The 57115-nt window shown below is 61.6% G+C and carries 50 protein-coding genes, 1 pseudogene and 1 riboswitch (1 of these 52 running past the window's edge); of the genes and pseudogenes, 30 read left to right on the top strand and 21 right to left on the bottom strand.

Translation table 11 applies throughout. The annotated features are described in order from the left end of the window. Both A8V01_RS06475 and A8V01_RS06480 read left to right on the top strand, forming a co-directional pair. A protein-coding gene (locus A8V01_RS06475) for a carboxylesterase/lipase family protein (protein ID WP_170065846.1) crosses the window boundary here: on the top strand, positions 1-1234 show its 3' portion. It extends 407 nt beyond the left edge of the window; 1234 of the gene's 1641 nt are visible here — the last part of the coding sequence; its start codon lies off the left edge, out of view; its stop codon occupies positions 1232-1234. 249 nt (positions 1235-1483) lie between these two features. Continuing rightward, complete coding sequence (locus A8V01_RS06480) at positions 1484-2671, top strand: hypothetical protein (RefSeq protein ID WP_103095114.1); 1188 nt, start codon at positions 1484-1486, stop codon at positions 2669-2671. A gap of 35 nt (positions 2672-2706) precedes the next feature. On the opposite strand, the gene A8V01_RS06485 is transcribed toward A8V01_RS06480, so the two are convergent. From A8V01_RS06485 to A8V01_RS06515, 7 genes are all read right to left on the bottom strand, one after another. Further along, positions 2707-4290 (bottom strand): serine hydrolase, encoded by a 1584-nt coding sequence (locus A8V01_RS06485; protein ID WP_103095115.1) that lies wholly within the window; start codon positions 4288-4290, stop codon positions 2707-2709. Further along, positions 4290-5381, bottom strand: coding sequence for a YkvI family membrane protein (locus tag A8V01_RS06490; RefSeq protein ID WP_103095116.1), 1092 nt, complete (start codon positions 5379-5381; stop codon positions 4290-4292). Before A8V01_RS06490 ends, A8V01_RS06485 begins: the two co-directional genes overlap by 1 nt. Further along, positions 5381-6436, bottom strand: coding sequence for an N-acetyltransferase DgcN family protein (locus A8V01_RS06495; protein ID WP_103095117.1), 1056 nt, complete (start codon positions 6434-6436; stop codon positions 5381-5383). Before A8V01_RS06495 ends, A8V01_RS06490 begins: the two co-directional genes overlap by 1 nt. Before the next feature lie 3 nt (positions 6437-6439). Continuing rightward, positions 6440-8671, bottom strand: a complete 2232-nt coding sequence (locus tag A8V01_RS06500) for a TonB-dependent receptor (RefSeq protein ID WP_103095118.1) — start codon at positions 8669-8671, stop codon at positions 6440-6442. A 95-nt stretch (positions 8672-8766) separates the two neighbouring features. Beyond that, positions 8767-10038 carry a peptide MFS transporter gene (locus tag A8V01_RS06505; protein WP_103095156.1) on the bottom strand — a complete coding sequence of 424 codons (1272 nt, stop codon included), beginning with the start codon at positions 10036-10038 and terminating at the stop codon, positions 8767-8769. Further along, positions 10035-11027, bottom strand: coding sequence for a dipeptide epimerase (locus A8V01_RS06510; protein WP_103095119.1), 993 nt, complete (start codon positions 11025-11027; stop codon positions 10035-10037). The genes A8V01_RS06505 and A8V01_RS06510 overlap by 4 nt, the downstream gene beginning before the upstream one ends. After that, a complete protein-coding gene (locus A8V01_RS06515) occupies positions 11027-13051 on the bottom strand; it encodes a serine hydrolase domain-containing protein (protein WP_103095120.1) in 2025 nt (674 codons plus the stop codon). Before A8V01_RS06515 ends, A8V01_RS06510 begins: the two co-directional genes overlap by 1 nt. Positions 13052-13255: 204 nt before the next feature. Here A8V01_RS06515 and A8V01_RS06520 point away from each other — a divergent pair, with 204 nt between their 5' ends. Together A8V01_RS06520 and A8V01_RS06525 are read left to right on the top strand one after the other, a co-directional pair. Continuing rightward, positions 13256-13873: a helix-turn-helix domain-containing protein gene (locus A8V01_RS06520; protein WP_425437274.1), complete on the top strand. Its 618-nt coding sequence runs from the start codon at positions 13256-13258 to the stop codon at positions 13871-13873. Next, entirely contained in the window at positions 13870-15105 is a 1236-nt protein-coding gene (locus A8V01_RS06525; protein ID WP_103095122.1) for a dipeptidase, read from the top strand. Before A8V01_RS06520 ends, A8V01_RS06525 begins: the two co-directional genes overlap by 4 nt. 58 nt (positions 15106-15163) lie before the next feature. Here the strand turns inward: A8V01_RS06525 and A8V01_RS06530 are convergent, their stop codons facing one another. Together A8V01_RS06530 and A8V01_RS06535 are read right to left on the bottom strand one after the other, a co-directional pair. Next, the gene (locus A8V01_RS06530; RefSeq protein WP_103095123.1) at positions 15164-16951 is read right to left on the bottom strand and encodes a M14 family metallopeptidase; all 1788 of its coding nucleotides are present in this window, start codon (positions 16949-16951) and stop codon (positions 15164-15166) included. Positions 16952-16968: 17 nt separating this feature from the next. Then, on the bottom strand, positions 16969-19128 hold the full coding sequence (locus A8V01_RS06535; protein WP_103095124.1) for a TonB-dependent siderophore receptor: 2160 nt from the start codon (positions 19126-19128) through the stop codon (positions 16969-16971). Positions 19129-19786: 658 nt separating this feature from the next. On the opposite strand from A8V01_RS06535, the gene A8V01_RS06540 reads away from it, so the two are divergent. After that, entirely contained in the window at positions 19787-21187 is a 1401-nt protein-coding gene (locus A8V01_RS06540) for a short-chain fatty acyl-CoA regulator family protein (RefSeq protein WP_103095125.1), read from the top strand. Positions 21188-21209: 22 nt separating this feature from the next. Here A8V01_RS06540 and A8V01_RS06545 read toward each other — a convergent pair. Further along, positions 21210-23210: pseudogene (locus A8V01_RS06545) on the bottom strand (TonB-dependent receptor). Between the two features lie 217 nt (positions 23211-23427). Then, positions 23428-23672: riboswitch (cobalamin riboswitch) on the bottom strand. Between the two features lie 75 nt (positions 23673-23747). On the opposite strand from A8V01_RS06545, the gene A8V01_RS28485 reads away from it, so the two are divergent. The 6 genes from A8V01_RS28485 (at position 23748) to A8V01_RS06565 (ending at position 29109) form a co-directional block, all read left to right on the top strand. After that, the gene (locus A8V01_RS28485) at positions 23748-23903 is read left to right on the top strand and encodes a hypothetical protein (protein ID WP_170065847.1); all 156 of its coding nucleotides are present in this window, start codon (positions 23748-23750) and stop codon (positions 23901-23903) included. Positions 23904-24581: 678 nt separating this feature from the next. Continuing rightward, positions 24582-25955: a tyrosine-type recombinase/integrase gene (locus A8V01_RS06550; RefSeq protein WP_342747351.1), complete on the top strand. Its 1374-nt coding sequence runs from the start codon at positions 24582-24584 to the stop codon at positions 25953-25955. Positions 25956-25965: 10 nt separating this feature from the next. Then, on the top strand, positions 25966-26109 hold the full coding sequence (locus A8V01_RS28490; protein ID WP_170065848.1) for a hypothetical protein: 144 nt from the start codon (positions 25966-25968) through the stop codon (positions 26107-26109). Positions 26110-26131: 22 nt separating this feature from the next. Then, positions 26132-27091, top strand: a complete 960-nt coding sequence (locus tag A8V01_RS06555; RefSeq protein ID WP_103095126.1) for an ABC-three component system protein — start codon at positions 26132-26134, stop codon at positions 27089-27091. Next, positions 27078-27326: an ABC-three component system middle component 8 gene (locus A8V01_RS06560; RefSeq protein ID WP_103095127.1), complete on the top strand. Its 249-nt coding sequence runs from the start codon at positions 27078-27080 to the stop codon at positions 27324-27326. The genes A8V01_RS06555 and A8V01_RS06560 overlap by 14 nt, the downstream gene beginning before the upstream one ends. Further along, the gene (locus A8V01_RS06565; protein WP_103095128.1) at positions 27313-29109 is read left to right on the top strand and encodes a DUF2326 domain-containing protein; all 1797 of its coding nucleotides are present in this window, start codon (positions 27313-27315) and stop codon (positions 29107-29109) included. The genes A8V01_RS06560 and A8V01_RS06565 overlap by 14 nt, the downstream gene beginning before the upstream one ends. 334 nt (positions 29110-29443) lie before the next feature. On the opposite strand, the gene A8V01_RS06570 is transcribed toward A8V01_RS06565, so the two are convergent. After that, the gene (locus A8V01_RS06570; protein ID WP_103095129.1) at positions 29444-30541 is read right to left on the bottom strand and encodes a zinc-dependent alcohol dehydrogenase family protein; all 1098 of its coding nucleotides are present in this window, start codon (positions 30539-30541) and stop codon (positions 29444-29446) included. Positions 30542-30639: 98 nt separating this feature from the next. Continuing rightward, positions 30640-31233: a TetR/AcrR family transcriptional regulator gene (locus A8V01_RS06575; RefSeq protein ID WP_103095130.1), complete on the bottom strand. Its 594-nt coding sequence runs from the start codon at positions 31231-31233 to the stop codon at positions 30640-30642. Between the two features lie 69 nt (positions 31234-31302). Between A8V01_RS06575 and A8V01_RS06580 the strand changes: the two genes are divergently transcribed. The 3 genes from A8V01_RS06580 (at position 31303) to A8V01_RS06590 (ending at position 33127) form a co-directional block, all read left to right on the top strand. Beyond that, the gene (locus tag A8V01_RS06580; protein WP_245892353.1) at positions 31303-32085 is read left to right on the top strand and encodes an SDR family NAD(P)-dependent oxidoreductase; all 783 of its coding nucleotides are present in this window, start codon (positions 31303-31305) and stop codon (positions 32083-32085) included. 14 nt (positions 32086-32099) lie between these two features. Next, positions 32100-32492, top strand: coding sequence for a VOC family protein (locus A8V01_RS06585; RefSeq protein ID WP_103095159.1), 393 nt, complete (start codon positions 32100-32102; stop codon positions 32490-32492). 152 nt (positions 32493-32644) lie between these two features. Continuing rightward, positions 32645-33127, top strand: coding sequence for a nuclear transport factor 2 family protein (locus A8V01_RS06590; RefSeq protein ID WP_103095131.1), 483 nt, complete (start codon positions 32645-32647; stop codon positions 33125-33127). Positions 33128-33248: 121 nt separating this feature from the next. Here A8V01_RS06590 and A8V01_RS06595 read toward each other — a convergent pair whose 3' ends face one another. Genes A8V01_RS06595 through A8V01_RS06610 form a run of 4 tightly spaced genes read right to left on the bottom strand, consistent with a single transcriptional unit; the run spans position 33249 to position 35971 of the window. Continuing rightward, entirely contained in the window at positions 33249-33815 is a 567-nt protein-coding gene (locus A8V01_RS06595; protein ID WP_103095132.1) for a DNA-3-methyladenine glycosylase I, read from the bottom strand. 19 nt (positions 33816-33834) lie between these two features. Beyond that, entirely contained in the window at positions 33835-34815 is a 981-nt protein-coding gene (locus A8V01_RS06600; RefSeq protein ID WP_103095133.1) for a saccharopine dehydrogenase family protein, read from the bottom strand. Position 34816: 1 nt separating this feature from the next. Then, complete coding sequence (locus A8V01_RS06605) at positions 34817-35212, bottom strand: VOC family protein (protein WP_103095134.1); 396 nt, start codon at positions 35210-35212, stop codon at positions 34817-34819. Positions 35213-35227: 15 nt separating this feature from the next. Then, on the bottom strand, positions 35228-35971 hold the full coding sequence (locus tag A8V01_RS06610; RefSeq protein ID WP_103095135.1) for an SDR family NAD(P)-dependent oxidoreductase: 744 nt from the start codon (positions 35969-35971) through the stop codon (positions 35228-35230). 148 nt (positions 35972-36119) lie between these two features. Here A8V01_RS06610 and A8V01_RS06615 point away from each other — a divergent pair, with 148 nt between their 5' ends. Both A8V01_RS06615 and A8V01_RS06620 read left to right on the top strand, forming a co-directional pair. Then, complete coding sequence (locus A8V01_RS06615; RefSeq protein WP_103095136.1) at positions 36120-37013, top strand: AraC family transcriptional regulator; 894 nt, start codon at positions 36120-36122, stop codon at positions 37011-37013. Between the two features lie 394 nt (positions 37014-37407). Continuing rightward, the gene (locus tag A8V01_RS06620; protein WP_103095137.1) at positions 37408-40008 is read left to right on the top strand and encodes a PAS domain-containing protein; all 2601 of its coding nucleotides are present in this window, start codon (positions 37408-37410) and stop codon (positions 40006-40008) included. Positions 40009-40084: 76 nt separating this feature from the next. Here A8V01_RS06620 and A8V01_RS06625 read toward each other — a convergent pair whose 3' ends face one another. After that, a complete protein-coding gene (locus A8V01_RS06625; protein ID WP_103095138.1) occupies positions 40085-40999 on the bottom strand; it encodes an NAD(P)/FAD-dependent oxidoreductase in 915 nt (304 codons plus the stop codon). A gap of 118 nt (positions 41000-41117) precedes the next feature. Between A8V01_RS06625 and A8V01_RS06630 the strand changes: the two genes are divergently transcribed. The 8 genes from A8V01_RS06630 (at position 41118) to A8V01_RS28495 (ending at position 49514) form a co-directional block, all read left to right on the top strand. Continuing rightward, a complete protein-coding gene (locus tag A8V01_RS06630; protein ID WP_103095139.1) occupies positions 41118-41306 on the top strand; it encodes a DUF3606 domain-containing protein in 189 nt (62 codons plus the stop codon). Positions 41307-41354: 48 nt separating this feature from the next. Then, positions 41355-41960: a cysteine hydrolase family protein gene (locus A8V01_RS06635; protein ID WP_103095140.1), complete on the top strand. Its 606-nt coding sequence runs from the start codon at positions 41355-41357 to the stop codon at positions 41958-41960. A gap of 70 nt (positions 41961-42030) precedes the next feature. After that, positions 42031-42687, top strand: coding sequence for a DUF6766 family protein (locus A8V01_RS06640; RefSeq protein ID WP_103095141.1), 657 nt, complete (start codon positions 42031-42033; stop codon positions 42685-42687). Between the two features lie 63 nt (positions 42688-42750). Beyond that, entirely contained in the window at positions 42751-43161 is a 411-nt protein-coding gene (locus tag A8V01_RS06645) for a low affinity iron permease family protein (protein WP_103095160.1), read from the top strand. A 94-nt stretch (positions 43162-43255) separates the two neighbouring features. Further along, a complete protein-coding gene (gene ligD, locus A8V01_RS06650; RefSeq protein WP_103095142.1) occupies positions 43256-45766 on the top strand; it encodes a DNA ligase D in 2511 nt (836 codons plus the stop codon). A gap of 322 nt (positions 45767-46088) precedes the next feature. Next, on the top strand, positions 46089-47531 hold the full coding sequence (locus A8V01_RS06655; protein ID WP_245892354.1) for an ATPase domain-containing protein: 1443 nt from the start codon (positions 46089-46091) through the stop codon (positions 47529-47531). Positions 47532-47568: 37 nt separating this feature from the next. Beyond that, positions 47569-47937: a response regulator gene (locus A8V01_RS06660; RefSeq protein WP_103095144.1), complete on the top strand. Its 369-nt coding sequence runs from the start codon at positions 47569-47571 to the stop codon at positions 47935-47937. Further along, complete coding sequence (locus tag A8V01_RS28495) at positions 47937-49514, top strand: PAS domain S-box protein (protein ID WP_170065849.1); 1578 nt, start codon at positions 47937-47939, stop codon at positions 49512-49514. Before A8V01_RS06660 ends, A8V01_RS28495 begins: the two co-directional genes overlap by 1 nt. 165 nt (positions 49515-49679) lie before the next feature. On the opposite strand, the gene A8V01_RS06670 is transcribed toward A8V01_RS28495, so the two are convergent. From A8V01_RS06670 to A8V01_RS06680, 3 genes are all read right to left on the bottom strand, one after another. Continuing rightward, positions 49680-50210, bottom strand: coding sequence for a hemerythrin domain-containing protein (locus tag A8V01_RS06670; protein WP_103095161.1), 531 nt, complete (start codon positions 50208-50210; stop codon positions 49680-49682). A gap of 159 nt (positions 50211-50369) precedes the next feature. Continuing rightward, positions 50370-50927, bottom strand: coding sequence for a PRC-barrel domain-containing protein (locus A8V01_RS06675; RefSeq protein WP_103095145.1), 558 nt, complete (start codon positions 50925-50927; stop codon positions 50370-50372). A gap of 235 nt (positions 50928-51162) precedes the next feature. After that, positions 51163-51342, bottom strand: a complete 180-nt coding sequence (locus tag A8V01_RS06680) for a hypothetical protein (protein WP_103095146.1) — start codon at positions 51340-51342, stop codon at positions 51163-51165. 280 nt (positions 51343-51622) lie between these two features. On the opposite strand from A8V01_RS06680, the gene gntA reads away from it, so the two are divergent. The 6 genes from gntA to A8V01_RS06710 all read left to right on the top strand — a co-directional run bounded on the left by gntA (position 51623) and on the right by A8V01_RS06710 (position 56304). Then, positions 51623-52297, top strand: coding sequence for a guanitoxin biosynthesis heme-dependent pre-guanitoxin N-hydroxylase GntA (gene gntA / locus A8V01_RS06685; protein WP_103095147.1), 675 nt, complete (start codon positions 51623-51625; stop codon positions 52295-52297). Further along, positions 52294-52914, top strand: coding sequence for a DUF1989 domain-containing protein (locus A8V01_RS06690; protein ID WP_103095148.1), 621 nt, complete (start codon positions 52294-52296; stop codon positions 52912-52914). The genes gntA and A8V01_RS06690 overlap by 4 nt, the downstream gene beginning before the upstream one ends. Positions 52915-53094: 180 nt before the next feature. After that, the gene (locus A8V01_RS06695; RefSeq protein WP_103095149.1) at positions 53095-53403 is read left to right on the top strand and encodes a hypothetical protein; all 309 of its coding nucleotides are present in this window, start codon (positions 53095-53097) and stop codon (positions 53401-53403) included. Positions 53404-53517: 114 nt separating this feature from the next. After that, on the top strand, positions 53518-53808 hold the full coding sequence (locus tag A8V01_RS06700; RefSeq protein ID WP_245892355.1) for a hypothetical protein: 291 nt from the start codon (positions 53518-53520) through the stop codon (positions 53806-53808). A 277-nt stretch (positions 53809-54085) separates the two neighbouring features. After that, positions 54086-54790: a murein L,D-transpeptidase catalytic domain family protein gene (locus tag A8V01_RS06705; protein ID WP_245892356.1), complete on the top strand. Its 705-nt coding sequence runs from the start codon at positions 54086-54088 to the stop codon at positions 54788-54790. A 62-nt stretch (positions 54791-54852) separates the two neighbouring features. After that, entirely contained in the window at positions 54853-56304 is a 1452-nt protein-coding gene (locus A8V01_RS06710) for a L,D-transpeptidase family protein (protein WP_103095163.1), read from the top strand. A 178-nt stretch (positions 56305-56482) separates the two neighbouring features. Here A8V01_RS06710 and A8V01_RS06715 read toward each other — a convergent pair whose 3' ends face one another. Beyond that, positions 56483-56929, bottom strand: a complete 447-nt coding sequence (locus A8V01_RS06715; protein ID WP_103095164.1) for a ferritin-like domain-containing protein — start codon at positions 56927-56929, stop codon at positions 56483-56485. Positions 56930-57115: the final 186 nt, after the last annotated feature.

The raw sequence follows: 57115 nt of genomic DNA on the forward strand, positions 1-57115 counted from the left end.
CGTCTGGATCTATGGCGGAGGCTTCGTGAACGGTGGTTCGTCACCCGCGGTGTACGACGGTGCTGCGTTTGCACGGCAGGATGTGGTGTTCGTCAGCTTCAATTACCGGCTTGGCCGTTTCGGCTTCTTTGCGCACCCGGCGCTCAGCGTTGAAGCGGGCGCAGCGCCGACTGCCAATTTCGGCCTGATGGACCAGGTCGCGGCCCTTCAATGGGTCAAGCGCAACATCGGGCAGTTTGGCGGAGACCCTGCGCAAGTGACGATTATGGGCGAATCCGCCGGTGGTTTATCCGTGCTTGAACTGCTGGCCTCGCCGTTGACCGAGGGACTGTTCGACAAGGCAATCATCATGTCGGGCGGCGGGCGCAAGCTGATGGGCGGCATGCCGCTGCATTCGGACGATCCGGCGGTGACCTCTGCCGAACAGGTCGGCGTGAACTTTGCAGCCGGCCAGGGCATCGGCGGCACGGACGCCGGTGCGCTGGCTGCGTTGCGCAAACTGCCCGCCGAAGCGGTGCTGGGCGGGCTCAATCTTGCCTTCCGTGGTGATCCGAACAAGCAGGAGTACGTCAACGGCCCGGTAATCGACGGCAAGCTGGTGCTGAGCGACACCGACGTCGCTCTCAGGCAGGGGCGGATGAAGATCGTGCCGACCATCGTGGGTGCCACCAGCTGGGACCTCGGTTTCGCCACCGCCAGGACCAAGGATGAACTTTTCGCGCAGTTCGGTCCTGATGCCGGCAAGGCGCGCGCCGTCTTTGACCCTGCGGGGGACAAGCCGTTCGAGCAGGTTTCTGGCGACGTGGCCCGCGATCGTCTGATGATCGAACCTGCACAGTTCGTGGCGGGTGAAATCGCCGAAGCCGGGGTGAAGAACGGCGCAAAGGCATGGCACTATCGGTTCGCCTATGTTGCGCAATCGATGCGCAAGGAGTGGCCCGGCGCACCTCATGCCACGGATATTCCTTTCTTCTTCGATACGGTCGCGGCCAAATACGGCAAGGATCTGACCTCGGCTGACGCAAAGGCCGCCAGTCTGTTCAACCGCTATGCCGTGAACTTTGTCAAAACGGGCAATCCCAATGGGAAGGGGCTGCCGACCTGGGCGCCTTATGCGCGCCATGGCCGTGGTGTGCAGATGCTTGGACCGGACGCGAGCGCCGCCAGCATCGAGGATCCGGCGGCGGATGGTCTGGAACTTGTGCGCGCGTTGGCCGAGCGGTCCACGCCCTGAACGGTGCCCTTACGGCAGGCAGACCGGGACCTGTTTTCGGTTATCCCGCGGTCGGCCTGCCAGCGACTTGCTCCTTGCCGAAGCGCGATGGTGTAATCGTTGCGGACGGAGCCGTTATGCGGCGAGGCGCCCGCCAGTTCCGTGAGCTCCGTGCAGCCCCTGCCTTGCTCCGCACAAACCCTGATGGTGCCGGGCGCCCTGCTCCTTAACGTCATTGCGGTTCAGGCCCGGAAATAGGGAGGCGACCAATTGACTCCGGATCAATCAGGTGAAGCGGAACCCGAGGGGCATGACCTGTTTCAATGGAAACCGCCGAGCGGCCTTTCCGGTATCGCTGGGCTGATTGGGCCTGGCTTTTCCACGGCGCGGGCGCGTGCCGGCTTCGCGTTGGCTATCGGCTGGTTGCCGCTTCTGCTGCTGGTCCTGTTGGCGCCGGCTCATGACCGGGCAGGCGAGGTTCCTCACTTCCTGCGCGATGCCGGTACGCATGCCCGGTTCGCTATTGCTTTGCCGCTTCTGCTGGCAGCCCATGTCGAGGCCATGGGGCGGCTGGGGACGGTGGTGCGGCATTTCGTCATCTCCGGCCTGCTATCGCCCAGCGCCATCGATCGGTTCAAGCGCGAACTGGAAAGTCTGCGTGCCACGGTACGCGCGCCCTGGATGGCACTGCTGGTGCCGGTTCTCGCTTATGCTCTCATCGCGTGGCTGTTCGTGACCGGCATATCCACACATGCGCTGCCGGTCTGGGCGTTGTCGGAACGCGGTCAGCTATCCGCTGCCGGCTGGTGGCATATGCTTGTCAGCCTGCCCCTGTTGCTGATGCTGCTGTTGAGTTGGCTGTGGCGGATACTGTTGTGGACCCGGCTGCTGTACAAGGTGGCAGGGATGGACCTGCGGCTGATCGTTGCGCATCCCGATAATGCAGGCGGCCTTGGCTTTCTGGCGCAGTCGGTCCGTGCCTTCGCCCCCTTCGCCATGGGGATCGGCTGCATTACCGCGGGGCGCTTTGCGAATATCCATCTGCAGGGAACGACCACGCCGTTATCCGGCAGCTTCCTCATCGGGGGGACGGTCGTGCTGGTGTTGCTGCTCTGCGTTGCCCCACTGGCTGTTTTCGGATCGGTGATGGCGCGGGCATGGCGGCGCAACGCGATGTGCTACGGCGCGCTGGCTGTAGCGCTCGGCCGTTCTTTCGAGGACCGCTGGTTTGATGGCCCGGCGAAGGAGCAGCCCGACCTGCTTTCCGCACCCGATTTTTCGGCGGCGGCCGATCTCTATGGCGTTGTGGCCAACGTCTATGAGATGCGCTTTCTGCCGGTCGACCTGCGCAGTCTGCTGATCCTGATAGCAGCCTCCCTTGCGCCGTTCCCAGTGGCGATGTTCCTGTCGATGCCCACCGCGATGGTAATCGAAGAACTGAAGGGCCTGCTCGTCTAGGCGGGGCGCGATGACAAGGCAGCGGATGGCTGAAACTATTTTGGGGATGCGGCACTGGCAGGCTCGAACAGCAGATCTGCGTAATCGAAGCTGAAATCGGCGATCGGCGAAACCGGTTTTGCCGTTATGCGCGCCACTTTGCCCTCGGCATCCAGGCTGAAGGTCAGATAGGCGGGCTCGATCGCGGCATCGTCGAACTTTGCGACGAAAGTGTCGTACTGATAATGGGTGAGGCTTCCGGTCATTCCCGGCGTCGTGGTGAAGTCCACGGTCAGCCCCTTGGCATCGGCACCCACGATCAAACCGCCATACCACGGGTCCTCGTAGCTGCCGGTGTAGCTGGCGCGCGGCAGCGAAGGGCCGACCTTTGCGGGTGCGGCGGCCTGCTGCTTTACTGCGGCTTCGGCAGCAGCGATGCGCGAACGGCGGTATTCTCCGAAGCGGGCTGGCCAATCCTGCTTCGGCAAGCCCAGATAGTGATCGATCAGTTCGTACATCAGGCCGTAGCGCGGCTCGATCTCCTCACTGTTGATGGTGATGGCGAAACCGACGTCGCGCTCGGGGATCATCACGACTACGGTGGTAAAGCCGAACAGGCCCCCTGCGTGCCATACGATCTTCGCGCCCTTGTAGTCGCGCACTTCCCAGCCCAGCGCATAAGCGTCGAAGCCGGGCGTCGCGGCCTCGACGGGGGCGGGCATCGGGCTGATCGGTATCGGCGTGACCGGAGCCCACATCTCCCGGCTTGCGGCCTCGCTGAACAGGCGTTTCTGGCCGTTGGGCAAAGCACCGTGGGCCAGCTGGATCTGCAGCCATCGGGCAAGGTCGGTGGCGCTGGCGGCAATCAGGCCGGCTGGCGCGCCTGCTTGCCCAAGCCGGTCGCGCTCATCCAGCAGCCTCATCGGCCCGGTCCCGCGCACAGGGCCACCGTAGCGGGCGTGGGGCTGAGCGCGATCCTGCGTGGTCAGCTGTCGCTCCTTGTCGGCGGTGGCATTGGGCATGCCGGCGGGCGCGAACACGTGGTCGCGCATGTAGTCCTCCCAGGTCTGCCCGCTCACCTGCTCGATCAGGGCACCGGCGACAGTGTAGAGGATGTTGTCATAGGCATAACCACTGCGGAAGCTTGTCGCCGGCTTGATGTAGCGCAGGCGCGCGATCGTCTCTGCACGTGAAAGCTTGCCGCGTGGGACCATCAGCAGATCGCCCGCACCCAGTCCCAGCCCGCTGCGGTGGACGAGCAGGTCGCGCACCGTGATCTCGCGCGTTACCCAGGGATCGTGCATCTGAAAGGCAGGCAGATGGTCGATCACCTTGTCGTCCCACCCGATCTTGCCCGCATCGACCAGCGTAGCCAGCGCGGCTGAGGTGAATGCCTTGCCGGTGGAGGCGATCATGAAGATCGTGTCGGCATCTACCTTTTCGGGCGCACCCAGCTTGCGTACCCCGTAGCCCTTCGCGACCATGACCTTGCCGTGCTCAACAATGGCCACCGCCATGCCGGGCGTCCCAGAGGCTTCGCGCAACTCTTCGATCCGCCTGTCGAGATCGGCGGGCGGTGCGGCCAGCGCGGGCACGGCAAGGGCAAGGAATGGCAAGGCCAGCAGCGCGTGCAGTCTCATCAGGGCATCTCCGGAACGGGAAGGGCACGGCGGCGCAACAGTGCGACCGCCAGAAGCGGAACGACGTAGATAGCAATCAGCGCCCAGGCGAGGATGCGGTATCCCGAGGCGATAAGGCTGACGAGGCCGATACGGTCCGCCACCAGCATGCATGGCGCAAGGAGCAGCAGGGCGGCGCCCGCACGGCGGGTGAGCGTCAGCGCGGCGCCGGTGCGGGCGATGCGCTCGTTGACCGCATGAACCGCGCCGGTGCCGCTCTCCAGCAGCGCGGCGAAGATCATCGCCTGGAACAGCATGTGGAACGCCGGGTGGCCGAGGCGCGAAAGAATATAGTCAGAGGGCAGCACCGCATCTGCGATTTTCGGCAGGAAGGCGGTCATTCCACCAAAGAACAGCAATGCCGGGGCCATCGCCAGAGGGCCGGCCAGCAGACCCGCAACGATGGCGTCGCGGCCGTTGCGGAAGTGGCGGGTCACGGGCAGGACGATCACGGCGCCGACAATATTGTATCCGGCATAAGTGATGCCGCCCAGCGCCCAGTCGCCCATTGGCGTGGGCGTGGCGGCGAAGGCGGCTAAGATCCGCTCTCCCGTAGACGACACCGACAGATACAGGAACGCGGCGTAGGTGGCGTAGAGTAGCACCGAAACCCACAGGAACACCCGTTCGACCCCGGCATTCCCGAAAGCGACGCAGCCGACGATGCCAAGCATCAGCGCGCATGTTCCGGCCATTGCGGGGACACCCAGCCTCGCCTCCGCAATGGCTCCCGCCGCAGCTCCGAATACTGCGAGGATGACGATCACAAACAGGCCGTAAGCGATTTCGAACAGAACCCAGCCTCGGCCCAGCAGTGCCTGGAAGAAGTGGCGGTAGTCGCGTGCGCCGATATCGTGTGCAAAGCGAAAGGTGGCAGCGGCGACCACCGACCAGATCACCGTCGCCAGTATCATTGCAGACAATCCGCCCCATGGTCCGGCGGGGAGGAAGAATTCCGCGATCTCGCGCCCGGTCGCATAGCCGCCGCCTATGACCACCGCCTTGAACGCGAGGCCGGGCAGCAGCAGGCGACGGAAGCGGTCCGCCGCCATCAGAGGCAGGCGTCGAGGAGTTGCTCGAATGCGTGGCCGCCGCGTATCGGATCGGCAGCCGGCAAGCCAAGCCGTCCGGAAGTTTCGGTGATGACCGCGCTAGCCTCTTCGTCTGTTAAACCCGTGGTATTGAGGCTGATTCCGGCACAGCGGATAGCGGGGTTGGTCAGTTTTCCCGCCATCACGGTCTGCTCGATCACCGCCTCTATCGAGGGCACGGGATAATGGGCGTGTCCAAGGATTGCGGTGCGGCCGGGCTGGTGGCAGACAACGAAGAGGTCCGGCTGGCTGCCGTGGAGCAGCGCCAGCGATACCGGCGCATAAGCCGGGTGGAACAGCGAGCCCTGGCCTTCGATCACGTCGAGATGATCCGCTGCCGCATCGGGACTGAGCAGTTCGGCGGCCCCGGCGGCAAAGTCCGCAACGACCGCGTCGATGGCGATGCCCGCGCCGGCGATCATGATACCGGTCTGCCCGCTGGCACGGAACGTGGCATCGATCCCGCGCGCGGCAAGCCCTCTGGCGATGGCGAGGGCAGTGTACTTCTTGCCTAGCGCGCAATCGGTGCCGACCGTCAGCAGGCGGCGGCCGGTGCGCTTGTGCCCGCTGGCAATGGGCAGGCCCGGCGGCGGCACACGCAGGTCGAAGAGGTTTCTGCCAAGCCGCGCGGCGGTTTCACGCAGCACCGGAATGTCGGCGAGGCGCGCGTGCATGCCTGCCACGATATCCAACCCTGCTTCCAGCGCATCGACCAGCGCAGGCAGCCATGAGGGCGGGATGACGCCGCCCTGGTTGGCGACGCCGATGACAAGTGCCTTTGCGCCGCGGGCGGCGGCATCCATGGGCGTCAGCTGCGGCAAGCCGGTGGAGACTTGCGCAGTGGGCAGCGAATGTTCACCGATGCAGCGCTCGCCCGCCCAGTCCCGCAGGCCGAACGCGGTCTTGGCGAAGCCCGCCTCCACCGTGTCACCAAGGAACAGCAGGTACGGCGCAGGCAGCGCATGTCCCCCCGCGCGCACCTGTGCCGCGCTATCCACGTTTGCCGCCAGTGCCATGGCTCAGAATCCCGCGCCGAGCGTGACGCCGAAGGTGCGGGGCCGGATCACACCGACACCCGCCGCGCCGTTGGGCAGGGCGCCGCTGTAATCGGCGCTGGTGAGGCCGCGCACGTCGGCAAGGTTCTTCGCATAAAGTTCGACCGAGAATTGACCGAAGTCGACGCCTGCGCGCAAGTCGATAACCTCGTAGCTGGGCAGGGTCATCTGCCGGTCGAAGGTCGCGAGGTACGCGGGCGAATAATTACCGCTCTGCTTGCCGAGCAGTCGGATCGACCCGCCGACGAAGGCGGTGGCATCGTTGCCCATGGACCATTCGTAGTCGCCGTTTAGGGCGACGGTCCACTTGGGCACGAAGGGCAGCGCGTCGCCCTTGCGGCCGCCCACCGCGATGGGATCGGTATCGTCAGTGAGACGTGCGTCGGTGTAGGCCCCGTTAAGCGATACGGTGAGCCCAGCCTCCGGACGCATCGTAGCGGTAAACTCGACTCCGTCGCTCTTGGCCGAACCGCCATTTGTGTTGACGCCGTAATCGTTGATGACTGCGTAAAGCTGCACGTCCTTCCAGTCGATGTGGAAGGCGGCAACGTCGATCGAGAAGCTGCGGTCGGCGGTTTCGGCCTTCAAGCCGACCTCGTAGCTGATGAGCGAGTCGGAATCGTAAGTGGACGGTGTCCCCGCAGGTGCGCCCGGCGGCAGCAGGTTGGGGCCGCCGGGGCGGAACCCCTTGGCGGCGCGGGCATAGATGGCCGTGTGGTCATTAATCTTGAACTTGGGCGCGACCGACCAGGTGAACACGTCTTCGGATGACTTTGCGTTCAAGGCTTCGGGCGCCAGCAACCCGGTCCCGCCTTGCGAGGCGCTTTGCGCGTTGTGACTGTACCGGCCGCCGAAAGTCAGGTCGAACTGTTCGCCAAAGTGCAGGGTGCCGTTGGCGAAACCGGCGAATTCCTCATACTTCGAGCGCAGGAAGATGTCGGCAAGCAGGGGAAAGCCCGCCATCGGCGTGGTCGTGCCGGCATCGTAGGCTTCCAGCAGTTGCAGGATCGCCCCTTTTTCGTGCGTATAATAGCCCCCAACCATCCAGTCGAACATGCTCTCGCCGCTGGAGGAGAGCCGCACTTCCTGCGTGACCCGCTCTACGTTGGTGTGCTGCGGCATGCCGATATCGCCGAAAGCGGTGCCGGTTTCCGGATCGTAGAGCCCCAGAAGCGAGCCGTAGAGTATGGTATTGTCATCGCGCAGGTGCTGCTTGAGCGTGCTGTAGCTTGTCGACGACAGCAACTGCGCAAAGCCGAGATCCGCGCTGATCGTGCCGCTGTAAAGGCGGTAGGCGATGTTCGTGTATTCGGGCACGAACTGCGACTGGCTTAGCGTGCCATAGAGCGGCTTCAGGGTCTGCGGGTCGGCCTCCACCAGCGTTGAAGCATCGGTGTTGAGGTTCTGGAGCACTGCGGTCAGTCGTATCGAGAACGCATCGCTCGGCTTGAACTGGGTGGAGATGCGCCCGCCGTAGCTTTTACTGTCGTTGATGTTCTTCTGGACATCGGAGCCGCCGGTGCCGATCGAATCGATGAACCCGCCATAGCTGCGATAGAATCCCGAGGCGCGGACTGCGAGACTGTCCGACAGCGGCACGTTGACCAGCGCGGAGCCCATGTAGGACGTCTTGCCGCCCTTCGCCGTCTCGGCGCTGGCGCGGGTGCGCATCTCGAAGCCGTCGGTGCTGGGCTCGTTGGTCACGAACTTGATGACGCCGCCAAGCGAACTGGCACCGTAAAGTGTTCCCTGCGGTCCGCGCAGCACTTCAAGGCGGGCCACGTCGAAAGTGTCCAGTTCGCCGGAAAGGATCCCTGAATTGACGAGCCCGCTGGACGATCCGAACGGTGTTTCGTCGATGTAAGTGGCGACGGTTGCTGAAACGCCGCCGGTATTGATGCCGCGCATCACCACCCGCGCTTCGCCCGGATTGCTTTGCGAGACCTGCAGGCCGGGTATCAGCTTCAGGTAATCCTGGAAGGTGATCGCCTGATTACGCTCCAGCGTCTCACCGCCGATGACCGATACGGATTGGGGAACGTCGAGCAACGCCTGTTCGCGCTTCTGCGCGGTGACCACGATCTCCTCGGCGGCGCGAGGGCCATCGGGCGCATCGTCGTCCGCTCGGGCAGAGGTGGCGACCAGCAGAGCGGCCATGCTGGCCGAGATCGACAAGGCGAGCCGAAGTGTCCTCATTGGTGTGTCCCCCCTATGGAACCTATGCGATCCTCACTACCCGGACGGTGCTGGATCGATCTTGATGTGAAAATATTGTCTCAATCAGAAAAATGTCAATCGGATTCGCGGCATGTCTGCCCGAATGTGCCAGCGTACCCATCGATCAGTTGCAGCATCAGCGCAGCGGCTCCGGCGATTGCGGCAAGCAGCAGGAAATAGGCGGAATGCGCCATGTCGCTCCACAAGGTCCCGACGAGCCCCGCAAACAGGCTGCCCGCGAAGGTCGCCAGATACCAGGCGGCAACCGTCGTCGCACCGAGGCCCTCCGGCGCCAGGCGGGCGAAGAGACCAAGGCCGGTGGGCAGAATGAAGAGTTCGCCGAAGGTAAGGATCGCGAAGAAAAGCGCCAGCCAGAGCCAGTGAGCCGGGGTTCCAGCGGTTTCCAGCGCGGCCAGCAGCACATATGCGCCGCCGACCACAAGCGCGCCGAGCGCCATCTTGCGCGCCGGTCGTTCAATGCGTCCTGCCTCGGCGCGACGGCGCCACCAGGCGAGCAGCGGGGGTGTCATCAGCATGACCAGCAGCGGGTTGAGCGACTGGAACCAGGTCATCGGGATCGTTGCCGCTCCGGCGTGCCGATCGACTCCCACGTCCGCCCAGAGCGCGACGGTATTGCCCACCTGTTCGTATGCGCCGCGAAACACAGTGACCGCCAGTGCCACGGTGATGAGCAACAGCAGTGTGTGGCGGGGGAACCGGGCGCGAGGCGCGGCATGGCGCTCCACGGCCGGATGTCGCGCCTGCTCGGGCAGGTGGCGCTGGCCCCACAAGTATATCACCAGGCCCGCCGCCATGCCGATCCCGGCCGCGCCGAAGCCCCAGTGCCATCCGTAAAGCTCACCCAGCGTTCCGCAGATCAGCGGGGCTAGAAAGCCGCCGATGTTCACCCCTACGTAGTAGACATTGTAGGCCCAGCCAACGCGCGGGTCGTCCCGTTCATAAAGGTCGTCGATCTGGCTCGGCAGGCTGGGCAGGAACAGGCCGTTGCCTACCGCGATGGTCGCCAGCGCCGGGTAGAACAGCGGCTCGAAGGTCATCATGAAATGCCCCAGCGCCATGATCGAGCCACCGGTCACGATGGCCCGTCGCTTGCCGAGGAATCGGTCAGCGATCACCCCGCCGAGGATGGGCGTGAAGTAGGCACAGGCGGTGTAGGTGCCGTAGACCAGCGAGGCATGGCCCTGGCCCAGCATCAACTGCCGGGTCATGTAGTAGACCAGCAGCGCACGCATGCCGTAGTAGGAGAACTGTTCCCACATATTGGTGAGGAACAGGACTGTCAGGCCCTTTGGCTGGCCAAACCAGGTGCCCCCGCTCTTGGTCATGCCGCGCCCGATCCCCACACTTCGGGGCCTGCGAATAGAGTGCCGTCTGCATAGACTACGGACGGGGCGCGATCTTGCGCCAGGAAAGTCGGCCCGTCGAGATCGACCAGGTCGGCGACTTGACCCAGTACGAAGCCCGGCGCGGTGGCGAGGCTTGTGCCCACCATCGTGCCCACCATTACGCCGAGCCCTAGGTCGCGCGCGGCGCTGGCCATGAGCAGCCCTTCTGTCAGCCCTCCGCACTTGTCGAGCTTGATGTTGACCACATCGAAACGGCCAACAGCGCCCGCAACGTCCGTCAGCGAAACGAGGCTCTCGTCCCCGGCGATGGGCACGGGGGAGCGGAAGCCCTCCAGTTCCGCCTCAGCCCCGCGCGGCAGCGGTTGTTCAAGAAGCGCAACGCCGTGCTCGACGAGCGCCGCCGTCAGGGCTTCAAGGTCGGTGCGTGCGAAGCCCTGATTGCCATCGACGCCCAGCCACACGTCTGGTCGCGCGGCGCGGATTGCGGCCACGCGGGCGAGGTCGAGTTCAAGGTCGCCGGTCAGCTTTACCTTGATCGAGCGCGCTTGTGCATAGCTTACCGCTTTCGCCGCCATCGCCTCTGGCGTGTCCGCGCCGACCGTGAAGGTCGTGACGATGGGCCGGGGTTCAGGCAGTCCGGCAAGGGTCCAGACCGGCTTGCCCGCACGCGCGGCCTCCAGTTCCCAGAGCGCCGCGTCCACCGCATTGCGCGCGCCGCCCGGCGGCATCGCAGCGCGCAATTCCTCCCGGCTCAAGCCCGCCTCGATAGCTGGACGCGCCGTTTCGATCGCGCCTTGCATGTGGTTGAGATCGTCGCCCAGATAATAGACGCCCGAAGCCTCCCCGCGGCCGCGATGCTCGCCGTCCTGCAGCGTGGCCACCAGCACGTCCGCAGTCTCGAACACGTAGCCCGAGATGCGGAACGGCTCCGCCAGCCGCAGCGTCTCGGTTTCGACAACAAGGCGCATCAGTAGTTCACCGAGAGCGCCAGAAGGTGGAACGCCAGCGCCACATAGAGCACCACGATCGCGGCCAGCAGGACCAGCGTGCTCCACAGCTTTGCGGTCCAGTGCCGCCCGTCGCGCCAGGTCAGCCATGCATTCCACCCAGCGACGATGACGGTGCCGAAGAAGGCGACGATGCCTGCAGCCTTCAGGCTCCACAGCATCCAGTCGTTGCCGCTGCTGAGCATATCGAGATCCGAGAACATCGCGATGATGAGCCCGGCCCAGCCGCCGATCGTCGCCAGCGTCAGAAGAGCCATGAACCGTGTCGCCCGGTAGGCCGTGCGGGCTTGGCCTTCTACCTTGAGCGATGCGGCGAAGCGCCAGCGGGCGAAGGCGGTCACCGGCCACGACAGCAAGGTCAGCAGCAGCACCGCAAGGCTCGCGTATACGGCGGGCAGAATCCAGGCAGAAGAGCGCGATGCGGGCACTCGATCGTACACCGTGAAGGGCGAGATCATGTCGAAGCTCCAGCGCACGACCTTGCCATCAACGACCTGCGCGGCGAGGCGATCGTGCCCGAAACGGGCGCGCCAGACGAAGGGGGAGATTTCGTCCCACTTCTGCGGAGCGCCGCCGGGGCCCGTCAGCGCAGGCACCAGCAGGCCGCCGCCTTCGTCCACGGTCACTTCGGTCTGACCGAACAGGTTGAGCACGTCGACAAAGTTCGAATGGCCGCGACGGCTGGCGTCCCACAGGCCGGTCATCATCCGGGCGTGCTCGGCGGCGGTCTTCGCATCGACGCGGCCGTCCCTGCCGGTGGCGGGGAAGTAGCGGTCGGCAAAATCCTGGAACATCTGGCTGCGCACAAGATGCGCTCCGCCTTCCTTGCCGGCGCTGTTGAACGAGACGTAGAAGCCCACGCCTTCGCGCATGAAGAGGTGCAGCGAAGTGTGGAAATTCTCGGTATCGCCAAGATGCGCAATGACCTGACGGCCGTTGATGTTGGTTTCGAAGAAACCGAGTTCCATGCGGTTCAGCGGTGGGATCAGCGACGCGGGGTTGACCTTGTCGAGCGGGCTGTCGTGCATCATGGCCGCGGTTTCCGGGCGCAGGATGCCGCGCCCTTCATCGAGATTGGCAATCATGAACTTCGCCATGTCGAGCCCTGATGCCGAGAGCGACCCGGCGGGAGCGGGCACGACCACTTCGAAGGGATCCGCAGGCCGGGAGGCGCGCGGATAGCCGATCGCTGCCAGCGGGCGCAGGGCAGGCTGGAGCGGCTGACGGAAGCTGGCGGTCTTCATATCGAGCGGCTTGAAGATGCGCGCCTCGACATAGTCGTCGAACGGCATGCCCGAAACGCGCTGCACAACGTAACCGGCCAGGGTGGTCGCCCAATTGGAATAGGCGGGCGTGGTGCCGGCATCGAAGATGCGTTCCGGCACCCAGCGCTTGAGGTAGACGTCGATCGGGATCGCGCCGTCCTGTCGATAGGTGATGAGATCCTTCATCGCCTCTTCGAAGCCAGCGGTATGCGTCATGATCTGGCGCATCGTCACGGGCTTGCCGTTGCGGGCCGGGATCCTGAAGTCGAGGTAGGTGTTCACATCGGCGTCGAGGTCGACCTTTCCGGCTTCGACCTGCTGCATTACCGCCGTCCACGTCACCAGCTTAGAGACTGAGCCCGGCCGGAACAGCGTGCTGGCGGGATCGACCGGCTTACGCTTTGCAATATCGGCATAGCCGTAGCCGCGCGCGGCAATGATCTGGCCATCCTTCACGACCGTCACCACCGCGCCTGCAATGTCGTTGCTGTGAAGCGCGAAAGGTACGTAGCCGTCGAGCCACGGGTCCAGGTCGGCTGCCGTCAGGTCACCTGCCGCTGCCAGCTTCACCGGATTCGCAAGGGCAGGGGAGGGTGCGCCGGGCGATGGCGCGCTTGGTACTTGCGCCCATGCCACGCCGCCCGCTGCCAGCAATGCTGCCGCAGCTACCCCCTTTGATCGTCTGGAAATTCGCGACCAGAATGATCCCGCTTGCCCCATTGCCCTGTCCTTTCGCATCTCCCCCGTTGCGCCCCGGGCTAGGGGGCGATAACGTGGGGAAAGGTGTTCTGATTGGGACGATGTTATCCTGATTGGAAAATTCGTCAATGGTGCTGAAAGGAATGCCGGGTGCCGACCTCACCGCCGACTTTGGGAGCACTGCTTCGCGGCCTTCGCGCAAGGGAAGGCTGGACACTGAAAGAAATGAGCCAGCGCAGCGGCATTCCCGTATCCACGCTGTCCAAAATCGAACATGATCGGCTTACGCTGACTTATGACAAGCTTCAGTCGCTCGGCCAAAGACTGGGCCTGCGCATGGCAGAACTGTTCGCTGAACCCGGTGAGGATGCAGCCCAGCCGGTTACCGCGCGCCGCAGCCTTGGGGACCTTGCAAGCTCGGTACGGGTCGAGACCGCGAACTACGATTATTACTATCTTTGTACTGAGCTGCGGCGAAAGCGGATGATCCCGGTGGTCACGAAGATCCGCGCCCGCTCGGCCGAACAGTTTGGCGAACTTGTGCGCCATTCCGGCGAGGAGTTCATCTACGTCCTCAGCGGCAGCATCGTGGTTGAGACAGAATTCTACGATCCGGTCACTCTGGAGGCCGGGCAGTCGCTTTACATCGATTCCAGCATGGGCCACGCATATCTCGCCGCACAAGGCTGTGACGAGGCCGAAGTGCTGGGCGTCATGTCCAGCGCGGACGATACGCTGATGGAAGCGATGCTCCACATCCACGAGGAGCAGCGGTTGAGCACCGCTCCTGCCAACGAAGATACACCGCAAGTGGCGCGCCGCCGCGCGAAAGGACCCCGATGATCCGCCTGCCAGCTCTCGTCCTGCTTTCCACCCTTGCCGTTGCAACGCCTGCCGTCGCCGCTTCCTCTCCCCCCGATTACGCGGGCCGGGTTGAGAAGGTGCTGCGCGCGACACCGTTGATCGATGGTCACAACGACTGGCCAGAGGCCCTGCGCGAGAACGAGGGCGACAAGCGCTGGACGCTCGATCTGACCGACCTTTCGGCCACGCCCGGCCGCTACAACACTGACATCGTCCGGCTCCGCAAGGGCAGGGTTGGCGGGCAGTTCTGGTCTGTCTGGGTTTCGCCGGACTTGCCGGGTGACGAGCAGGTCATCCAGACGCTTGAGCAGATCGACCTGGTGCGTGCGATCGTGGCACGCTATCCGCAGACCTTTGCGCTGGCCCGCACCGCCGCTGACGTGCGCCGCGCCCATGCGTCGGGCCGCATCGCCTCGATGATCGGGGTAGAAGGGGGCGGGCAGATCGATGGAAATCTTTCGATCCTGCGTACTTACGCGGCACTGGGCGCAGGTTACCTGACCCTCACCCATTCGCGCACCATAGATTGGGCCGATTCCGCGACCGATAACCCGAAACATGGCGGGCTCACAGATTTCGGCAAGCAGGTCGTGCGCGAACTCAACCGGCTTGGCATGCTGGTTGATCTGGCCCACGTCAGCGAGGGCGTGATGCGCGATGCGATCGCAGTTTCAAGTTCGCCGGTCATCTTTTCGCACTCCAGCGCGCGGGCAGTCGATGATCATCCGCGCAACGTGTCCGACGAAGTGCTGCGTCTGCTCAAGGCCAACGGCGGCGTGGTCATGGTGAACTACGCGTCGCCCTACGTCTCCGATGCCTATCGCCGCTGGGCGGCGGATTCGTCGGCGGAGAAGACACGTCTCAATGCGCCCCCGTTCGGCGGGCTCGACATCGGGCAGCCGGAAAAGGCCGCTGCCGACTATGCGCAATGGCTGAAGGCGCACCCGGCGCCGCGCGTCACCCTTGGAGAAGTTGCCGACCATATCGAACATATCTCCAAGGTTGCAGGCGTTGATCACGTTGGCATCGGTTCGGACTTTGACGGTGTCGGCAACCAGTTGCCGGAAGGGCTATCGGACGTATCGACTTACCCGGCACTGCTTGTCGAACTGATGCGCAGGGGCTGGAGTGACGAAGACGTGGCGAAACTGGCGGGCGGAAATCTGCTGCGAGTCATGGAAGCGGCCGAGCGCGCCAGCAAGCCATCGTAGTATCGCTTACTCATGCGTCGTTCTTCTGCAGCCCGGCCAGTCCTCGAATTGCTCGGCTTCACTGCGCGGCGACCACGCGCTTTACCGGATAAACGAGGCTGAATGCATCGCGGTGGGGCAGCCGATCGGAAAGCCATTGCAGGCGCGCTTCGGGATCTTCTGCAAACTTGCTGTTTGAAGCCAGTTTGCGCTCGAACTGCGCCCGCAACTCAGCGTCCGATGCCAGCAAGGCGTCAAGGATCGGCGCGATCACGAAATCCTCCGTCCCTGCAGGCGCTGAAAGCACCTCGGGAAACAGGCCCCATGCCAGGAAGCTGTCCTGGCTTTCCGGCTCCAGCAGTGCCGCCGCCAGCAATCCGAGCGGTTGATCGGAAGCAACCCGCACCGTTCCCGCAGGGATCGTCGCCTCGCTTTGTTCATGCGTAAAACGCGCTGTAACCGGGATGCGTCCGTCGTGCGCGGGGGACAGCCTGACATCATGCATTCGCACCGTATCCACGCGGATGGTTCTCTCGGTCGCCAGCGTTTCCAGGCTGATGCCATGGAGGCGTAGCTTTCGGATCACTTCGGTCTGGGCGGCGGGGATCAGCCAGGCGCTGGGGAGCGAGACAGCTTCGGTCGGATCCTGCCCGATGATCGGCATGCGCAAGGTGATCTGCTTGCCGGTCCAGCGCTGCTCCATCCGGCCGGTGGCGGCCGACTTGTAGGTTTCGAAGGCGACCCCCTTGAACTTGTCCACCCAGCCGATCGGCTGTTTCGCCGGGGTCCAGCGGGTAAGCATCTGCCTAGGCCGTTCAGCGCGGTCGATGGCCTTGGCCTCGGCGATGCGTCCTGCGTCTTGCGCCGCAAGCTTCAGCGCAGCTTCCAGCAGCACATAAGTGCCCAGGACCCGCTGGCGGTACGGCTTGAGCATATGGTTCTCAACCAGTACAGTGGGCACGCCGATGAAGTCGCCGTAGCCGGTCGAATAGCGCGGGCCTTCAGGGCTATAGCGGATGCCCTTCTGGGGATCGCGGGTGTCGATCGGGCTGGGGTAGATAATCGGCTCGTGCCCGGCGCGGGTCAGTGCTGCCTTGACCGTCGGGCCGAAGCGCTGCTCCAGCCAGAGCGCAGTGGCGCGGTGCCGCGCATACTTGCCCCAGCCTGCATACGTGTAAGTCACATCGTATTGCATGTCGAAGCCGCCGCTGACGTGGCAGTCGATATAGAGCGCCGGGTCCAGCCGCTGCAGCAGGGCCACCATGGCGCGCACCTCGGGCGTATCGAGCTTGGCGTAATCACGGTTGAGGTTGATGTTGCGGGCGTTACCCTCGGTTCCCTTGTCCTGCGGGCCGCGCACGTGAAGGAAATTCCAGGGGCTGGAGCGCTCGTGTCCATCGATGTTGAGGATCGGCACGAAGACGAGATCGACCTTGTCGAGCAGGTTGCCCTTGCCGCGCATCGCGATGTCGCGCAGCAGCATCAGGCCGGCGTCCTTGCCGTCGATCTCACCCGAATGTATGCCGGCCTGCACCAGCACTACCGGCTTGCCGGAGCCGCCCTTGCTGGCGCGCACCATCAGCAGGTCGCGGCCTTCGCCGGTTTTGCCAAAGCTCTCGACCTGGATCAGCGGCGAAGCCTTGGCCAGTTTGTCGAGCCAGGATCTTACTTCGTCATAAGACGGCGTGGTCTGGAACCCTGCGACCTCGGCAGGGGTAATCCACGGATCGCCAGCGGGAACGATCAGCTTCTCGCTCGCACCGGACCATGCGAGCGCGGGCGGCAGCACGGCGGGCGGGGCCGGTTCCGCCGCAAAAGCAGCGGGCGCAGAGGCGAGGGTGGCGGCAAGAAACGCAAACTTCATCATCGATCGATCTCCTGCCATCAGAACTGGGCGCGCAGGCCGATGGTGCCGGTACGCGGCGCGCCGGGCTGTACCCAGAGCGGCGAGTAGCTGTTGGCGTACCAGTGTTCATCGAAAAGGTTAGTGATCGAGCCGAACAGTTCGAGATGCTCCATCACATCCACTTTGCCGAACAGGCGGAACAGGGTGTGCGAAGGCAGCATGAAATCGGTTCCCGTCTCGCCCCGGCGCTTGCCGACATATTGCATCCCGGCACCGACCTGCGCCTCGCGCTCGCCCAGCGTGAATGCCTTGGAGATCTGCATGTTGAGGTTGTGCCTGGGAATGTTCACCAGAGCATCGCCGACCTGCACCTGGAAAGAGGTATTGGGGTCGACCATCGCCGAGCGCGCTTCGGCGTCGACGTAGGCGTAAGTCACCAGAATATCGACGCGGCCCGGTAATTTTCCGGCAAGATCGAACTCGGCGCCGCGACTGCGGGCTTTGCCCAGAGCCAGCGAGAAGCCCGGCGCGTTGGGATCGGTAGCCAGCACGTTGGCCTTGGTCAGATGGAACAGGGAAAGAGTTCCCGTCAGCGCGCCGCCCATCAGGCTCAGTTTCGCGCCCGCTTCGAAGGATTCGCTGTGTTCGGGGTCGAATATCTGCCCGTTCACGTCGGTGCCGACATTGGCGCGAAAGCCCTGCCCATAAGTGGCGTAGACCGTCACCGGCTCGCTCACTTCGTACACTACGCCTGCCTGCGGGCTGAACCGGCTGCGTTTGCGGCGGCTGTTCTGGCTGGTCAGGCGATTGTCGGTTTCCAGCGTCAGATGATCGAAGCGTCCGCCGACGCGCAGCTGCAGACGGTCGGTCACTGCGATCTGATCCTGCACGTAAGCTCCGATCGACGTCTGGCGATCGGTACGGTCCATCATGGCGGACCCGATCGGTAGCGGGAAGCGGCCATAGACCGGATCGAGGATATCGATGACGTTGCCCTGTTCAGCCGTAGGGTTTGTGCTGAGGGTGGGTGGGCGGAAGCGCAGGAAAAGCTGCTTGTAATCGAAGTTGTCGTAATCCGCGCCGATCAGCACGCGATGCGCCAGCGCGCCCGTTTCGAACTCGCCCGCCAGTTCTGCGCGGAGCACGTAATGCCGCGCGTCATAGCGGCGCGACCGCCGCTGGCGGGAAAGTGAACGACCATCAGTGTAGAGCGCCTGACGCGAGGCCGCCGTCTCGGCATCGGAGGAGAACCCGGTCAGCAGCGTATCGCGAATGCTGCCGCCTACCAGCAGGCTCCAGCGATCGCTGAACTGGTGATCCAGCCGCAACTGGTGCCCTTCAGCGCGAGCGACCGTATCACCATCGCCCGGCTCACCCAGAAAGCGGGAGCGCGGCACGGTGTCGAAATTGCCATCGAGCACGACAATGCCGCGATCGAACGGAACGGCCACGCGGGTCTTCTCCAGGTCGTATGTCAGGCGCGTATCCGGCCCCAGAGCAAGCCCGACCGAGGGGAGGAAGCCCCAACGCGACTGGTGGACGTGATTGCGGAAGGTATCGCCATCCTCGGCATAGCCGATCAGGCGCACGGTCAGGCCGCCGGTCAGCGCAACATTGACGTCCGCCTCGCCGCGCACCCGGTTCCAGCTGCCGTACTGGATCGCAGCGGCGCCGAATGTGTGCCCCAGTTCGGCCTGCTTGGTGACGAGGTTGATCGTCCCGCCCGGTTCACCCCGCCCTATCAAAGCCGCGGCCGGGCCCTTGAGCACCTCGACCCGCTCGATCCCCGCTGTGTCACGCTGTCCGCCGAAACCGCGCCCGCCATTGAATCCATTGACGAGATAGCCGCTCGGCATGTTCTCGTCCCCTGTAAAGCCACGGATTGCGAACGCATCCCATAACCCGCCCAGCGTATTTTGTCGTACCACTGAGGCATTGAGATCGAGCGCATCGGTCAGCCGCTGGATGCCGTTCTGCTCAAGCGTCTTTGCATCAATCTCGGCGATCGACTGCGGGATTTCCGACACTGCGAAATTGCCGCGATAGGCCTGGCGCACGCCGGTCACGGTGATCGCCTCGCGGCGTTCCTCGCTTGCGGCTTCCGCTTCTTCGGCAGCAGCGGCGCCGCACGGCGCCAGCGCCATGGCGAACGGCAGAGTTCCGGCAAGCAGCCGGCGGTCCTTGGCAATACGAAGCATGCGATCCCCAGATAAACGTATCCCGAGGCAGCGCAGTGACCCCGTTCGGCGCGGGCTTCTGTCAGCACAAAAGGGGCGCGTCAATGATATGTTGCATCATATCAGTAATTCGCGCTGAATACCCAACATCCGCAGAATATCAGGGATTTTTAGCAATGTTCTGGAAACACTATGCCGGAAAGAGCACCCCTGAAACCTGCGGAGAGGTTGAAATGACCTGCGGGGCTACCGGCCAGTGGTTGGTCTGGCGGGTTATGCCCGCGCAGTGCAGGGCGCAGGCCAAAGAGATGGCTGGGCCACCGACAGCCAGTTGCAGCATGAAGCGAATACCGGGATGAAGCGAACAGCGGGCCGCTCAACCGCACGATCCTTGGCGGCTTCGACTATCGCCTAACCGTTGATGCCGAACGCAGTGACCGCACCGGCCTGCGCTTCGAGACGCTGTGCCGCGTAGATACTGCAGACGAGCTGGCCTACTACCTCAACGGCAGCATCTTGCCCTATGTCCTGCGCAATCCAGCCGCATGATCATGCACGGGCGGTTTTAACTCGACTTCTTCGCAAGATCCGCTTTACATTATGCACAGATAGAAAACCAATTTGCGAAGATTTGCGGACATGAGTTCGCTGTTTTGCAAATTTTGCGAATGTAAAGACAATGCGCAAGGCATTCATGGGCGTGCGGCTGCGAAGGCTGCGCGAGGAACGCAGTCTCAAGCAGGTCGAACTGGCCGGGGCACTGGGGATTTCCGCCAGCTACCTCAACCAGCTCGAACAGAACCAGCGCCCACTGACGGTTCCGGTACTGCTCAAGATCAACGCCGTGTTCGGCGTCGACGTGCAGCTGTTCTCCGAGGACGAGGAGGCGCGGCTCATCACCGACCTGCGCGATGCGCTTTCCGATGGCACCGAGACTATTTCGGTCGCAGAAGTGCGCGAATTGGCCTTGAACATGCCCGCTGTGGGACGAACGCTGGTTGCGCTGCATCGCCGCTATCGCGAAGCTGCCGAACGTTCGGAAGCCATGGCCGCGCAGCTTGGCGACGACTGGATTTCGGGCGGTCCCGCCCGCATGCCCTTCGAGCAGGTCCGCGATTTCTTCTATGCCCGGCACAACCATGTGGAACCGCTCGATGAAGCTGCCGAACGCCTCTACCGCCGTGCTGGGCTGACACCCCGCACCATCCAGGACGGCGTCGCCGCATGGCTGCGCGAGAAGCACGGCGTCGAGGTTTTTCGCGGTGACAGCGATACGGCGCAACGGCGTTACGATCCTCTGACCCGCACGCTGCATATCGCGGCCAACCTCAAACCCGGCCAGCAGACGTTCCAGATGGCAACGCAACTGGCCTTTCTCGAATTTGGTGAAGAGATCGACCGCCTTGCCGACGATCGCATTCTTGCCGGCGACGAAGCCCGGCGCCTGGCGCGGGTGGGTCTTGCCAACTATTTTGCGGGTGCGCTGATCCTGCCCTATTCCGATTTTCTGGCGGCAGCCGAGCAGGAAGCCTACGATATCGAGAAGCTCGGTCGCCGTTTCGGCGTCGGCTTCGAGACGGTTTGCCACCGGCTATCCACCCTGCAGCGTGCGGATGCGCGCGGGGTGCCATTCTTTTTCATCCGCGTGGACCGCGCCGGGAACATCTCCAAGCGCCAGTCGGCAACGGACTTTCACTTCTCGCGCGTCGGCGGCAGTTGCCCCTTGTGGAACGTCTACGAGGCCTTTGCCCAACCCGGCCGTGTGCTCACGCAAATGGCGCAGATGCCCGATGGGCGCACTTACTTGTGGGTGGCGCGTACCGTGGGCAGCGGGAATGCGGGCTATGGGGTTCCTGGCAAGACGTTCGCGGTCGGGCTGGGGTGCGATATCCGCCATGCTGCGCGTCTGGTCTACTCGCGCGGGCTCGACCTTGCCGACCCAGACACGGCGACGCCGATCGGGGCAGGCTGCAAGGTCTGCGAGCGCCCGAACTGCCTGCAACGCGCCTTCCCGCCGATCGGGCGCGCCGTGACGGTGGACGAGAACCGCAGCACGACCACGCCCTATCCGGTCGAATGACGGGACAGGGCGTGGACCGGGATCAGAACGTGTAGCGTGCGCCGATCTTGAATGTGCGCGGTTCGATCACGCGGCTGAGGCGGCCTTCAACCGGGCCGTTCGTATCGAACGCCGGGATGTAGGATTCGTAGTAATACGCGATGTCCTTGTCGTGGCTGTCGAGGATGTTCAGCACTTCGCCGTAGATCTCGATCTTGCGGCCCTTCCACGCGGCGCGGGCGTTGACGATCGTGCTGCCTTTGTCGCGCACCGAGTTGTCCTCGATCAGGGGGTATGGGCCGAGATGCGGGACACGCACGCTCGCTTCCCAAGGGTCGAGCACGATTGCAGCGCCAGCGGAGGCTGCATTCTCGACCGCGTTGGGAATGCGATCGCCGTTGTCGTAGCGAGAGTGGCTGGCAACATAGCTGCCATCGAGCGCCAGCCACGGCAGCGGGCGCCACAATCCAACCACCTCGTAGCCGTGACGCTTGCTGGCGCCGGTCGGCTCCACCGCGTTGGAATCACCCACAAAGCGCAGTTCGCTGCCCACGTCGAGCCACCAGTAAGTGGCGGTCAGCGAGACGGTTCCAAGTTGCAGGCGACCGCCCAGTTCCTTGCCCGTGCCGCGTACCAGTACCGGTACGGGCGATTCCACGTTCACCGCGCCGCGCACGTCGTTGGAATGGAAGCCGCGCCCCCAGTTGGCGTAGACCTCGAACTGCGGCGCGATCTGGTAGGCTGCCGACACCTTGGGTGACACGATGGAATCGTGCCCACTGCCGGTGCCAAGCTCGGCCGCCACGGCATCTCGCGCACGTACGGAGTAGTGATAGTAATCACCGCGCAGGCCGCCCGTCAGCCGGAGGCCGGGCAGCGGCTTCCAGGTCGCTTCACCGTATAGCGCTCCCGACAGTTCCTCGACGTGGTAACGGCCCAGCGAGAACAGGAAATCGCGGCCTTCGGTGCGGTTCACGCCGACATCGCCAATGTGGTCGTAGCGGTTTTCCGTGCCCACACTCAGTTGCAGTGTCGAGCCTACATCCCACTGCTTGCGCGCGGTAAGGCCGACGACCCAGCGCTTGTCGAACTGGTCGATCTGCGCGCTGGTGCCGTCCGGATCGGCATAGGTCGGGTTCGAATACATGTCCTAGTCGTAGTACTGGGCATAGACATTCGCGCTCCAGCTCGGCTGCCGAACCGCGATGTTGCCGACGAAGCGCGTCGTGCGGCGGCGCGCAGAAGGATCGGGCGAGCAGAATTCGTCAGGGCATAGCGCGCTGCCGATGATCCGCTCGGGGATCTGCTCGGTCGGCCGCCAGGTGGCGTGGTAGGCGTGAAGCGAGGCTTCGAGAGTGCCTTCGCCGGTGGGCGCGGTGTACTTCGCGAAGCCGGAGTAATGCCGAAGGTGTTCCGCCTGCTGCCAGGGTCCATCATAGCGCTTGGCCTGCCCCACCAGGGTCAAGCTGCCGCTCGCCACATCCGTGATTGTGCCCCCGGCGGCCAGCCGCCCTGATTTGTATGATCCACCCTCGACCGAAATCCACGGGCGGTCGAACCGATCGATGGTGGTCATGTAGGCCGTCCCGGCCAGCGCGAAATCGCCGCCATCGGCGCGGTACGGCCCTTTGCGGAAGTCTTCGCGGGCGACGATTTCGGGGATCAGACCGTTGAGGTCGAGATAGCCCTGGCCATGCCCGTGACTGCGCAGGTTCATCTGCACGCCATCGATATAGGTGGTGAAGTCCGTGCCGTGATCGAGGTTGAAGCCGCGCAGGAAGTACTGGTTTGCCTTGCCGCTGCCCGAATGCTGTGCCGCCACCATGCCGGGCACCGCTTCGAGCAGTTCGGCGACACGCAGCAGTGGGCGGACCAGCAGGTCGGAACCGCCGACGCTGCCTTCGCTGGCGGCATGCGCGGCGCCGATCTTGGCCTCGCCGCGCCCGAACACTACGATCTCGCTGGAGCCGCCGTCCGCGCCGTCGGTGGCAGCCTCTTCGGCCAAGGCGGGCATCGCTGTCAGCGCTATTGCAGTACTTGCCATGATGCGCACGAGAGCACTGCATTTCCTGAAATTCATCATCATTCCCCCCCCCGGGCGCCTGCGACTGGGTGGGAGGCCTGCCGTCATAAAGACGGTCGGCACGCGCCTGCGGCCGGACGCCGTGGGCGACCGTCTGCGCGAACCGATGCGGCCTCCACCGCTGGTTCGTCGCTCGGACGGAAAGATTCCGGGCCTTGGCCATCCCCTGGACCACGGCATGAGCGACCAGACGCAGGCAGGTCTCCTGGCTCACGGGTCAACACAGCGATGCATGGCCTTCCCAGGCCTCGCATGAATTAGCGTCCGGCCCAGTGACTGGCGGCAGAAACCTTCGTCCCGCCACACATATGCATCGCGCTCACCGCTTACAGTTGCAGGGACAGCCTCGGATTCGAAGAGAAACCCTTCTCACCGCGTTCCCTTTTAAGCCTCTCTCGAAGCACCGGCGCGATCTTTTGCCTGCACCAGTTACGGGCAGGTACGGCGCGCTATCCCAAGCCGCTGGATGGCACAAGAGTTTCTGTATGACGTCTAAGTATGGCTGGCGTGCTGAACTATCGGCAGATCACGGTCACGGGCAAGAAAGGCGAAATTGGCCGCAACCAGCAGGTGCGGGCACAGGACACAACCACTGCACTGATTGAATTTACCGTCGCCTATATCGATGCGGTGAGGGATGTCTCAAAACGATAGGATCGACCTGCTTCGCTCCAGCCCTCGTGAACGGGCGCCGGGTTGCCAGCGCTTACGATCTGCTTATCGGTCCCCGAAGGGAAGGCTTGTAAGCTACTTACTGTGCAGGTGAGTGGTTGGCCGCATAGGTGCTTGAAAAAGCACTGAAAGGTGGCGGAGACGCCGGGATTCGAAATAACCCTCTAAGCCCTTGGCTTATACCGGTAAATCTCGCGCGCTTAGAAAATAAGCCACGCTTGGATCCACGTCACGCTGGCACGCAAAAAAAGAGTTCCTAGTAGCCCTGTCTGGCTTCCGGCTTTATATCGACGCATGAATTAATTTTCAAGCTATCGCTGGTGCTCGAGTTGTCCTCGCGGAGTTGCTGGAAATTCATCACGGTTTTCGAATGAGCGCGGTGACGACGTCGGCATTTTCTTACCAGTTAATGAGGAATCAAACCAAATTTTTCCTGTGGTCCTAATTGTGGCTGAATCTCCCGCACGGCATGATGAAAAATTGAGAATTCAGTCCGTTGAACGCTAACCTCCGTTCCCACCCTCTCCGCCAGAGGCCCCTCCACGAGGGGCCACAGACGTCCACTCGGATAGACATTTTTTCCCTCTGAAATCTGACGTTTAGCAGGCTCAGGCGACCACAGTCGTCCACAGGCCTCCAATACGCATGTGGTTCTGATTCGTGGTCTCGGCGCTGAAAAACGTGGTCTCGGAGATGACGATGTTGAGCGACGCAAAAATCCGCGGGGTCAAGCCGCGCGACAAGGCCTTCAAGGTTACCGACAGCCACCGGCTCTACCTGCTGGTGACCCCGGGCGGATCGAAGCTGTGGAAGTGGAACTACGCCTACGACGGCAAGCAGAAGACGATGGCCTTCGGGAGCTATCCAGTGGTCACCCTGCTCGAGGCGAGGGGCAAACGAGACGAGGGCAGGGCGATGCTGCTGGAGGGCAAGGACCCCGCCATCCAGAAGAAGCTGCGGATCGAGGCGAACCTCGAGAAGGCCCGCAACACCTTCGAGCTGGTCGCGCGCGAGTGGTATGAAACCGTCAAGGCGCAGTGGGCCAGGGTCCATGCCGAAGACGTGCTGCGCAGTCTGGAGCGAGACGCCTTTCCCTTCATCGGCGACTTGCCGGTCTCGGAATTGACGCCTCCGAAAATCCTCGAGGTCCTCCAAGCGATCGAGGAGCGGGGCGCGATCGAATCGGCCAGGCGCTTGCGGCAGCGAATTTCGTCGGTGTTCGTCTTTGCGATCGCCAAGGGTATCGCCGAGAAGGATCCGGCCGAGAAGCTTGCCGCCGTCCTCAAGCCGCTGCGCAAGGGGCGCCAGCCGGCGATCACCGATCTCAAGGCACTCAAGAAAATGATCGGCGATGCGGAGCAGGATTATGCGCGGCCGATCACCCGGCTGGCGCTTCGTTTGCTCGCTCTCACGGCGGTCAGGCCGAGCGAGCTTCGTGGCGCGCTGTGGGAGGAGTTCCACGACCTTAACGGCGAGGAGCCCCTATGGCGAATTCCGGCCTCGCGCATGAAAGGCGATCTCGATCGCAAGGAGGAGATCGGCGGCGATCACCTGGTCCCGCTCGCCTCGCAGAGCATCGACGTGCTGCGGGCCCTCTGGCCATTGACCGGGGGAGGGGAACTGGTGTTTCCCGGGAACCGGCACGGGCACCGGCCGATGAGCGAAAATGCCATCGGCTATCTCCTCAACCGGGCCGGCTATCATGGCCGGCATGTGCCCCACGGGTTCAGGGCGGCATTCTCGACGATCATGAACGAATGGGCCGAGCGACATGGCAAGAAGCATGATCGCAAGGTCATCGACCTGATGCTGGCGCATGTACCCACAGGTAAGGTCGAGGGCGCCTACAACCGCGCGGCCTATCTCGAGCGGCGGCGCGAACTGGCGGTGGCCTGGGCGGACCTCCTGACCAAGGGCCTGCCGTCGCTCGAGTTGCTTGTCGACCTGCCGGCCAAGGAACTGATGGGTCAGTCACGTCGCAAGAGACTCCCTCAGGTGCCGGCGAATTTCCTGTTCCCGGAAGGGGAGGGCTAGATGCGGGAACATGCCGACCACGCAAATCATGCAGCAGTTTTTTTGGCAGGAGGAATTGACCTGCGCAGCCTCGAAATACAGCTTGGCCCTAAGTGCAATTGCGATAGAAGCGCCGCCTGCGGCGACGCTCGGCATCACAACGGCCTATATCTAGGGCGTGGCCTCCTGAAACTGACATGATGTTTCGATACGAAGATCTTGGAGACGATCAGTTCGAGGAACTGATCGTGCTTCTTTGTCGCCACCTGCTCGGTGTCGGTGTCAAGGGCTTTGCCAAAGGACCCGATGGCGGTCGCGACGCCAAGTTCGTCGGCACCGCGCAGCTCATGCCGAGTACCGCTGCCCCCTGGGTCGGTACGGTGATCGTCCAGGCGAAGCACACCAACGGCTACAACAAGAGCTTCTCCGAAACCGACTTCTACAGCGCCAAATCCGACAAGAGCGTGATTGGCGAAGAGGTGCTGCGGGTCAAAAAGCTGCGTGCGGCGAGCCAGCTCGATCACTATATGCTGTTCGCCAATCGCAGGCTCGCGGGCAATGCCGAGCAGACGATCACCACTTTCATCGCCGAGGCCACCGGCGTCCCCGTAGGCTCGATCTATCTGTGCGGGATCGAGCAGCTCGAATCCTGGCTGAAGCAGTTTCCCGAGGTCGCGAAAGTTGCCCGGCTCGATCCCGTCGATTCTCCGCTGATCGTTTCGCCCGATGAACTGGCCGAGGTCGTCGAGGCCTTCGCGGCGCACAGCGCGCTCATCACCGAGACGATCGACCAGCCGCCGGAGGCTCGCACATCGTATGAGGTGAAGAACAACCTCAATCAGATGACGCCGGAGTATGCGAAGCTCCAGCGCAAGCTCTATCTTAAAGACACCGCACAAATCCGCGCCTTCCTCGCCGCGCCCGAGAACCAGCACATTCTGCGAGCTTACGAGACGGCGGTCGAGGAATTTCAGCTCAAGATCATCGCGAAGCGCAAGGACTACCAGAATTTCGACGCAGCCATGAATTATCTGGTCGATCTGTTGTTCAATCGCGATCCGGTGCTGCGGCAGCACAAGCGGCTGACGCGCGCAGTCGTGTTCTATATGTACTGGAACTGCGACATCGGACTGGGGGTGGACGATGCTACGGCCTAGCAAGCATGCCCATCCCGACCGCACCGTCGTAAACGTCGCCCTGCTTCTGCTCAAAAGGCTGAAGGCCAAGCGGTTGGCGGATTACAGTTCATTGCTCGCGTATGCGCGCAAGGCGGTGCCTGGCGGCGATGTCCTGTTCCTGCCCTCGCTCAATTTCCTGTTCCTGCTGGGCCTCGTCATCTACCATCCCAAAACGGATTCCTTCGAGTATGTTGGCCTGAATGAAGCCGTCTAAGCTCTATACCGATCGGCCGGCCCTCTTCGCCGCAGTGGAATTCGCGCCCGAACTCAACGTCGTCATGGCGCAGATTCGGCTGCCCGAGAACCAGGACCGGGACACCCACAATCTGGGCAAGACGACTCTTGGCCGATTGCTCGACTTCGGCTTCCTGGCCGGCAAGGATCCCAAGTTCTTCCTGTTCCGGCATGAGGACCGGTTCGGCCAGTTTGTATTCTTTCTCGAAATCGAGCTGCTCGACGGCACCTATGTCACGGTACGCCGCAGCGTTGCCGAGCAGAGCCGGATTGCATTCAAGAAGCATTTCGCGCGCCATCAGGATTTCTCCACGCTCGCAGATCGTGAATGGGATCATATGGATGTGCCCTTCGATCGGGCGAAAGAGATGCTGGACAGCTATCTGGACTGGCGCACGCTCAAGCCTTGGCCTTACCGCAAGGGGCTCGGCTATTTCCTGCGATCGCAGGAGGATTTCGGGGACGTTTTCCACCTGCGGCGCTTCGCGAATTCGCATGCCGACTGGAAGCCGTTCCTTGCCCATATCCTGGGGTTCGACGCGAAACTGATCGCCGAGCTCTATGAGAAGGAAGCGGCGCTCACCGAAATGGAGACCAGGTCCGCCAATATCCGGCAGGAGTTGAGCGGCGGCGACATCGAGGACGCCGGCAAGATCGACGGCATCCTCCTGCTGAAAATGCAAGAGATTGAAAAGAAGCAGGCCCTCCTCGACAGTTTTGACTTTCGCAGTGAAGACAAGTCGCAAACCAAAACCCTGGTCGACAAGATCGATGAGAAGATCGCGGCGCTGAACGCTCGGCGCTATTCTCTGATGGCCAACCGCAAGAAAATTGTTGCCTCGCTTCAGGACGATCAGATTCTCTTCAACCCTGATGAGGCCGCTGAACTGTTCCAAGAGGCTGGCATGCTCTTCGGAGGACAGATCAAGCGCGACTTCCAGCAGCTGATCGACTTCAACAAGGCTATCACCGAAGAACGACAGGGCTATCTGATCGAGGAACGCGCGGACATCGACGTCGAACTGAAGGCGATCAACGGCGAGCTCAACACGCTGGGAAAACGGCGGGCAGAGATGCTCGCATTCCTGAGCGAGACGGATACCTTTGCGAAATACCGTCGGTTCACCAGTGAGTTGGTGACGCTGCGTGCCGACGTCCAGTCGCTCCAGCGGCAGCGCGACTTCGTCCATCGCCTGCAACAGCTGCGCACCGATATCCGGTCGCTGCAGGAGGACAAGGTCCATCTGCAAAGCGCGATCGAGGCCGATGTCGAAATGAAGAGCGCCACAGCCGACAGCCTGTTCTCCGCGATCAGGCTCTACTTCAATGAGATCGTGGAAGAAGTGATCGACAGCAAGGCGCTGCTCAATGTTTCGGTCAACAGGTTGGGACATCTCGAGTTCAAGGCCGAACTGCTCGATGAGGCCGGTAACGCCACCAGCGCCGATCGTGGGCACAGCTACCGAAAGCTGCTGTGTGTGGCTTTCGACCTTGCACTGATCCGAGCGCATCTCGGCGAGGCGTTTCCGCGCTTTGCCTATCACGACGGTGTGCTGGAATCTCTGGATGACCGCAAGAAGGAGGTGCTGATCTCGGTCCTGCGCCGCTACACTAGCATGGGAATCCAGTCGATCGTGACACTCATCGATTCCGATTTGCCGAAGCGAGCAGCCGATCAGCCATTTTTCGAGAAGGACGAAATCGTACTGCTCTTGCATGACGAGGACGAGAGCGGGCGACTATTCAAAATGCCATCCTGGTAGTTCGCCGGTGCGGGATCTGGCTAGCCCCACGTTCATGGGCATTGAATGTTGAAGGGCTTTGTAGAATCAGAGTTGGCTGGACGGCTATGCGCCCATCTTACTCTCTCAGCAGTAGAGAAGCCGCCACCAGAAGCGGGCAGTCACCGCAGGCGGCGATCAACAGGAAAAAGGCGAGACATGGCGTATAGCCGTCGCTCGCTTCCTACGCACGAACGACGGCTTCCGAAAAAAATGGTCTTCCAAAGGGAGCCGGCATCCACAGCAAAGCAGGATCGGCGCTGCCGATTAAGACCCGTTTGGTGGGCGGTAATGCGCGGCAGTGTGCCGCTATTGGTTACTTCGTGGTGATGACAACCTTTCCGCTCAGCGCTCCATCCTCCATGCGCCAGTGAGCCTCCTGCACTTCCGCGAGGTCAAAGGTGCTATCCACTCGAGGCTTGTAAGCGGACCGTGCGACCGCATCGCGGATGTACTCCTTCGCAGCAGCGAACCGTTCGGGCACATCGGTCAGTTCGAAGAGATCGACGAAGGAGAGGGAACGTCGGTCGAGCGCCACAAGGGGTACGTCAACGCGTGCGGCAGTGATGTCCGGCGATGTCTGTGCTCCGTAGCTGAACAGGCTTCCCCCCTCTGCAAGGCATGCAACGCAATGCGCTAGCAGGGCGCCGCCCACCGTATCCAGGACCACCTTCACGCCGTTTCCACCGGCAGCGTCCATGACGATGTCGGTCAGCGCTTGCTCATCCGTGGCAATGACATGGTGTGCGCCGAGATCCAACAGTTCCTGCTTGCGTGTATTCGTCCGCGTGGTGGCGAAGACGATGGCACCCATGTCCTGTGCGAATTGAATGAGCGCACTGCCGACCGGAGACGTACCGGCGGTCACCAACACGGAATCGCCGGAGCCTACGGGCACCTTGGTGATGAGATTGTAGGCCTGCAACCCTGCCATCCAGACCGCGGCTTCCTCTGCCGCCGTCGTTCCGGCGATGGATTTCACCACGGCCGATGCAGGCACATTGGCATGTGTTGCGTAGATGCCGGATCCGACGAACGGCGTCTGGACAGGGAGAATCGCAACACGGTCGCCTATGCGGTAGCCCGAAACCTGACCACCCATCCCCACGACGGTCCCTACACCTTCGGCACCCAAGACTGAGGGCAGACTTGGTGGAATGACGTAGAAATTGCGGCGGTAGAGTGCCTCGAACCGATTGACCCCGATCGCCTCGATGCTGACCCGAACCTCATCGGGACCAATTTCCGGCAGCTCGAAGGACTCGACTTTCAAGACCTCCGGTCCACCGATTTCGGAAAAAATGACGTGTTGCATGGTGTCCTCGCTGTAGCGGTGCGCCATCCAGTTCGAGCGCAGCGCGCAAGCAGGAATACTCGCGAGCGGCCTACCCGATGATAGCAGCACTTGTGACATCCAACCCGCTCAGCCGCGAGTTAGTAGTGGTCGCTATAATGGCGATCGCAATGGGTCGCAACATAATAGTGATCGCTACAAATGAGCCGCCGACGCGTTCAGGCTATGGGAGTAGAGAGGCCAGCCTTGAACATGATAGCGGCCTGCTCGGCTGCAGCGCGGAGCCGACTGGACTCCATACCCGTATAGGCTGCGGCCGAGAGTCCGCGTACCATGGTCACAACAGCATCTGCGATCGCATCCCCGTTCTGGGGAACGCGCTTGCGGATCTCCTTTCCGATCGCCGACACCATCACAGCGCTGATTTCGGAAGCGATCGCCCGTGCTTCGGGATCGGCTGCGCGCGTCCCTTCCGTCACCAAGCACCCACGAGCTGCAGCATCGCGGGAATACTGCTCAGCGGCCGACACGAAAATCATCGTCACGGCCTCGCCTATGTCACGACCTTCGAAAATCTCCGATACTGGCAACGAGTGTTCGGCCGCATAGCGCCGTAGGGCATGTTCGAAGAGACCTGCCTTGCTGCCATAGGCAGCGTAGAGGCTTGGGGGATTGATCTCGAGAGCCTGCGTCAGATCGGCAACGCTCACGCCATCATAGCCTCTCTGATGGAACAGATGCTGGGCTTTCTCGACACCGAGCTGCCGATCGAACGGCCTCCTCGGGCGTCTTACACGAACCTTCTCGCTCATTTGGACCTCCTGAACACAGCGAGATTATAGTGTTTGCTACAATTATTTACAACGCACCCTTGCTGCACCATGGTAGCGATCACTATTATGGTGCGGCAACAGGAGTCAGCGATGTCATCGGATAGGAAGATTGCCCTAGTGACGGGCGGTAGCAGCGGGATCGGTCTCGCTATCGCGCGCAAGTTCGCTGCCTCCGGGATGCAAGTGATTGTAGCAGGTCGACGGCAGGAGGCTCTGGATCGCGCAGTCAGCCAATTGGGTGAAGACGCATCCGGTATCGTAGCCGACGTTTCCAACCTCACCAGCCTCGACACGCTTTTCTCGCAGATCCGCTCCGACTTCGGTCGGATCGACGTGTTGGTCGCTAACGCCGGCGTCGGTGTCCATGCGCCTTTGGGTCAGATCACCGAAGCTGGCTTCGACCAGCAATTCGACATCAACGTGAAGGGCATCGTCTTCACCGTACAAGCAGCTTTGCCACTGCTGAACCCGGGCTCCTCCATCGTGATCGTCGGTTCGACCTCCTCGATCGATCCCGGCCCGTCGATGAGCATCTATGGTGCCACCAAGGCAGCCGTGCGCAACCTTGTCAGGAGCTGGGTCAGCGATCTGAAAGGTTCCGGTATCCGCATCAACATCGTCAGCCCGGGGCCGACGAACACGCAATCGCTTCGGGATGCCTTTGGTGAGCATGCGGAAGAGGGCCTTGCCTTCCTTAGGAAGAAGAGCCCCATTGGCCGTATTGGCGAGCCTGATGAGATCGCAGAGGTCGCCGCATTCCTGGCCAGCGAGAGCGCAAGCTACGTCAACGGTGTCGAGCTTTTCGCAGACGGCGGAGCGTCCCAGGCATGAAGGAAGATCCAGCCATGAGCATCATTGACCACATCGAGCTTCCAGTTGCAGACGCCGAGGTGTCCCGCCGTTTCTACGAAGCTGCGCTGGAGCCGCTTGGGCTATCGCTGGTCATCACCATCGATCCGGCGCGCACCGCCCATGGAGGGGCGCGACTTGGCTTCGGCCGAAAAGGCTATCCGAGCCTCTGGCTTCACGAGGAGGCCGGCAGCAGCCTCCCTGTCCATGTCGCCTTTAGCGCTGGCGACAGGAAGGCCGTCGATGCATTCCACAACAAGGCGCTGGCACATGGTGGAAGCGACAACGGCGCTCCTGGTGTCCGGGAGCGATACCATCCGACCTACTACGCGGCCTATGTGTTTGATCCTGATGGCAACAACATCGAGGCCGTTTGCCAGACCGAGTAGATCGGGTCTGTGCCGCATGAAAATCGCGCTGCCGCGAACACGCTAGGTCCGGCGATCATAGCCGAGTTGCCGCCGTGGGGGTCACGCCTCAGCTCGGCTCGAAGGCTCTCACCAGCGACACACGGCAAATCCAATCAACGTGAAGGAAACCCATGTCTACCAAAGCCACTCTTCCCAGCGCTATCGACAAGCTTGTCATTGAGAGCGAGGTTCGCCGCCTGCTGGCAACATATGCTCATAACCTCGACTACGGGAAGGTCGATGCAAATGCCGAGTTGCTGGCGTCTGCCAAGTTCAATGTTGGGGGTACGATCGTGGAAGGACGCGACCGCATCGCGCAGTTCCTACGGAACAATCTCCAGTACCATGTCGACGACACGCCCAGGACCTGGCATTCGGTCTCGAACGTGCTTATCGCCATCGCCTCTGCGACGGCCGCCAGTTCGATCTGCTACTTTACCGTCCACCAGGAGCTGCAAGGTCTGCCATTGCAGCCGATCGTGACTGGCCGTTACATCGACACCTTCGAACTTCATGATGGAGCGTGGCGCTTTGCGTCTCGCGAGGTTGAGGGGCGCCTCTTCGGCGACGTCAGCAAGCACATCGCTGCTCCGACCGAAGCCGCAGCGGAGTGAGGCAGCGATGACCGGCAAACGACAGGCACTGGTGGAAGAAGCCTGGCTCTGAGGTCCGACATCGACTCTCGCCATCGGTCACCACCACATCTCCAACACATGATTGCCACCGCGCGCGGCATCACCGCTTTGCCTTAAACACTTCGCGCTGCCGATAGCATCCAGCCATGTGGTCGTTGGTGATGCCTACCGCCTGCATCCAGGCGTAGACGATGGTGGGGCCGACAAACTTGAAACCCCGCGCCTTGAGATCCTTGGAGATCGCTGCCGACAATGGTGTTTGGGTATCATACAGGTTGCCCGCGATCGGCTCGCCCGCCGTGAAGGACCAGCAATAGGCGGCGAAATCCTCACCGCGTTCCTGCATGGCGTTGAATATCTGCGCCCCTTTGACCGTGGCCATAATCTTGGCGCGGGCGCGGACGATGCCAGGGTTTGCCATCAGGCGCTCAATGTCGTGTTCGTCGAACCGGGCGACCTGCTGCGGGTCGAACCCCGCAAAGGCCTCGCGGAAGGCATCCCGCTTACGCAGGATGATCTCCCAGGAAAGCCCGGCCTGGAAACCTTCGAGCATCAGCGTTTCCCATAGCATCCGGGGGTCGCGCTGGGGCACGCCCCATTCGGTGTCGTGATAGGTTTGCATGAGCGGGTTTGACCCCGCCCATCCGCAGCGCTGCTTGCTATCCATGGCCGGGCCTTCCTTTCGCTCAAAGATCGATGATGCGCGTGTCGGCGATCGTCTCTGCGAAACCGTCACCGAACAGACCCGCCGGGGTCTGAAAGCCCCGACGAACCTCGCCCTCAATCACACGCCGCGCCGCCTCCGCAGCAGCGATGGTGGTGAATGTGTAGCCGTTCACGGTGTCGAGGACCGAGCGGACCACTATGCCATCTTGGCCGGTCACTTCGACGGCAGCGTGGTAACGATTGGCTTCGCGCTGTTCGATCGTTGGGCCATCCGGCATGGTCGCGAGATCGCCTTCAGGGAAGGCTCCATCCGTCACATGCACGTAAGTGTCGATGTTCGGAATGTCCGTCGCACGCCAGATCGTGATGAGATCGGGGAGTGTCACCGGAAACGCCGTAGCGGGGCCGCTGCCGAAATCGAAGGCGCGAAGTGCGTCGGCGCTGCGAGAAACCAGCGTACCATCCAGACGATGCAGCGTTTCTGTCGTCACATTCTCGCTGGCGCTGATGGCCGAGCCACGCGAGAAGCCGCCCGTGACGTGAAGCGCAATGCTCAGGCTGACGGGCTTTTCCACGCGCTTGGCGGCGTGTCCGGCAAGCGATCCCAGCATGGCGACGCTTCCGCCGCTGCCCGGTAAGAGCATGACGCCTGCTGCCTGTGCCTCGCTGTCCAGCATCTCTGCAAGGCGGTAGCTGTCCAGTTCTGCCGCGATGTCCAGATAGTGGACCCCGCCCGCTATACAGGCGCGCATCAGCGGCTTCGCAGTACGCATGAATGGCCCGGCGCAGTTCAGCAGCACGGCGACATCCTCCAGCGAGGTTGCAGCATCGTCGACAAGGAACAGCCGGTATTCGACACCGAGCTCGTCAGCCAGCGGAGCGAGCTTCACCTCGTCCTGCGGCCTTCCGGCGATGACGAAATCCAAGCCATGGGCCTTGGCGTTGGTTGCGGCCATGCGTCCGGTGTAACCGGCCGCGCCGTAGATCATCAGTTTGGTCATGTCAGTGCTGCCAACTCTTGTATGTAAATTCGAGGCTGTACCCGTCCGGGTCGAGCACGTTTGCGGCGTAATATCGCGGATCGTAGTGAAGCCGCACGCCGGGGGCGCCATTGTCGGTCGCGCCTGCCGCGATGGCGGCGGCGAATGCGGCATCCACCGCAGCCTGCGAGTCCGCGATGAACCCGACTTGCGCTGCCCGGCCTTCGACTGTGCCCGGTCGCAACCAGAAGAAGATACGGTTGTTCTTGCCGAAGCCCTTGAGGTCAGGATGCCCCGGAGGGCCATCTTTGCCATCGTAATCGACACGCTGGGTGATCCCCAGCGGCGTCAGGGCTGCGGCGTAGAAGTCGATTGAGCGATCGAGATCGCTGACTGACAGGAAGACATGATCGAGCATGGTGTTCTCCAGGGTTCAGATGATGTAACCGCCCGCGACCTCGATCGACTGCGCGTTGATCCAGCGGCTTTCGTCGGACAGCAGCCCGGCGATCGCGCCGCCGACGTCGTCCGGCTCGCCCACGCGGCCAAGCGCGGTCTGCCCGGCCAGCATGGCCTCGAACTCGTCATTCAGCCCACCGCCCAGTTCAGTGCGGATCGCACCGGGGGCGACCGAGTTAGCACGGATACCCCGGTCACCGAATTCCTTGGCCATGTAGCGGGTCAGAACCTGCAGACCGCCCTTGAAGCTGGCATAAGGCGCGACACCAGCGGTGGCCACGCGGGTCGTGGCGCTGGCGACGTTCACGATGTGGCCGCCATCGGCCATGATCGGCAGCAGCGCCTGAGTCAGGAAGAACGGTCCCTTGAGGTGGACGGCAAACAGGCCGTCGAACTCGGCTTCGGTCACGGTCGCGATCGGATTGAACACCCCGTAGCCGGCATTGTTGACCAGACCGTCGAAGTCACTGCGGTCCCAGTTGGCCTTGAGCGCCGCGCTCACGGCATCTCGAAATGCAGGGAATGCCGAGGTATCGGCCACGTCCAGCTTGAGCGCGACGGCCTTGCCGCCATCGGCTTCGATCTGCGCGACGACGGCGTCCGCCGAGGCCGGGTTGCTGTTGTAGGTCAGGATGACGCCCATGCCGTTTTTCGCGCAAAGGCGGGCTGCGCTGGCGCCGATGCCCCGGCTACCGCCCGTAATGATGACGATCTTCATGTGAAACTCCTCGTGCTGCTGAAGCATGCGGTTGACGTGCTTTCTGGTAGGTCAGGGCCGAGGGCGGCGCTCACTCGATCCTCTTCAATCCATGCCTATTTCTGCTTTTAGCTTGGCTGAGGCATCTATCAGTGGGATAATCACGGCCATGTTTGAGACCCTTAACGAACTGCGCCGTCTGGCCGCCCATGCCGAGAACCGCCGCACCGACACGGGCATCCCGCGCGTTGCGATGGTGCAGGGAGAAATCCCGGAACATCAGCTTGCCGCCGTCTATGACCCCATGGTCAACCTGATTCTCACGGGATCGAAGACGATGACCGTGGGGGAGCGAACCCTACGCTATGATCCCGCCACCTACTTCGTGATGTCGGTCGATCTTCCTGCAGTCGGCTCGGTTCATCCTGCCGATACCGGCGAGCCGTATCTGGCTGTCAGCCTGACGCTGGAGCCGGCGATCGTCGCGAATCTGCTGGCCGACCTGCCCAAACCTGCCGGGGGCGATTTGTACAGTCCGGGCTTCTCTATCGCGCCCGTGACCGATGAGCTGCTCGATGCCTGGGTACGGATGCTCCGGCTGATGGAGCGACCCGGCGACATCCCGGCGCTCGCCCCTGCTTATGAACGCGAGATACTCTACCGTGTGCTGCAGGGGCCGCAGGGCTGGATGCTGCGCGATATTGCGGCGCCCGGCACCGCGCTATCGCGCATTGGCGTCGCCATCCAGTGGATTCGACAGAACTTCACCAGTCCGCTCAGGATCGAGACCCTCGCTGCGATGGCTGCCCTCAGCGTGTCGGCCTTCCACCGCCACTTCAAGGCAGTGACGGCGCTCAGCCCACTCCAGTACCAGAAGCGCATCCGCCTGCTTCATGCCCGCTCGCTGCTGATCGCCGGTGAAGGCAATGCGACTTCGGTGGCGTTCGGTGTTGGATATGAAAGCGCCACCCAGTTCAGCCGCGAATATTCACGTTATTTCGGCCTGCCGCCATCGAAGGACGCATTGCAGATCGTGCGCAACATCCATCCTTCAACGGCATAGAACGCTATGACATAGTCCGTCGGGTATCACCTAGCCATTAGCAAGGGACCGAACCGCACCCCTTCCGTGAACGCTGTTGCGATACGTCTACCAATTTCGTCAACCTGGCAGAATGCTCAAACTTGGCTACGAAAAGGCGGCAATGTCGGCCGAGAACCCGTCGTGCTGCCACGCGCCCATTCAAGTCGTTCAAGTGGAAAAATGACAGGCCCATTAGCGGTTAGTCCGCTTATCACCGGGCTCAGACAAAACTGCCGGTCACGTGGCAGGATGCGACAGGCCGCGCCTTTCGCCGGGCGGAGTAAGAACGCCTGCAGCAACGCCCCAGCTAACCTCGCCAGCCTGACCGCCGTCCAACCGCCTTGCAGGTTTTCAGTGCCATCCGCGTGGGAGGATGATAGTCACCCCGCATGAGTTCAAAAGTGACGGAAATCCCAGGCAATTCAACGGCCGAGGTCTGGTCGAAGCTGATCGTGTGGCTTCACTAGGGAGCTATGGAATTCTCGATACCCCGCAGGAAGCCGACTTCGACGATATCGTCAGGCTAGCGGCGGAGACCTTCACAGCGCCGATCTCCGTCGTCAATTTGGTGGCGAGTGATCGCCAGTGGTTCAAGGCAGAAGTTGGCATAGGCGTAGGCGAGCTGCCTCTCGATGTATCGATCTGCGCTCACGCCATCCTGCAAAATGATTTTCTTGTCGTGTCTGACACCCGTGAGGATGCTCGTTTCGCCTGCAATCCGTTGGTAACGGCGGAGGGTGGCCTGCGCTTTTATGCGGGCGCAATCCTGCGGGACAAGGCCGGGTTGCCGATCGGCACGATCTGCGTGCTGGACCGTGCGCCGCGCCCTGACGGTATCACTTCCTATCAACGCCACGTGCTTGAGGTGCTGGCGCGGCAGGTCATGGCCCAGCTGGAACTTCGTAAGGCCCTTCAGGCCCAAGCCTCACGCGCTGAGGAATTGCGGGTAGAGGTGGAACAGCGTGCGAGAGTTGAAAAGGCGCTGAGAGCCATTCGGGAACGTTACCGCCTAGTGAGCCGGGCGACAAATGATGCCATCTGGGATTGGGATTTTACCACCGATCACGTCACATGGAACCAGGCTTTGGAAGCGGCGCATGGCCATAGGCTCGCCGATATAGAGCTGACGGGAGAGTGGTGGATCGCACATATCCATCCTGACGACCGCGATCGTGTCCATCACAGCATTCATGGCGCCATCGATGGTGATGCGGAAAGCTGGTCGGATGAGTATCGTTTCTGCCGCTTCGATGGCAGCTACGCAGCTATTCTCGACCGTGGACACATTATCCGCGACCAGGAAGGCAAAGCTGTCCGGATGATCGGCGCCATGCTCGATCTGACAGAACAGCAGCGCACCCGCGCCGAGCTGATGTTAAACGAGGAGCGGCTGCGGCTCGCCACGCAGGCCGCTGAGGTAGGTTTCTGGGACGTGGATGTCGTGCATGACATTCTCATCTGGCCGCCAATCGTCAAAGCCATGTTCGGCATTTCGCCCGACGTGCCGGTCTCCATGGCAGACTATTATAGCGGCCTTCATCCCGATGATCGGGAAGCCACTTTCGAAGCTTACGCCGCAGCTGCCGATCCTGCCAGACGTGCTATCTATGATGTTGAATATCGCACTATCGGGAAGGAAGACCAGATAGAGCGCTGGGTAGCCGCGAAAGGGCGGGGCGTTTTCGACGAAAGCGGCCAATGTCTGCGCGTCATCGGCACCGCCATCGATGTTACGGAGCGCAAGCGCGCGGAGGTGCGGGTTCTGGAGCTGAACGAACATCTGGAACGACGCGTGGCTCAGGCGATTTCCGAGCGGGAACAGGTCGAGGAAGCGCTGCGGCAATCTCAAAAGATGGAGGCGGTCGGCCAACTGACCGGCGGGATCGCGCACGACTTCAATAACATGCTGGCCGTCATCGTTGGGTCACTGGATCTCCTGAATCGCCGTCTTGGTGATGAGGATGCGCGCGCAAAGCGCTACGTCGACGCAGCACTGGAAGGCGCAGGACGTGCCGCCACCCTGACCCAGCGGCTCTTGGCTTTCTCACGCCAGCAGCCTCTCAATCCGGAGGTTTTGGACGCGAACAAGCTTGTACCTGGTATGTCCGAACTGCTCATCCATTCTCTGGGAACTGACGTGCGGTTGGAGACGGTGCTCGCCGCAGGGCTGTGGCGCACACACGCGGATCGCAACCAACTGGAAAATGTCGTTCTCAATCTCGCCGTGAACGCGCGAGATGCGATGCCGGAGGGTGGACGACTGACGATCGAAACCCAAAACGTCCACTTCGACGACCGCTATGCTGCCGCGCATCTTGGCGTTCCGCCAGGGCATTATGTCCTGATTGCCATTTCCGATACCGGCTGCGGGATGCCGCCTGAGATCATTGCCAAAGCCTTCGACCCGTTCTTCACGACCAAACAGGTTGGTAAGGGCACAGGGCTCGGACTCAGTCAGGTTTATGGGTTCGTCAAGCAGTCGGGTGGCCACGTCAAAATCTATTCGGAGTTGGGACAAGGAACGACCGTCAAGATCTATCTCCCCCGCTTTATCGGCGACGAGATCGAGGCCGAACAGCTTTCAAACGGCGACTTGCCATTGGGTGAGGAACAGGAGATCATCCTGGTAGTCGAGGACGAACCGGCGGTGCGCCAATTCAGCGTCGATGCGTTGACCGATCTTGGCTATCAGGTGCTCGAAGCGGACGGCGCTGTGGCAGCACTACAGCTAATTGACGCCCATCCGGAAATCGCGCTGCTCTTTACAGACATTGTGATGCCGGACATCAACGGCCGTAAATTGGCGGACGAAGCCCAACGCCGGCGACCCGAACTCAAGGTTCTTTACACGTCTGGCTACACGCGCAACGCGGTCGTGCATAATGGCGTTATCGACCCGGGTCTGGAACTGATCGGCAAGCCTTTTACCATCGAACAACTCGCCACGAAGGTGAGGAACGTTCTGAAATCCTGATTGCGGTGACATCTGCGCGGGTGCCGCCGCCCAGACCCGGTATTCGTAAGTGGGAGCGGCCCGCTGTAACGGCGGGCTAGCGCAATAAGATGCCTCGCTCGGCGAGGTCGTTGCGGATCGTAACGGCGGCGACCCCGGCTTCGCCCATCGCATGGCTGATCTGATCGAGACCTCTGGCAACATCTCCCGCCGCGTAAAGGCCGGGAAGGGAAGTGCGCTGATGGTCGTCCACGATGAGACACCCATCGTCAGTGCCTTCGGCGCCAATCGCCGTCGCCAGTTCGGACCGGATAACAGAACCGAGCGCCGGGTAGACGCTATCGAATTTGAGCTCGCCGCGCGGCGTCGGCACGACAATCTGCGCATCTTCCAACCGCAGTGGCGCGCAGGGGCCATCGATCAGGACGGCACCAGCCACAGCGAGCCGACGCTTTTCGTCATCTGAAAGGTCGTGCTCTCCATCGGTAGCGATGAGTGTCACATCGCGCGTATACATCCGCAGGAAGATTGCTTCCTTGAAGCCGTGGGAGCGGGTACCCAAAACACCGATTCGCTTGTCAGTGACCTCGTACCCGTCACATATGGGGCAGTACCGAAGTAGTCCGCGGCGCAACGCCGCATCGTGGATGTCCGGTGCGATCTGAGGCCGATTGTTGATTACGCCGGTGCAGAGCAGGACAGTGCGCGCAGACCATTCACGGCCCTGTGCACGAGCAACAAAACCCTCTTCGGTCCTCTCCAGTCCCTCAATCAAACCTTCCGTCACGACTGCCCCAAAGTCGGCAGCCTGCGCCCGCATCAACCCGAGAAGTTCGGTGCCAGCTATCCCACCCGGGAAACCGGCATGATTATGCGTGCGTGGGATCAGCGCCGCCCTGCTATGCCCCGCATCGACAACCGCGATCGAGAAGTGAAATCGTGCAAGATAGATGGCGGCCGTCAGACCTGCGGGCCCTGCGCCGATGACAAGGCAGTCGAGCGGCTGTTTCATTGGATGGGCAAACGACGATGCGGCATGCCGGTTCCATGCTCCTCAAGACAACCTCGCTGGAACTCACGGCTTTGGCACGGGTTGCAAATTCAGACAGCTGCGAAAGAGGAAATGCATCATGGCAGATGATAAATCACAGCGCGGCGGCGCTGATCGCCGCACGGTCGCTGGCGGCGAGGGCTATGAGGTCGACTATTTTGCTCGAAAGCACGGTCTTACTGTCGAGCAGGCGCAGGATCTCATCGACCGATTTGGCAATGATCGCGCGGCGCTGGACGCTCAGGCACAAAAGCTCACCAAGGAGTGAGCGAAATGGGGTCGTCCAGCGCCGACCCCGAATTCATGGCAGGTTTCTATGGATTCTCAGGACAAGCAGCCCGCAGCCACTTCGCCGAGATCTGGTGATGGCCCGGCCTTGCTGATCCTGGATATGGTCAACTGCTTTGATTTTGAGGGGGCCGAGGCTCTGGAGCCCCGGGCTCTCGAAGCGGCACGGCGAATAGATCGCCTACGCCAGGAGTTTCGCGCGCACGGTTGGCCAGTCGTGTACGTGAACGATAATTTTGGCGAATGGCATTCAGAAGCTTCCAAGCTCGTAAGGCGCGCGCTCGAAAAGGATAATCCGGTCACAGAGATGGTGAGGCCGGAGCACGACGACTTCTTCATCATCAAGCCGCAATTTTCCGGTTTCTACGCCACGAACCTGCCGGTGCTGCTACCGCAGCTGGGCGTCAGCAAACTGGTGCTGAGCGGAATCGCTACCGATATCTGCGTGCTGTTCACCGCAGCGGATGCCCATATGCGCGAATACGACCTATGGGTGCCTGAAGATGCCGTGGCTGCCGAGAGCGATGAACGAGGCCGATGGGCCCTGGAGATCATGGCACAGAGCATGGGAGCCGAGACGGCGGCCACGTCGCAGAAATCCCTCGGGGAATGGCTAGCTGCTTGCACGCAATAGCTGAAATGCTTTCGAACCCAAATGTTTCCCGCGCGTTTCCATCCAAAGCAAATCGGCGAGAGGCATCGGCATGCGACTGCTTAAAAATAATGGGCTTACGATTGCCCTTCTGGCACTTTTTGTCGTTTGCATTGCCGGGCAATATATCTCGGGATGGTATGTCGAATTGGAAGATGCCCGGCGCCATGCCGAGCCCGGTCTGACGCTCCTGGCCTATGCCGTAAGCCCGCAATTCCTATCCTCGGTGTTCGAGAATTGGGAAAGCGAGTTCCTGCAAATGGCGGCTTACGTCGTGCTTACCGCTTTCCTGATCCAGCGCGGATCGGCAGAATCGAAGGACCCGGATGCGCCTCCCCGCGACAATGATCTGGACCAGAAAGCCCAAGAACACGGCTCACCATCGATCTTGCGCAAAGGTCCGCTTTGGCGCGCGATATACGCTCGCTCTCTTGGCCTGGCATTGATCCTGCTGTTTGTCGCGTCGTTCACGATGCATTGGATCAACAGCGCGCATGCTTCGGCGCAAGAAGCCCTAGAACATGGGGAAACACCCAAGACCGTGCTTGCCTATCTTGGCGATGCGCAGCTGTGGTTTGAATCGTTCCAGAACTGGCAGAGCGAATTCCTTTCGACGGCCGTACTGGTAGTCCTTTCCATATTCCTGCGCCAGCGCGAGTCTCCCGAATCAAAGCCGGTAGCAGCGCCCAACTCGCAGACTGGAGATTGAAAGAACTGAAATGACGTCGGGGGCAACCGATGACAGCAGATACGAAGAGAACGGAGCCCCATGATGGATAGAATTTTCACCGGCATTGCAACAAAGTGTGCGCAGTTGATGGGTCAGCCTTTGGCCTTCATCATTTCCGCTTTGTTCATTGTCGTGTGGGCAGTGAGCGGCCCCTTCATGCACTACTCCGATACCTGGCAGCTGATCGTCAACACCGCGACCACGGTCCTGACATTCCTTGCGGTCTTCCTGATTCAGAACAGCCAGAATCGTGACGGCGCGGCCATGCAGGCAAAGCTCGACGAGATTATCAGGGCGCTGGACAAGGCACGCGTGGAGTTCGTCGGCATCGAGCATCTGACGGATGCCCAAATCGCGCGTATTCGCGAAGCGCTCGAAGCCGACATCAAGGATGAAGACAACAAGCAGAAGACTGCAGCGCCCAGCGTGGAACGGCTGCTCGCTCGATATTGATGTGAGTTTCCCGGGCAACGACGCTTCCGATACGTGCAGGAAGGGAACGCGGCGCCATTTTCGGGATTTGAGAAGGTTCTCGATCGGAGCGCATATGGCACGGGCGACAAAGGCGAAAGCAACTTCGGCAGAAGAACGGCTCGCGAAATATCGCGAGAAGCGGGATTTCGCGCGTACTGCCGAACCCTCCGGTGCCTCCGAGCCGACGCCGGGTAATGGCTTCGTTGTCCAGAAGCATGCCGCGACCCGCCTGCATTATGACTTCCGCCTCGAGCTCGATGGCACGCTGGTCAGCTGGGCGGTGACCCGAGGGCCAAGCGCCAACCCCGAAGACAAACGCCTGGCAGTCCGCACCGAAGACCACCCCCTCGACTATGCCCGTTTCGAGGGGACTATCCCGAAGGGGGAGTATGGCGGCGGCACCGTGATGCTTTGGGACAATGGCACCTGGGAGCCGGTCCCGGGCAAGGATCCCACCCAAACCCTTGCCGAAGGGCATCTGCATTTCACCCTCCATGGCCGACGCATGAAGGGCGAGTGGATCATGTTCCGCCTCAAGCCCCGGGGAAAAGAGAAGGGCGAAAACTGGATCCTGCGGAAAGTCGACGACGAGTTTGCCGGTGGCTCGGATGACCTTATCGGCATCCATCTCACGAGTGTCGACAGCGGACGGACGATGGAAGAAATCGCCGCAGGCAAGCCGGTCCGGAAACAGAGCGGCGAGGCCACAGGCCCGGCCGCGAAGCGCAAATCATCGCCCCCCACGGCCGGTGGGGGCAAGAACAAAGGCAAACTCCCGCCATTCCAGCCTGTCCAGCTTGCTGCTCTGGTCGATCACGTGCCACCCGGCGATCGCTGGCTGCATGAGTTGAAGTATGACGGCTATCGAACGCTCATTGCCGTTGGCGGCGGTGAAGGGCGGGCCTATACCCGGTCAGGTCTGGACTGGTCGGATCGTTTCGCAGGCCTTATCACAGAGGCTGCTCAGCTTGACGTTGAAAGCGCGCTGATCGACGGCGAGGCGGTGGTGACGCTGCCCGATGGCCGGACCAGCTTTCAGGCTCTGCAAGCCGCGCTGAAGGACAACCCTGAGGCCATCGATTATTTCGCGTTCGACCTGCTGGAAATGAACGGTGAGGATCTCACCAGCTTACCGCTGATTGAGCGTAAGGAGAGGCTGGCGAGCATTCTTGAGGGCCAAAAAGGTCGGCTGCGCTATTCAGATCATATCGTCGGCAACGGTGAAAAGCTGCTGACCAGTTTTTGCGAGGCAGGGCTGGAAGGCGTCATATCGAAACGCGTCGACGCTCGATATAGCGGCTCGCGGAGCGGAAGCTGGGTCAAGACCAAGTGCATACGCCGCCAGGAGTTCGTTATCGTAGGCTGGACGCCTTCTGACAAGCAGCGCGGGTTCCGCTCGCTTCTCTTGGGCGTAAACGAGGATGGGAAGCTGCGATACGCCGGCAAGGTCGGCGCGGGATTTACGGGCGACGAGATAGAGCGCCTTCTGGAAATCATGGCGCCCCTCGTGCGCAAGGAGGCAACGGTTCAGGCTCCGCGGTCTGCTGTGCGCGGCGCCCACTGGATCGAGGCGAAGCTGGTTGCCGAGATTGCGTACCTCGAGTTCACCGATGAGGGGGTGCTGCGCCATCCCAGCTACCTTGGGCTTCGAGAAGATAAGAAGCCCGAAGCGGTGGTGATCGAGAAGGAGGCCCCGGTGACGGCTGCCACGGCTTCGCCCGCGAGCACGGTGAAAGTGAGCAACCGGGACAGAGTGATCTTCCCGGAGGGCAAGCTCACCAAGGGCCAGCTGGCAGACTATTACGAATTGGTTGCACCCATCATGCTCCCCTGGGCAGGAAGCCGGCCCGTCAGTCTCGTTCGCTGTCCGCAAGGCCGGGCGAAGAAGTGCTTCTTTCAGAAGCATGATGCAGGCAGCTTCGGCGATGACGTCAAACACATCGGCATTCGCGAAAAGGACGGGCATGAAGAGGCCTATCTCTTCGTCGACACTCCGGCAGGTCTGCTGACCTGTGTGCAGATGGGCACGATCGAGTTCCATGGCTGGGGCGCGCGGATCGAGGACGTCGAAAAGGCCGACAGGCTGGTTTTTGATCTCGACCCCGATGAAGGACTTGGGTTCAAGGATGTCGTCTCGGCCGCTTTCCATGTGCGCGATCTCCTCGCCCAGATGGGGCTTACCACTTTTCCGATGGTCACCGGCGGAAAGGGGGTCCATGTTATCGCCCCGCTCACCCCATCGGCCGAATGGCCGCAGGTGAAGGATTTTGCTCATCGGTTCGCTCAAGCCCTGGAGCAGGCAGAACCCGATCTCTATACCGCCGCGTTGTCCAAGGCCCGGCGGACAGGGCGCATATTCGTCGACTACCTGCGCAACCAGCGCGGTGCGACCGCTGTGATGCCCTACAGTGCCCGCAATCGCGAGTTTGCGCCCATCGCCGTTCCTCTGACGTGGGATGAACTGCACGATCTTGACGCGCCTTCGCACTGGCATATCGGTGACGGCGCCGAAATGCTGAAGCGCGCTTCGTCGAAGAACCTCGCCCACTGGGGACGTGCCGACCAGTTGTTGCCCGATCTGTAGCAAGCGCCAAAGCTCAAGCTCAATCCAAAAGAAAAAGGCCGGCAGAGCCGGCCTTGGAGTCTGGGAGAGGATGCCTGAAAGGCAAAGCCATACTGCATGCGCGAACAAATTTGTGCAATTGCGAAATCGACGTTTGGGGTATTGATCGCTCTGCACACTCAAAATCTCTCCAACGAACGATGACGCGACCCATCAGTCGAACGGGGAAGCTTCTGCCAGCGATGTGACGGCAAAAAAGTCCTGCGCCCATCCTGACGGTGGCTTTATGGGCTGCTATCAGCACCCATGGCCTCATGGCCACTTCGTGCTGATGAGGTTATTCGTGACGCAGACCCTTCCCCGCTTTTCAACCGGGATCCCTGGCCTAGACACCGTTTTTGGCGGCGGCTTCGTCGAAGGGGCCTCCTACATCGTGCAGGGCCAGCCCGGCGCCGGCAAGACGATCCTGGGCAATCAGATTGCGTTCGCGACGGCAGCTGCCGGCAAGAAAGTGCTCTATGTCACGCTCCTTGCCGAAACGCACGATCGGCTGTTCCAGTCGCTTTCGACGCTGAGCTTCTTCGAAAAAGACCGGCTCGGTAGCAACATCGTCTATGTCAGCGTTTTCCAGACCCTCGCCAAAGAGGGTCTTGGCGCTGTCGTCGATTTGCTGCGCAAGGAAACCAAGCGGCAAGGCGCTTCTCTGATCGTTTTCGATGGCCTGCTCAACGCCCGTGACCGCGCCGAGACCGATCTCGACGTGAAGACGTTCGTGGCAGAAGTCCAGAGCCAGGCGGCATTCGTGGGTTGTACGGTCCTCTTTTTGACAAGCGCCGGAGTTCACGACGACAGCCCGGAACACACCATGGTGGACGGCGTCCTGGAATTGCATGACGAACTGGTCGGTGTCCGCACCGTGCGGCGTCTGCGGGCCCGTAAGTCTCGAGGAAGCGCCGCCCTAGGCGGGTATCATCAGTACGAAATTTCCAATGAAGGCATTTCCGTTTTTCCACGTATCGAGGCCGCGCTTCACACTCCGTCCGCCATCGACAAACCAGACCCCAAGCCTTTGCGCTCAGGGATCGAAGGTTTCGATGAAATTACCGGCGGCGGACTTCCGCAAGGCTCTATCACATTGCTCATCGGACCCTCGGGATGCGGTAAAACCTCCTTTGGCTTGAACTTTCTATCGGCCTCCTCGCGTGAGGAACCCGGCCTGCATTTCGGCTTTTACGAATCACCCGAGCGCCTGTTGCTCAAAGCGAGCGCGCTCGGCCTCGACCTCAAGGGGAATGTGGAAAGGGAAGAGGTCGAAATCTTGTGGCAGCCGTTGACGGAAAATCTCATCGACAAGATGGCTTACCGCCTTCTGGATGCTGTTTCGGCACGTGGTGTGAAGCGGCTGTTCATTGATTCTCTGGGCGGGTTCGAGCGCGCAGCCGTTCATCCTCCTCGGCTTGTGGAATTCTTTGCGGCTCTGACGAACGAATTGCGCGCCATGGGCGTTACCGCTGTTGGCACGTGGGAATTGCGTGACCTCTTCGCCTCCGGAGTTGCAGCGCCAGGGCCCGAGATTTCCAGTCTGCTAGATAACCTGATAATGATGCGCCAAGTGGAAATCCGGTCCGAATATAAGCGTGTGCTGTCCGTCTTGAAGATCCGCGACCAATCGTTCCAGGCGGCTCCGCAGGAAGTCTACATTGACGGACACGGCCTTGCGATCCGCGGACAGTTCGAACAAGCCACCGGAATTTCTACCGGTTTGGCAAAGCCCCTCGAAGCGTGACGCTCGTCATGGACAAAAACCCCGGTCGGAGTTCTCCATGAAGATAGTCGTTGCCGAAGACGAGTTCCTGATCGCCGATTTGTTGGTGGTCAGTCTGGAAGATGCCGGCCACGAGGTGCACGACGCGGCACATGGTGTAGACGCGCTGAAGCTTATACGCAGCCTGGCGCCGGATCTGGTCATCACGGACTTCATGATGCCGTTGATGACTGGGCTCGAACTGGCTGAGACCATGAAGGCTGACAGCGTCCTTCAGGGCATCCCCATCATCTTGGTGAGCGGGGCCCAGGGCGCCATAGCGAGGTCTCGTACCGATCTCTTTGACCTGGTGTTCGACAAGCCATATGCAATGGATCGCTTGCTCACTGCTGTTGCAGATTTGGGCGGGAAAAGGGGACAGCCTTAATGGCTGCGGAAGTCGCTACGGGTATGGACGGGGAAGAAGGATCTGAACAGCGACGCGCATTGAGCGCTGCCGATCGGCTTGCAGCCATCATTGAATCTTCCGATGACGCTATCATCGGCAAGACGCTTGATGGCATTATCACGGATTGGAACGCCGGTGCCGAGCGGATATTCGGCTATTCCCCAAGCGAGATTATAGGCGCTTCGATACTCACACTGATCCCCGAGGATCGCAGGTCTGAAGAAGACGAGATCATCGCGCGCCTCAAAACAGGGGAACGGGTCGAGCATTTCGAAACCCTGCGCCGGCGCAAGGACGGGTCGCTGATCCATATTTCCCTCACCGTATCCCCGATCGAAGCGGCTGATGGTCAGGTAATCGGTGCCTCCAAAATCGCTCGTGACATCACCGCGCGCAAACAGACCGAGACATTGCTCACTCAGCAATCCGAGCGTCTGCAGACCCTCTATCGCGTCGCCAACGAAATCTCCCGCGATCTTGATCTTGATCGGATTGTGCAGGCAGTGACCGACATTGGCACGGAGCTGAGCGGTGCGAAATTCGGTGCTTTCTTCTATAACGTCACCAACGCTGCTGGAGAATCCTACCAGCTTTATACGCTTTCCGGCGCAGCCCGGGAGGCGTTCAATTTTGGAATGCCTCGAAACACGGCGGTCTTTGCGCCGACCTTTGCAGGCGAAGGTGTAATCCGCTCCGACGATATCCGGAAAGATCCGCGCTACGGGCGCAGTGCCCCGCACTATGGGATGCCGGCGGGGCACTTCCCTGTCGTCAGCTATCTCGCGGTGCCTGTGACTTCAGTGTCGGGCGAAGTGCTCGGGGGGCTGTTTTTTGCCCATGATGAGCCCGGAAAGTTCACGGTTGATACCGAAAACCTTGTCTCCGCGATTGCAGCCCAGACCGCTGTCGCGATGGATAATGCGCGGCTGCACAAGGCTGCCCAGCAGGAAATCGAGCAGCGAAAGCGTGCGGAGGAAGCGAATGAGCTGCTTCTCCACGAACTGAAACACCGGGTCAAAAATACGCTGGCGACGATCCAGGCGGTGGCCATGCAAACGTTTCGCCAGGCCCCGGGTGCGGAGAAGGAGGCATTCAACGCGCGCCTCTTCGCCCTCTCCGAAGCGCATGATCTGCTCACGCAGCGCGATTGGGAGGCGGTCAACGTCACCCATATCGTAGAACGGGCCGTATCCCCTTTCGCTGCTGAGGCCGATAGGCGGTTCGAAATCACCGGGCCAGACGTGGAAATCTCGGCTGAGCGCGCGCTGCAGCTTGCCATGGTTCTTCATGAACTGGCCACGAACGCAGCGAAATATGGGGCTCTTTCCAACCTGACCGGAACGGTGAAGATTGCTTGGGAGCTTTACGTTAAGGGTAATATCGAATTCCTGAAAATCAGATGGCTCGAGACTGGCGGGCCGAAGGTGGCTTCCCCTGACCGAAAAGGTTTCGGCTCGCGTATGATCTCACGCGCCCTTCGCGGCGAGGGTTGCGGGGCCGAATTCGATTTTCGCCCCGAAGGCTTATACGTCCGACTTAGATTTACTCTTAGCTGACGTGAGCTGGTTGCCACGTGGATGAAAAGGGCGCGTCGCATCGCAACGCACCCTTTTTAGAGAACCGCAGGCCTTACCGGAATGATCTTGTAATCGAAGGCCTACATTCTGGGCACATGGACCCGGTCTTCTCGGTTCGAAGGCGTGGCCTTTCGGTCGCCGATTTTAGGCGACAGGCGCGCCAAGTTCGACTTCCACCGGGCTGAGAGTCCGCGTGGTCGGCGTTGGCAGACCGTCGGCTTCGAACTGGGCTTGTAGTTCGGCCTTTCGCTCGGCCATTTGAGCGCCGAGCGCATCCAAATCCACGTCCGCCGCGCGCGCCTGCGCGAACATACCCTCCTTGGGCATTTCTTCTTCATGGACGTGATGTTTGATCTCCTCGGACAGAACGGTCACCTTGGCTTCCCAAAAATCTTGGCCAGGCTCTCCGGCCAGGATCTGGCTAATCAGCAGCTTGGCACCATCATGCTCGACATGCGCCTCGTCGTACATGTCGTCCTCGATCTTACCCTTGAGGGCAGGATAGAATATTTCTTCCTCGATGATTGTATGAATAATCAACTCGGTGCAAATCTGCTTCGCAAGCGTCGCCTGCTTCGTCGGAGCCTTGGCACTCTCAAATTTCTCGAACAGTTCCTCAACAGTACGGTGGTCAGCCTTGAGCAAAGCGATCGCATCCTGCGCTTTCTTGGTCATGGTTTTTCCTTCGCTGTTATCTTTCGGCAGGTAGCCTGCCTCCCGCGATAACCGGCGATCCAGACTTTCGCTCCTGTTGCGGATCACTCTCAAATGGCTTGGCGGATGACCTACTCCGTACCCGCGGAAGGGCAGGCACTCCCAAACGATGAAAAGCGTTCAGCGACGGTCGCGCGGGGCTATCTCCGCCGGTGCCGCGGGCCAGTCTCCGTCAGTAAGAGGCGGCAGGCTTTCGAACCAATCGCGTGAGCGCCGCAGCTTTAGCTCGTCGCAAGCGAAGTCGATCTGCGTTCGGTCAACGGCACGAAGTTCCTCGCCGATACCGCCGACACCGTTGGCGGCCACCACGACGTAACTAACGCTGCCGTCCTCACAGGTAACGAGCGCTTCGACCGCCTTGCCGATCGGCTCGCCATCGCTGGTCGTCACAGGCATGCCGGCCATGCCTGTCGCGGTGAACAGTGTGGGATAGGCGGAGCGCCGACTTGCTTCGGTGGCTGACCTACCGCTATCCTCGTACGCCCGCTGCTTGCCCAGCCAGCGCCAGATACCGATCAGGTTGACAAGGGTCAGAAAGCCATTGGTAGCCAGTAAATTGGTCTGCTCCGTCGTCAGGCCGACGACCGACCATGCGATTGAGCCTATAGTGAAGACGACGAAGCCCCAGCCTGTGACCCGCGTACCGAGATTGGCTCCGGTCATCATGGCGGCGATCATCGTGGCAGCGGGCGCAATCCAACTGGCGACGTTTTCCAAGCGGCAACTCCTTAGTCGGATAGAACCGAGGAACGCGAAGCGCTGCTCCTGGTGCCTAAGGGAGAAGAGATTTCATCGCGGAGTATGCTGCGATGCGAGGTACGATGTAACCGCAAATTCCCTCGCTTTAGTCGAAGGCGCGGCCTCATGGAGTGGTTCTCGGTAAAGCGTGAAGGCCGGCGGCCGACTGGCCTTTTCACGCCGTCAGCGCCTTGCGGAATGCCCGCTCCAGCTCGTCGTGGGCAAAGGACCTGCGGAGCACCGCACCGGCCGGGTCGCAGGGCATGGCCGCGTCCGGCGTGGCGGTGACGAAGACCGGTATGTCGCTGAGTTCATCGTGGATGCGCGCGGCCGCGGGGCCGGTGCGTTCGTTCAACTTCACGTCGGAGGTGATGAACGCGGGTTGGTCGTACCGGGCGGAAATTACCGCATCGGTTTCATGTTCGACGATATGAAGCTCGTCGTGCCCGCGTCCTCCAGAGCATTCTGTATCAACATGGCGATCAGCGGGCCGTCTCGATAATCAGTACGTGCATGGCATCACCTTTTCATTGCCCTTTCCCAAGCAGCGAACACCACAGGGTCTTCGATCCCGCGACGAGGGGTGGACACCTTTCCGGCCGTCGTTCGTTTACATCCGCAATGGAGAGAAATGCATGATGGCGGACCCCTCGCTCCGGAACCTGGAGGAAGAATTCACAGCGTTCGTTCGCGACCCAGCGTTCCCTTGCGTTGGGGCGAAGTCGGCGCTGGCCAAGGGTTCGCTCAAGGTCGTCGCGGCGCGCGACCTGACCAGCGCCTGGAACGACGTCGTGATCCACCGGGAGCTGCTGCAGTGGAGCCAGGACTATCAGGGCGACCCGGAAGGACTGCGCAGCCTGGCCGTCGTCTTCGAAGGCCCCGACGACCTCACCGAGCGCGCGTTCGAACACGCGATGTGGGAGCGCATTCAGTCCTTCGCGGACAAGGACGCCTGGCTCGGCCAGCCCTACGACGATGCGGTAAGTCCTGATCCGGAGGACCCGCACTTCTCGCTCAGCTTCGGTGGCAGCGCGTTCTTCGTCGTCGGCCTGCACCCCAATGCCTCGCGGCCCGCGCGACGTTTCACGCGCCCGGTGCTGGTGTTCAACCTGCACGAACAGTTCGAGAGATTACGCGCCGAAGGCCGCTACGAGCGCATGCGCGAGCGCATCCTCGACCGTGACCTCGCCATCGCGGGCTCGCTCAATCCGATGCTAGCGCGCCACGGCGAGGCGAGCGAGGCGCGCCAGTACAGCGGCCGCGCGGTCGAGCCGGACTGGGGCTGCCCGTTCAGGGACCCGCGTGTATGAGCGATGCGAAAGTGATTGAGCCCAAAGTGATCGGCCCGCGCAGCGGTGCCGCCTTCCTCCTCGGCGCGGGCGAGATACTCACCGTGACCGACCCGCAGGGCTGCCAGGTCGCCGACCTGCTGGCCTTCGCGGCGCACGACGTGCGCGAAGTCATCTCGAACGGGCGCACGTTCGACTATGAGGAGACCATCAGTCTCACCACCGGCAACCGACTCTGGTCCAACCGCTCGCGGGTGCTGCTGGAGATCGTCGAGGACACCGTCGGCCGACACGACTTCCTGCTGACGCCCTGCAGCGAGGCGACATTCCGGCACTTCTATCCCGACAAGCCGGTCCATCGCGGATGTTTCGGCAACCTCGCCGCAGCGCTCTCGCCCTACGGGATCGAGGAGGACGCAATCCCCACCGCGTTCAACCTTTTCATGAACGTGCCGGTGGAGCAGGATACGGGGCGCATCTCGGTGATCCCGCCCACCAGCGTCGCGGGCGACCTGATCCGCCTGCGCGCGGCCGAGGACTGCGTGATCGGGCTGACCGCCTGCTCGGCCTATGCATCGAACGGCGGGTCGTTCAAGCCGATCCATTACGCCATACAACCGGCGCCGGCCCCGGTTTAGACCGGCAGGCCGGGGCCGGTTTCGCCCTGGCTCAGCGAGATCAGGAACAGCGCGTTGCCGATGCGTGGGTAGATGTCCTCGCCCAGGTGACAGCGAAGGAATCAGCGAGTTCGATTACGGCGTGCCGCGGGAACTATGTCAGTGCCCTTGCGCTCTCAATACCTGTAATGGAGTAGATGCATGTCCACCACCATCAAGGCACTGTTTCCTGGCCGCCGGGAAGTCGAGCTTGCAGTCGAGCACCTCGTTCAGGAATATGGCATAGAACGGACCGACATCTTCATCGAGCCCGCGGGGAGCAAAAACAGCGCTGGCGATCAGCCTGCCGGGGCGGACGTCGCGAGCGGACAAAACCGGGAAACGCCGGAGGGCTCCGGCGCGGCATACGAAGGTCAGCTTGTCGTCTCGGTGGATATGAACGAGGATGAAGGCGATGCGGTCATCCAGGCTTTTCGCGACGCTGGTGCGGTTGAAGTCGCCGGCGGCTAATCTGTCAGCGGGTGTCCTAGACGCTGCATCGTAGGTCCGGCGACCCATTTAGCGCGTCCAGAGCTGCGATTGGGCGTTATTCGATGATCATGCAACAATTTGAGGGACGGTCCGATGCGAACCAGGGAGAAGCTAGCAGACGTAGTCGCGGGTCAGCCGGGGCGGCTGCAGCGTAAGCAGTTCGTTCGGTCGCTGAAGGAAACTGCGGTTCGCGCGGTAGTGACGGCCTCTGTCACCTTCGCCGTAGGCTGGGTTCTCAAGCGGATGTTCGAAAATTCGGTTGCCGATGCGGCGAAGGAGGGTGCGGCTGAGGGCGCTCAGCAAGACGTCGCGGAAGGAAATACCGGCGATCCCAAGCAGGGCCCCTCGCCAGCAGCTGCCGGGACTGAGGAGGCGACAACGTAACAATGCACGCCCGGAGTTTCATAGGTAGGCCGGACATTTGCGCCTCGGCACCACTCGCACCCTGATTGCGAGACCTCTTTCAGGCTTTTGCAATCCGAACGGAGTGTTTGAAAAGTGCAAGAAAGTTCAGCGCGGGAAATTTGTTCCAGAAATTTAGATGGCACCTCAAGCTGCCGACCGCGTATTTACAACGGTTCGGCGCTTAATTGCAAAAGTGCCCCAACAAAAGTCGCCAACGCCTATTTAATCGCAAGCGGACATAGCCATTATCGGAGGCATGGCTGATCTGACCTTCAGAACCGACCGGCGCGCCATGATTATTTCAAGCGCGGGCATTGCTCTTGCGGCCCTTGCCGGGCCGGCCGCCAAGCCACTTTTAGAATCGTCACCGCCGCACCGGCCAACCGCTATTCCAGCTACCCCCCGTAATTCTTCGGGCATGCCGCAGACGACTTTAGATGCCGCTCGCTTTTCGGTGGACCCGGCGCTGCTGCGCCGGGCTCTATCTGCGCTGGAGCAGCACTCAGGTTCGGTCAAGGCGCGAGACCGGATGGCCATTATAGATTTTACTGCGCCATCTTCCGATCCCCGGCTGCACTTCCTCGATGTAGTGAGCGGCAAGGCTTCGCGGTTACTGGTCGCGCATGGTTCGGGCTCCGACCCGGGGCATACCGGGTTCCTCGAGCGGTTCTCCAACGCCTTCGGCTCCAATGCCTCGAGTGAGGGTGCCTTCCTCACGGCCGATTACTATACAGGAAAGCACGGTCGGTCGCAGCGTCTGGTGGGGCTCGACCCGACGAACAACAACGCGCTCAGCCGTGCGATCGTGATCCACAGCGCTTGGTATGCAAACGACGACATGATCCCCTCCCATGGCAAGCTCGGACGCAGTCAGGGATGCTTTGCGGTCGGCGAGAACAAGCTCAGCGACGTGTTCAGCTTCCTGGGCGAAGGACGGATGGTCTTTGCAGCCCGCGCTTAGGGCAAGCGTGAAACCTACGTGATTTCCATAAGTTGTCGTACGGGTCTTACCAGGAGATCCGTGTGCATAGAACTGTGATCGCTTGCTCGTTGCTGGCCCTAACGGTCGCGCTTCCCGCGTGCCATTCGAAGCCTGACAATACGTCCCAGACAACCGAAGCGCCGCCGATCAACATTGACCAGGTGCGCTGGAATGATGGGGCTGTCCGGCAGTTGCGCGATGCAATCGGCCGCCGTGCTGCGCATGGCCTCGACCGGGTGCGGTTCGCTGTGGATGGCCAGCCCGGCAATGCCGAAGGCGATCGCGCCCTGACGCAAAGCGCGTTGCGTTACGCCTCGGCGCTAGCCCGCGGGGCGTCAGATCCTGCCAAGCTCTATGACGTCTATACCGTCACCCGGCCCAATCCGAACCTGCTGAATGGTCTGGGTGCAGCTCTCAAGGAAGGTCATCTGGACAAATGGCTCGATGGGCTGGCTCCGCAGGACGACGGCTACCGCGCGCTGTCCAGGTCCTATCTCGCGCTGCGCAAGCAAGGCAGCGCGCCCGCCTCCACGATCCCCGACAAGGGCGAGCCGCTGAAGCCTGGCGCCACTGACGCGCGGGTTCCCGCGATCACGCGCCAGCTTGTCGCCTCCGACTACCTCGATCGCTCTGCTGTGCAGGGAAACACCTACAACCCCACTATGGTCCGCGCGGTGCAGCGCATGCAGGCTGACTACGGAATCAAGCCGGATGGCGTCATCGGCGCTGACGCTCTCGAAATCCTCAACCTGTCGGACGCGGATCGGGCCCGGACGATGGCGGTGGCGATGGAGCGGTTGCGCTGGCTCGACCGCAGTCCTGCCCCTACGCGCATCGACGTGAACGTTGCCGCGGGACGCCTTCTCTACTGGCGCGACGGTAAGGTCGCCGACAGCCGCAAAGTGGTCGTCGGTGAGCCTGAGAACGAGACACCCCAGTTGGGATCGCCGATCTATCGCCTCGTCGCCAACCCAACGTGGACAGTGCCGCGCTCGATCCAGAACAAGGAGATCGCCGGCAAGGGGAGCGCCTACCTTGAGCGCAATAACATGGCATGGAAGGATGGCTGGGTTGTCCAGCAGCCTGGACCGAAAAATTCACTCGGCCTCGTGAAGTTCGACATGAAGAACGATCACCAGATCTACCTGCACGACACGCCCGCCAAGCAGCTCTTCCAGGAGGTCCAGCGTCAGCGCAGTCACGGCTGCGTGCGCGTAGAAGATGCTCTAGGGTTCGCCGAGATGCTTGCGAAGGACGAAGGCGTACTCGACGAATGGCACAAAGCTCGTGCGACCGGCGAGGAGACGTTCGTCAAGCTGCCGCGCGAGATTCCCGTGAGGTTGCTCTACCAGACTGTGGTGCTCGGTGAGGATGGTGAGCCCGTTATCCGCTCTGACCCCTATGGCTGGAATGACCCCGTGGCCGCTGCCCTGGGCTTTTCGTCGCGTCAAGGTTATCGCCTGCGCACCTCTGAGAGCGACGTAGGGCCTTAAGCTACTTTCGAAAACGGGTCGCCCTCATGCGGATGTTGGCGATCTACCCTACTGGGCGATTGTGCGTTTCTCGTCGTCTGGAGCTTCATTCTCTCCCGGCATGAACGACTCAGAAACCGCCAACAAGCCTTCGTCCAGATGTATAAAGGCCGCCCATAACGGGGCGGCCTTAATCTTGTCATGCAATGCTGTGCTTCAACGCGCTCATTTTATCGTGACCTTCTTTGACGGATACGAACGCCTTTTCTACGACGGAGCGCGAAGACGGTTCCAGCTCACTGTCGCGCAGCGCCTCTTCGAACTTGGCTTTGATGTGGTCTTCACCACGCTCGACTTCCTGGATGATCGCTTTGTCGTCTTTGCCAGTAATAGCCTGCTTCAGGTCCATAAACGTGCGGTGAGCGGCGGCGAGGAAGCTGCTGTCGTCCTCAGGGGTTCCGCCCAATCGGCGAACTTCGGCCTGAAGGTCGCTGGCCGCCGCGCTGCGGTCCCGTGCGAACTCAGCGAACATCGTAGCGAACTGGGTGCTCTCAGCATCCTTGGCAGCGTCCTCATAGCCCTTCATGCTATCGAGGGTCGTTTTGATCAGGCCGTTGAGCGTTGAGATCGTGGTTTGCGTGGTCATGATGTTATCCTTCTTGAGAGTTGCTTCAACCATCAGCCGGCAAACTTGATCCCTTCGAAGCGAAACATCCTATAGCCTGGCTCTGATGCGACGGTCGGCGACACCTTGATCGGACAGTTGCTACTGTTGAACGGGACCCACCTGCAGCCTTAATGGATGACTCCGTTAATCCAGAGTTGCCGTATC

It is taken from the genome of Novosphingobium guangzhouense, assembly GCF_002896965.1.
Lineage (GTDB): Bacteria > Pseudomonadota > Alphaproteobacteria > Sphingomonadales > Sphingomonadaceae > Novosphingobium > Novosphingobium guangzhouense.

Bases quoted from the DNA above. Each gene is read 5' to 3' on its own strand.
- A8V01_RS06485 (WP_103095115.1), bottom strand. From the start codon at position 4,290: ATGAGACTGCACGCGCTGCTGGCCTTGCCATTCCTTGCCCTTGCCGTG.
- A8V01_RS06490 (WP_103095116.1), bottom strand. From the start codon at position 5,381: ATGGCGGCGGACCGCTTCCGTCGCCTGCTGCTGCCCGGCCTCGCGTTC.
- A8V01_RS06495 (WP_103095117.1), bottom strand. From the start codon at position 6,436: ATGGCACTGGCGGCAAACGTGGATAGCGCGGCACAGGTGCGCGCGGGG.
- A8V01_RS06500 (WP_103095118.1), bottom strand. From the start codon at position 8,671: ATGAGGACACTTCGGCTCGCCTTGTCGATCTCGGCCAGCATGGCCGCT.
- A8V01_RS06505 (WP_103095156.1), bottom strand. From the start codon at position 10,038: ATGACCAAGAGCGGGGGCACCTGGTTTGGCCAGCCAAAGGGCCTGACA.
- A8V01_RS06510 (WP_103095119.1), bottom strand. From the start codon at position 11,027: ATGCGCCTTGTTGTCGAAACCGAGACGCTGCGGCTGGCGGAGCCGTTC.
- A8V01_RS06515 (WP_103095120.1), bottom strand. From the start codon at position 13,051: ATGGGGCAAGCGGGATCATTCTGGTCGCGAATTTCCAGACGATCAAAG.
- A8V01_RS06520 (WP_425437274.1), top strand. From the start codon at position 13,256: ATGAGCCAGCGCAGCGGCATTCCCGTATCCACGCTGTCCAAAATCGAA.
- A8V01_RS06525 (WP_103095122.1), top strand. From the start codon at position 13,870: ATGATCCGCCTGCCAGCTCTCGTCCTGCTTTCCACCCTTGCCGTTGCA.
- A8V01_RS06530 (WP_103095123.1), bottom strand. From the start codon at position 16,951: ATGATGAAGTTTGCGTTTCTTGCCGCCACCCTCGCCTCTGCGCCCGCT.
- A8V01_RS06535 (WP_103095124.1), bottom strand. From the start codon at position 19,128: ATGCTTCGTATTGCCAAGGACCGCCGGCTGCTTGCCGGAACTCTGCCG.
- A8V01_RS06540 (WP_103095125.1), top strand. From the start codon at position 19,787: ATGCGCAAGGCATTCATGGGCGTGCGGCTGCGAAGGCTGCGCGAGGAA.
- A8V01_RS28485 (WP_170065847.1), top strand. From the start codon at position 23,748: ATGGCTGGCGTGCTGAACTATCGGCAGATCACGGTCACGGGCAAGAAA.
- A8V01_RS28490 (WP_170065848.1), top strand. From the start codon at position 25,966: ATGCCGACCACGCAAATCATGCAGCAGTTTTTTTGGCAGGAGGAATTG.
- A8V01_RS06555 (WP_103095126.1), top strand. From the start codon at position 26,132: ATGATGTTTCGATACGAAGATCTTGGAGACGATCAGTTCGAGGAACTG.
- A8V01_RS06560 (WP_103095127.1), top strand. From the start codon at position 27,078: ATGCTACGGCCTAGCAAGCATGCCCATCCCGACCGCACCGTCGTAAAC.
- A8V01_RS06565 (WP_103095128.1), top strand. From the start codon at position 27,313: ATGAAGCCGTCTAAGCTCTATACCGATCGGCCGGCCCTCTTCGCCGCA.
- A8V01_RS06570 (WP_103095129.1), bottom strand. From the start codon at position 30,541: ATGTCACAAGTGCTGCTATCATCGGGTAGGCCGCTCGCGAGTATTCCT.
- A8V01_RS06575 (WP_103095130.1), bottom strand. From the start codon at position 31,233: ATGAGCGAGAAGGTTCGTGTAAGACGCCCGAGGAGGCCGTTCGATCGG.
- A8V01_RS06580 (WP_245892353.1), top strand. From the start codon at position 31,303: ATGGTAGCGATCACTATTATGGTGCGGCAACAGGAGTCAGCGATGTCA.
- A8V01_RS06585 (WP_103095159.1), top strand. From the start codon at position 32,100: ATGAGCATCATTGACCACATCGAGCTTCCAGTTGCAGACGCCGAGGTG.
- A8V01_RS06590 (WP_103095131.1), top strand. From the start codon at position 32,645: ATGTCTACCAAAGCCACTCTTCCCAGCGCTATCGACAAGCTTGTCATT.
- A8V01_RS06595 (WP_103095132.1), bottom strand. From the start codon at position 33,815: ATGGATAGCAAGCAGCGCTGCGGATGGGCGGGGTCAAACCCGCTCATG.
- A8V01_RS06600 (WP_103095133.1), bottom strand. From the start codon at position 34,815: ATGACCAAACTGATGATCTACGGCGCGGCCGGTTACACCGGACGCATG.
- A8V01_RS06605 (WP_103095134.1), bottom strand. From the start codon at position 35,212: ATGCTCGATCATGTCTTCCTGTCAGTCAGCGATCTCGATCGCTCAATC.
- A8V01_RS06610 (WP_103095135.1), bottom strand. From the start codon at position 35,971: ATGAAGATCGTCATCATTACGGGCGGTAGCCGGGGCATCGGCGCCAGC.
- A8V01_RS06615 (WP_103095136.1), top strand. From the start codon at position 36,120: ATGTTTGAGACCCTTAACGAACTGCGCCGTCTGGCCGCCCATGCCGAG.
- A8V01_RS06620 (WP_103095137.1), top strand. From the start codon at position 37,408: ATGATAGTCACCCCGCATGAGTTCAAAAGTGACGGAAATCCCAGGCAA.
- A8V01_RS06625 (WP_103095138.1), bottom strand. From the start codon at position 40,999: ATGAAACAGCCGCTCGACTGCCTTGTCATCGGCGCAGGGCCCGCAGGT.
- A8V01_RS06630 (WP_103095139.1), top strand. From the start codon at position 41,118: ATGGCAGATGATAAATCACAGCGCGGCGGCGCTGATCGCCGCACGGTC.
- A8V01_RS06635 (WP_103095140.1), top strand. From the start codon at position 41,355: ATGGATTCTCAGGACAAGCAGCCCGCAGCCACTTCGCCGAGATCTGGT.
- A8V01_RS06640 (WP_103095141.1), top strand. From the start codon at position 42,031: ATGCGACTGCTTAAAAATAATGGGCTTACGATTGCCCTTCTGGCACTT.
- A8V01_RS06645 (WP_103095160.1), top strand. From the start codon at position 42,751: ATGGATAGAATTTTCACCGGCATTGCAACAAAGTGTGCGCAGTTGATG.
- ligD (WP_103095142.1), top strand. From the start codon at position 43,256: ATGGCACGGGCGACAAAGGCGAAAGCAACTTCGGCAGAAGAACGGCTC.
- A8V01_RS06660 (WP_103095144.1), top strand. From the start codon at position 47,569: ATGAAGATAGTCGTTGCCGAAGACGAGTTCCTGATCGCCGATTTGTTG.
- A8V01_RS28495 (WP_170065849.1), top strand. From the start codon at position 47,937: ATGGCTGCGGAAGTCGCTACGGGTATGGACGGGGAAGAAGGATCTGAA.
- A8V01_RS06670 (WP_103095161.1), bottom strand. From the start codon at position 50,210: ATGACCAAGAAAGCGCAGGATGCGATCGCTTTGCTCAAGGCTGACCAC.
- A8V01_RS06675 (WP_103095145.1), bottom strand. From the start codon at position 50,927: ATGATCGCCGCCATGATGACCGGAGCCAATCTCGGTACGCGGGTCACA.
- gntA (WP_103095147.1), top strand. From the start codon at position 51,623: ATGATGGCGGACCCCTCGCTCCGGAACCTGGAGGAAGAATTCACAGCG.
- A8V01_RS06690 (WP_103095148.1), top strand. From the start codon at position 52,294: ATGAGCGATGCGAAAGTGATTGAGCCCAAAGTGATCGGCCCGCGCAGC.
- A8V01_RS06695 (WP_103095149.1), top strand. From the start codon at position 53,095: ATGTCCACCACCATCAAGGCACTGTTTCCTGGCCGCCGGGAAGTCGAG.
- A8V01_RS06700 (WP_245892355.1), top strand. From the start codon at position 53,518: ATGCGAACCAGGGAGAAGCTAGCAGACGTAGTCGCGGGTCAGCCGGGG.
- A8V01_RS06705 (WP_245892356.1), top strand. From the start codon at position 54,086: ATGGCTGATCTGACCTTCAGAACCGACCGGCGCGCCATGATTATTTCA.
- A8V01_RS06715 (WP_103095164.1), bottom strand. From the start codon at position 56,929: ATGACCACGCAAACCACGATCTCAACGCTCAACGGCCTGATCAAAACG.